Source organism: Verrucomicrobiota bacterium (genome assembly GCA_016871535.1).
GTDB lineage: Bacteria > Verrucomicrobiota > Verrucomicrobiia > Limisphaerales > SIBE01 > VHCZ01.
The window spans coordinates 1-41770 of the sequence record VHCZ01000024.1 but is presented as its reverse complement, the minus strand read 5'-3'; the positions used below and the strand labels follow the sequence as shown (position 1 = coordinate 41770).

General features: G+C 58.0%; 33 protein-coding genes, 2 tRNA genes, 3 rRNA genes and 2 pseudogenes. 15 read left to right on the top strand and 25 right to left on the bottom strand.

Annotated elements, in window-relative coordinates; translation table 11 throughout:
• The first annotated feature begins 551 nt into the window (after positions 1 to 551).
• From FJ398_05585 to FJ398_05565, 5 genes are all read left to right on the top strand, one after another.
• Positions 552 to 887: a helix-turn-helix transcriptional regulator gene (locus tag FJ398_05585; GenBank protein ID MBM3837420.1), complete on the top strand. Its 336-nt coding sequence runs from the start codon at positions 552 to 554 to the stop codon at positions 885 to 887.
• Positions 880 to 1722, top strand: coding sequence for a hypothetical protein (locus FJ398_05580; protein MBM3837419.1), 843 nt, complete (start codon positions 880 to 882; stop codon positions 1720 to 1722). Before FJ398_05585 ends, FJ398_05580 begins: the two co-directional genes overlap by 8 nt.
• A gap of 160 nt (positions 1723 to 1882) precedes the next feature.
• Positions 1883 to 2698: an ATPase gene (locus FJ398_05575; protein MBM3837418.1), complete on the top strand. Its 816-nt coding sequence runs from the start codon at positions 1883 to 1885 to the stop codon at positions 2696 to 2698.
• 119 nt (positions 2699 to 2817) lie between these two features.
• Positions 2818 to 3489 (top strand): hypothetical protein, encoded by a 672-nt coding sequence (locus tag FJ398_05570; protein ID MBM3837417.1) that lies wholly within the window; start codon positions 2818 to 2820, stop codon positions 3487 to 3489.
• Between the two features lie 6 nt (positions 3490 to 3495).
• Positions 3496 to 4200 carry a hypothetical protein gene (locus FJ398_05565; protein MBM3837416.1) on the top strand — a complete coding sequence of 235 codons (705 nt, stop codon included), beginning with the start codon at positions 3496 to 3498 and terminating at the stop codon, positions 4198 to 4200.
• Between the two features lie 71 nt (positions 4201 to 4271).
• On the opposite strand, the gene FJ398_05560 is transcribed toward FJ398_05565, so the two are convergent.
• The 6 genes from FJ398_05560 to FJ398_05535 all read right to left on the bottom strand — a co-directional run bounded on the left by FJ398_05560 (position 4272) and on the right by FJ398_05535 (position 10195).
• Entirely contained in the window at positions 4272 to 4691 is a 420-nt protein-coding gene (locus FJ398_05560) for a PIN domain-containing protein (GenBank protein ID MBM3837415.1), read from the bottom strand.
• Complete coding sequence (locus FJ398_05555) at positions 4681 to 4920, bottom strand: hypothetical protein (protein ID MBM3837414.1); 240 nt, start codon at positions 4918 to 4920, stop codon at positions 4681 to 4683. The genes FJ398_05560 and FJ398_05555 overlap by 11 nt, the downstream gene beginning before the upstream one ends.
• A gap of 83 nt (positions 4921 to 5003) precedes the next feature.
• On the bottom strand, positions 5004 to 7181 hold the full coding sequence (locus FJ398_05550) for a threonine--tRNA ligase (GenBank protein MBM3837413.1): 2178 nt from the start codon (positions 7179 to 7181) through the stop codon (positions 5004 to 5006).
• 5 nt (positions 7182 to 7186) lie between these two features.
• Positions 7187 to 7471 (bottom strand): GxxExxY protein, encoded by a 285-nt coding sequence (locus FJ398_05545; GenBank protein MBM3837412.1) that lies wholly within the window; start codon positions 7469 to 7471, stop codon positions 7187 to 7189.
• Positions 7472 to 7847: 376 nt separating this feature from the next.
• Positions 7848 to 8441 carry a hypothetical protein gene (locus tag FJ398_05540; protein MBM3837411.1) on the bottom strand — a complete coding sequence of 198 codons (594 nt, stop codon included), beginning with the start codon at positions 8439 to 8441 and terminating at the stop codon, positions 7848 to 7850.
• A gap of 14 nt (positions 8442 to 8455) precedes the next feature.
• A complete protein-coding gene (locus FJ398_05535) occupies positions 8456 to 10195 on the bottom strand; it encodes a DUF2271 domain-containing protein (protein MBM3837410.1) in 1740 nt (579 codons plus the stop codon).
• Between the two features lie 645 nt (positions 10196 to 10840).
• On the opposite strand from FJ398_05535, the gene FJ398_05530 reads away from it, so the two are divergent.
• Positions 10841 to 12040, top strand: coding sequence for a DUF5009 domain-containing protein (locus FJ398_05530; GenBank protein ID MBM3837409.1), 1200 nt, complete (start codon positions 10841 to 10843; stop codon positions 12038 to 12040).
• Between the two features lie 270 nt (positions 12041 to 12310).
• Here FJ398_05530 and FJ398_05525 read toward each other — a convergent pair whose 3' ends face one another.
• Positions 12311 to 13036 carry an SDR family oxidoreductase gene (locus tag FJ398_05525; GenBank protein MBM3837408.1) on the bottom strand — a complete coding sequence of 242 codons (726 nt, stop codon included), beginning with the start codon at positions 13034 to 13036 and terminating at the stop codon, positions 12311 to 12313.
• Between the two features lie 94 nt (positions 13037 to 13130).
• Here FJ398_05525 and FJ398_05520 point away from each other — a divergent pair, with 94 nt between their 5' ends.
• A complete protein-coding gene (locus FJ398_05520) occupies positions 13131 to 13382 on the top strand; it encodes a hypothetical protein (GenBank protein ID MBM3837407.1) in 252 nt (83 codons plus the stop codon).
• A gap of 145 nt (positions 13383 to 13527) precedes the next feature.
• On the opposite strand, the gene FJ398_05515 is transcribed toward FJ398_05520, so the two are convergent.
• From FJ398_05515 to FJ398_05505, 3 genes are read right to left on the bottom strand one after another with little or no spacing between them, the layout of a single operon-like run.
• Positions 13528 to 14754, bottom strand: coding sequence for an FtsX-like permease family protein (locus tag FJ398_05515; protein MBM3837406.1), 1227 nt, complete (start codon positions 14752 to 14754; stop codon positions 13528 to 13530).
• Positions 14755 to 15516 carry an ABC transporter ATP-binding protein gene (locus FJ398_05510; protein MBM3837405.1) on the bottom strand — a complete coding sequence of 254 codons (762 nt, stop codon included), beginning with the start codon at positions 15514 to 15516 and terminating at the stop codon, positions 14755 to 14757. It lies immediately after the preceding gene.
• Between the two features lie 9 nt (positions 15517 to 15525).
• Positions 15526 to 17067 (bottom strand): efflux RND transporter periplasmic adaptor subunit, encoded by a 1542-nt coding sequence (locus tag FJ398_05505; protein MBM3837404.1) that lies wholly within the window; start codon positions 17065 to 17067, stop codon positions 15526 to 15528.
• A 399-nt stretch (positions 17068 to 17466) separates the two neighbouring features.
• Between FJ398_05505 and FJ398_05500 the strand changes: the two genes are divergently transcribed.
• The 3 genes from FJ398_05500 to argS all read left to right on the top strand — a co-directional run bounded on the left by FJ398_05500 (position 17467) and on the right by argS (position 21594).
• On the top strand, positions 17467 to 19134 hold the full coding sequence (locus FJ398_05500; protein ID MBM3837403.1) for a hypothetical protein: 1668 nt from the start codon (positions 17467 to 17469) through the stop codon (positions 19132 to 19134).
• 198 nt (positions 19135 to 19332) lie between these two features.
• Entirely contained in the window at positions 19333 to 19800 is a 468-nt protein-coding gene (locus FJ398_05495; protein MBM3837402.1) for a PTS sugar transporter subunit IIA, read from the top strand.
• Between the two features lie 27 nt (positions 19801 to 19827).
• A complete protein-coding gene (gene argS, locus FJ398_05490) occupies positions 19828 to 21594 on the top strand; it encodes an arginine--tRNA ligase (GenBank protein ID MBM3837401.1) in 1767 nt (588 codons plus the stop codon).
• Between the two features lie 9 nt (positions 21595 to 21603).
• On the opposite strand, the gene FJ398_05485 is transcribed toward argS, so the two are convergent.
• The 14 genes from FJ398_05485 to FJ398_05420 all read right to left on the bottom strand — a co-directional run bounded on the left by FJ398_05485 (position 21604) and on the right by FJ398_05420 (position 33841).
• Complete coding sequence (locus tag FJ398_05485) at positions 21604 to 22845, bottom strand: formylglycine-generating enzyme family protein (GenBank protein MBM3837400.1); 1242 nt, start codon at positions 22843 to 22845, stop codon at positions 21604 to 21606.
• A gap of 78 nt (positions 22846 to 22923) precedes the next feature.
• Positions 22924 to 23574 carry an NAD-dependent epimerase/dehydratase family protein gene (locus tag FJ398_05480; GenBank protein ID MBM3837399.1) on the bottom strand — a complete coding sequence of 217 codons (651 nt, stop codon included), beginning with the start codon at positions 23572 to 23574 and terminating at the stop codon, positions 22924 to 22926.
• 36 nt (positions 23575 to 23610) lie between these two features.
• The gene (locus FJ398_05475) at positions 23611 to 23970 is read right to left on the bottom strand and encodes a 50S ribosomal protein L19 (protein ID MBM3837398.1); all 360 of its coding nucleotides are present in this window, start codon (positions 23968 to 23970) and stop codon (positions 23611 to 23613) included.
• A gap of 24 nt (positions 23971 to 23994) precedes the next feature.
• On the bottom strand, positions 23995 to 24684 hold the full coding sequence (gene trmD, locus FJ398_05470) for a tRNA (guanosine(37)-N1)-methyltransferase TrmD (protein MBM3837397.1): 690 nt from the start codon (positions 24682 to 24684) through the stop codon (positions 23995 to 23997).
• Positions 24685 to 24737: 53 nt separating this feature from the next.
• A complete protein-coding gene (locus FJ398_05465; GenBank protein MBM3837396.1) occupies positions 24738 to 24983 on the bottom strand; it encodes a KH domain-containing protein in 246 nt (81 codons plus the stop codon).
• A gap of 16 nt (positions 24984 to 24999) precedes the next feature.
• The gene (gene rpsP / locus FJ398_05460) at positions 25000 to 25254 is read right to left on the bottom strand and encodes a 30S ribosomal protein S16 (protein MBM3837395.1); all 255 of its coding nucleotides are present in this window, start codon (positions 25252 to 25254) and stop codon (positions 25000 to 25002) included.
• A gap of 260 nt (positions 25255 to 25514) precedes the next feature.
• Positions 25515 to 25630, bottom strand: a 5S ribosomal RNA gene (rrf, locus tag FJ398_05455).
• 199 nt (positions 25631 to 25829) lie between these two features.
• A 23S ribosomal RNA gene (locus FJ398_05450) occupies positions 25830 to 28721 on the bottom strand.
• A gap of 179 nt (positions 28722 to 28900) precedes the next feature.
• Positions 28901 to 28977, bottom strand: a tRNA-Ile gene (locus FJ398_05445).
• A gap of 28 nt (positions 28978 to 29005) precedes the next feature.
• A tRNA-Ala gene (locus FJ398_05440) sits at positions 29006 to 29081 on the bottom strand.
• 235 nt (positions 29082 to 29316) lie between these two features.
• A 16S ribosomal RNA gene (locus tag FJ398_05435) occupies positions 29317 to 30896 on the bottom strand.
• Together the 16S, 23S and 5S rRNA genes with 2 tRNA genes alongside form the textbook arrangement of a ribosomal RNA operon.
• 433 nt (positions 30897 to 31329) lie before the next feature.
• On the bottom strand, positions 31330 to 31539 hold the full coding sequence (gene yacG, locus FJ398_05430) for a DNA gyrase inhibitor YacG (GenBank protein ID MBM3837394.1): 210 nt from the start codon (positions 31537 to 31539) through the stop codon (positions 31330 to 31332).
• Between the two features lie 12 nt (positions 31540 to 31551).
• Positions 31552 to 32814, bottom strand: a complete 1263-nt coding sequence (larA, locus tag FJ398_05425; GenBank protein ID MBM3837393.1) for a nickel-dependent lactate racemase — start codon at positions 32812 to 32814, stop codon at positions 31552 to 31554.
• Between the two features lie 61 nt (positions 32815 to 32875).
• Entirely contained in the window at positions 32876 to 33841 is a 966-nt protein-coding gene (locus FJ398_05420) for a GNAT family N-acetyltransferase (protein MBM3837392.1), read from the bottom strand.
• A 112-nt stretch (positions 33842 to 33953) separates the two neighbouring features.
• Here FJ398_05420 and FJ398_05415 point away from each other — a divergent pair, with 112 nt between their 5' ends.
• From FJ398_05415 to FJ398_05405, 3 genes and pseudogenes are all read left to right on the top strand, one after another.
• On the top strand, positions 33954 to 34451 hold the full coding sequence (locus FJ398_05415; protein MBM3837391.1) for a tetratricopeptide repeat protein: 498 nt from the start codon (positions 33954 to 33956) through the stop codon (positions 34449 to 34451).
• Between the two features lie 269 nt (positions 34452 to 34720).
• Positions 34721 to 35278 carry an elongation factor P gene (gene efp, locus FJ398_05410; protein ID MBM3837390.1) on the top strand — a complete coding sequence of 186 codons (558 nt, stop codon included), beginning with the start codon at positions 34721 to 34723 and terminating at the stop codon, positions 35276 to 35278.
• 65 nt (positions 35279 to 35343) lie between these two features.
• Positions 35344 to 35590: pseudogene (locus FJ398_05405) on the top strand (hypothetical protein).
• Between the two features lie 71 nt (positions 35591 to 35661).
• On the opposite strand, the gene FJ398_05400 reads toward FJ398_05405, so the two are convergent.
• Positions 35662 to 36723, bottom strand: a complete 1062-nt coding sequence (locus FJ398_05400; GenBank protein MBM3837389.1) for a carbohydrate kinase family protein — start codon at positions 36721 to 36723, stop codon at positions 35662 to 35664.
• A 378-nt stretch (positions 36724 to 37101) separates the two neighbouring features.
• On the opposite strand from FJ398_05400, the pseudogene FJ398_05395 reads away from it, so the two are divergent.
• Positions 37102 to 38433: pseudogene (locus tag FJ398_05395) on the top strand (hypothetical protein).
• 1597 nt (positions 38434 to 40030) lie between these two features.
• The gene (locus FJ398_05390; GenBank protein ID MBM3837388.1) at positions 40031 to 41644 is read left to right on the top strand and encodes an amidase; all 1614 of its coding nucleotides are present in this window, start codon (positions 40031 to 40033) and stop codon (positions 41642 to 41644) included.
• Positions 41645 to 41770: the final 126 nt, after the last annotated feature.

Sequence of the window (41770 nt, the reverse complement as noted above, 5' to 3'; positions counted from 1 at the left end):
GGGGCGATTTCGCTTTCTGGCTTCGTTTCTCCTCAGTCGCAGAGCCCTGGCTATGCTCCTTCGTCGTGCCTCGCCAGAAAGCGAAATCGCCTCCAGCAAAACCGGAATTTATTTTTGCACAGACCCTGAGAGCGTGTCCGAAAATTGCGCGGGGTCCTGCGGCGAGGGATTTTGGCTGTGGCCAAGGCGGCGAGGTCCGAGCATCCCCAACGCGGGCTGTAAGGACCGAGCCAACGCAGGCCACGGACAAAAGACCCGCCGCCCGGAGGGTTTTCGCGCCAAAGGCCGCCTGGCTTCGTTGCTCCTCAGTCGAAGATCCAGGGAGGATATTCTCCTTCGTTGCGCCTCGCCATCCGGCCTTTGGCGCGAAAACAGGACCCCGCGGAATTTTCGGACACGCTCTAAGATGGGGCGAAGCTCCTGCCAAGCCAATGCCATCGAAGAAAAGCTCCACAGGAGCGTCGCCCCACCGTCGGCGAATCGACATCGCAGCCGCGCAGCCGCGCGGTTCTCCTTGACATACATTGCAGTGCAATGTATGTTCTGGGGCCATGAAACTTGAAAAGGAATTGGTGGCCGCTTCCTCGGTGGCGCTGGTGCTCTCGATTCTTTCCGAAGGCGAGAGTTACGGCTATGCAATCATTCAGCGCGTCAAGGATCTGTCTGGCGGACAAATCGCGTGGACCGACGGCATGCTGTATCCCGTTTTGCACTGGCTCGAAGACCAGCGTCTGGTGAGCAGTCGCTGGACAAAATCCGAGTCCGGTCGCAAACGAAAGTATTACTCGCTGCAACCGGAGGGGCGAAAGTTGCTCCGCCAGCAGAAGAAGCAATGGACGTTGGTTTCTTCAACCTTGAATCAACTCTGGAGGCCGAACCATGCATGATCTGGAATCATGGATCACCGAATGGCGCAAGACCCTGATGGCTGCGCGCCACGTCGGGCGTGATGCGGCCGATGAATTGGAAAGTCATTTGCGGGAGCACGTGGACCTGCTTGTCCGGTCGGGAATGACCGAGGCTGAAGCGTTCCAACTTGCGGTCCGGCAACTGGGATCACCGCCGGCCATCGCATCAGAGTTTCAGAAGCTGGAGCGTGGCACGTGGTGGCCGGTCAGAGCGGTGGCCGGGGTCGGCGTTGCTGCGGCGCTCCTCCTGGCCGTCTTTCTGTCCTCACGCTTCGAGACCGGCAGATCGAGTCTCTTGCTGGCCATCCACGTTTTCACCGTGACGCTGGGATACTTGAGCGTGTTCCTCCTCGGGACACTTGGGGTTTGTTTCGTCGGCCAACGTTGCGTTGCCGACTTCACTCCGATTCGCCTGCAATCGCTCTCTCGGGTCAGTTTCACTTTTGGCTGTGTGGCCACATCCCTGACGGCGATCGGCGTAGTGCTCGGGACGGTTTGGGCTCGTCTCGAATGGGGCCGTTACTGGGCTTGGGACGCAAAGGAAACCGGAGGGCTGTGCGTCGTGATCTGGCTGATTTGTTTCCTGACGCTCCACCGGGTCCGCTGGGTCACGGCTGGGAGCATCCTCCTCCTGAGTGTCCTGGGTAACATCGTCGTCAGCCTGGCGTGGTTCGGAGGAAATTTATTGAGTGAGGTCCACTCCTACCGAGCGCCGAACTACGCGGGGCTCCTGCTGGCCGTTATCGCCTCCAATCTCGTTGTCTTTCTGGTCGGATTGGCCCCCGCAGGCTGGCTGCGGAAGGCAGGTTGCTGAACCGCTTCAGCGCGCACAGCAGCCACAAGTTTGCGCCCTCCCACGTAATCTCGAACTCTTTTCGCTGAGGTCGGGAGCCTCGAGACCGAAGCCGCTCGTCTCTCCGCGCCAGGAAAACCTTTTGCTTCTCTCCGCCCTCCGTTTTGGCTATAGAAAACTTGTGTATCTGGACTACTACGGTCTGACGGAGCCGCCGTTTGATCTGACGCCCAACCCAAGGTTTCTGTTTTACAGCGCCAAACATCGCGAGGCGTTCAATCACTTGCTCTACGGCATCCGGGAGCGCAAAGGTTTCGTGCAACTTACGGGCGAAGTCGGTTCCGGCAAGACGACCATTTGCCGGGCCATGCTCGAACAGCTCGGCGACCGGTTTGCGACCGCGCTCATTCTCAATCCGGTCCTAAATGCGGACCAACTCATCAAAGCGATCGCGATGGAATTCGGCCTGGCCGTGCACGGCATGGACCGCCTGGAAACCGTGGCCGTCCTGAACGACTTCCTCTTGAAGCTGGCCGCGGACCAGCGCGACGCCGTGCTCATCATCGACGAAGCCCAGGATTTGACCAACGACCTGCTCGAAGTAGTCCGGCTGCTCTCGAATCTGGAAACCGACGACCGCAAGCTTCTCCAGATTGTGCTGATGGGCCAGCCCGAATTACGCGACCGGTTGAATGCGTTCGAATTGCGGCAACTGCGGCAGCGGATCACGGTGCGGTATCACTTGCGCCCTTTGAAGCGCGGCGAGGTTGGACGTTACGTGCAGCATCGCCTGGAAGTGTCCGGCGCCAAAGGCTCGCCTTACTTCACGATGACGGCGCTCTGGCGGATTTACCGCTACAGCCAGAGCATTCCTCGCCTCGTGAACGCCGTGTGTGACAAATGCCTCCTGGCCGGTTACGTTCAGCAGCGGGAATGCATCGACTATCGGATGGCCGGCGTGGCCATTCGGGAATTGGAAGGAAAGATCAACGTATGAGCCTGATCAATGATGCTCTCAAACGCGCCCGGCAAGGCCCCGCGAAGCCACCGCCGGAATCTCCCGCGGACCCCCCGCTCCAACCCGTCGAGAATCCTGAACCCTAACGGAAAAACTCGGTGATCTTCGTTGGCGGAGCCGCCGTCCTGCTGCTGGCGGGTTGCTGGTACCTCTGGCAGTGGCTTAACGCGCCCGCGCCCCTCCAGGTCGCAGCCGTTAAACCACCGGCCACAAACCAGGCGCCCGCCGCAGGCAAATCTCCCATCGCGTCGAACCTGACCAAACCGTTCCAAGCCGTGGCCAAACTGGACGCAGCGCTTCAAGAGGCGCGCCAAACCGAATCCGCCTCTCCCAAACCTGTCCAAACTGAGACTCCGCTCCCCGCCACGACTTCCCCGCCCGAACCAAAGACGACGGTCGCCTCGCCGGCCCCGCCGCCGAGTTCCGCGCCTTCCACGACGCCCGCGCCCACCGTGGCAAGCGTTCCGCCCGTCAAAGTTGCGGAGACAACTCCGAACACGATCGTGCCCACTGCGCCGGCGAAGGACGAAAGCCCGTCACCGCAGGCCCCCGCCACCGAAGTGCCAGCGCAACAGGCTTCGCGGAATGTCACCTTCCCGCCGCTCAAGCTGGGTGGAATTTATTTCCGCATGTCCAAACCGTCCGTGCTGATCAACAACCGGACGCTGTTCATGGGTGACACCGTGGACGGCGCCCGCGTGGTCGGAATCGAGCGCCACAGCGTCACGGTGGAATTCAAAGGCGCCACGAACGAGATCTTCCTGAGATGACCGTTTTTGAAAGACAAAGTCGAACCTCTCATTTGCCGATGGCCAAGCGTCCTGTTCCTTTTGGACCTGAACTCTTCCCATGAACCGTTCCTCCGGACCGTGGCCTTTAGGCCGCTTCAACGCTCGAATCCGGAGAGTGCGCGGAAGCAGCCTGAAGGCTGCGGTCCGCACGGTTTTCGGTTCACGAGCCGTGTGCACGGCTTTTTGGCCGTGGCAACTTCCCATGAACCCGGTAGGGCGAGTCCGTCCCGGCGAGCCGCTCGACGTGCGTGGAACACGTCCGACTCGGCTCGCTGGGGACAGGCTCGCCCTACCGTCCGAGACCGTGTTGCCATAGCCCAGGTAATGATGGCGCCAGAGCAGGAACCGGAACAGCGCCCCCTCTGCCGGACTCTGCACCGGCAGCAGTTGCAAAGGCTGGAACTGGGCCAGGAAACCCTGCACCGGACTCTGCTCGCATTCGACGGCTTGAACCTGCCGATTGCGCAGGCCGTTCACGGACGCGGTCCGCCGCGGCGGCAAGCGGATCAACCCCCGCTCCTCCAGCTTCAAAAGCAGACTGCGGCAGGCCATGTCCTTCAGACGCCCGGCCCCGTTGCGCCAATGCCAGCGCTCACACAGTTGGCGGGAGAGCCGCGTTCGGTTCCACGACGGATCGGTTTCCAACGACGGGGCGGGGTTCGCCTTCAGCGAGGACTTGGAAGCGCATGAGTGTTGGAATGGGTTCTCGTGCTTCTTTGGCCGGGCGTGCTCACGCTATTTTCTTCACGCCCGCCTTTCCCTCATTCCCCTAGCAACGGGTTGAATCCGGCGATGCGAAAGTGATGATCTGTTGCCAGCGCATCGATCAGACGAAGTTCCTTCATCACGACGAGACTCACACAATCCGTAAATGAAAACTCCTGATCCAGATGTTTGAGCATGAACTTGCGGGCGGCTGCAAAGCGGTTGGGGGTAGTCCATTCAACGGTCAAAGCCTGCGACTCTTCCGTCATGCGGAAGAATTCCACCAATAGTTTGGAAAGGCCACGAGCGCGAAGCAATGTGGCCGTTTCGTCAATAATGTGGTCTGTGGTAATTGCCCGACGCTTCTGTCTAGCGGCTTCCTCCATGATGGCAACGGAGTGCGAGTGGACATCGCTTTTGGGCGAAACCAGCGCATAAAACCCACCCGAATCAATGAACAGCGGTTCAGCCGCCATAGACGAAGCGGTCGATCTCCCGGTCGGTCAGCGGTTTCGCTTTGGCGTCGGCGTGGCGATGGAATCGGTAGAGCGGATCGGTTGCACTGATGCCGTGGGACAGCCGTACTGGAAGGATTTGAGCGAGCTTGCGGCCGTGATTCGTCAGTCCCACTGACTTGCCGTTTTCCAACGCGCGCACCAGAGTGCGGGTCTTCGAGCGCAGTTCGGATATCGAAATCGTTTTCATGGTTGCTTCTTAGCTGCTCACAGTTTCGTTTGGAAGCGCGGTTTTCGCTCAGAACATCGATTGAAAAATTTTCCGCCACATGTTTATCCCTTCCTGTCTTTGATTTCCTGAAAAATGTTTGCCAGGACTTCCGCCTTCGGCTTCGCGCCGACGTTGCCTTTGCCATGGAGACGGACGCTGACGGCGTTGGCGGCCATGTCGCGGGCGCCGATGACGAGCATCGTGTGGACTTTGGCTTGCTCGGCGCGCTGGATTTTGCCGTTGATCTTGTCGGTGCCGTAATCGCCCTCGGCGCGGACCATGTTGGCGCGCAGTTCCAGGACGATGGACTTGGCGTAATTCACCAGGGGTTCGTCATCGCCGATGGTCAGGACGCGAACTTGTTCCGGCGCGAGCCAGAGCGGGAAGTTGCCGGCGTAATGCTCGATCAGGAAGCCGATGAAACGCTCGTGCGTGCCGAGCGGGGCGCGGTGAATGCAAAGCGGAGTTTTGTCGGTGTTGTCGCGGTCGCGATAGACCAGGCCAAAGCGCTTGGGCACGGCGAAATCGACCTGGTTGGTGGCGATGCTGAATTCGCGGCCAATGGCGCTCCAGACTTGCACGTCGATCTTCGGTCCGTAAAACGCGGCTTCGTTCGGCACCTCGACGTAATTGATGCCGCTGCTCTTCAGGACCTCGCGGACCATGTTCTCGGTTTGAATCCACAGCTCCGGTTCGTTGACGTATTTTTCGCCGAGCCGTTTCGGATCGTGGGTGCTGAAGCGCATGACGTATTTCTCGAGACCGAAGATTTTGAAATACTTCAGGTAAAGCTCGTTCACCGCGTTGAACTCTTCGGCGAACTTCTCCGGCTGGCAGTAGATGTGCGCGTCGTTCATGTTGAGCGAGCGGACCCGCATGAGGCCGAAAAGCTCGCCCGACTGCTCGTAGCGGTAGTTCATGCCGTACTCGGCCAGGCGCAACGGCAAGTCACGATAACTGCGCGGCTCCGCCGCAAAAATGCGGTGGTGATGCGGGCAGTTCATGGCTTTGAGGTAGTAGCGAGTCTTGAGAGATTTCTGTTCTTCGATGTTCTCTCTTAACTCCAAGATCGCTGATCTAATTTCAGAGGATTTGAAGTCCTGATTCTCGTCTGGAACGACTGAGGTCTTATCGAATTCCTGAAGCGCACTTTCGATTGCTGAATCACTTAACTCTCCCGGAATCTTCATCGCAATCAGCTTCTGAAGTGCATCTACAGAAAGACCGGCGGGAACGTCGCCAGTATCCTGAGCTTCACTCAATCGGGCTTGGGCGAACGCTTGTGACTGCTTTGACAGAAACTCCCGGATTCTCTCGCGAAGTTCTCTCTCTTGAGCTTTGAGTCTTCTGGTTTCGAATTCATCCTTTTCGAGTTCCATCGGCGGAAACATCGAGTCTTTGTAGAGAATCGGCAGATGCCCGCTGGTCAGGTACATCTTCTCCTTCGCAATGTGCGGCGTCTTGACGCGGACGTAGCCGGCGGCGAACTCGGTTTCCTTGGCCAGCTTCTCCAGTTCCTCGACAATCGCCGCGCCCTTGGGCAGCCAGAGCGGCAGACCGGGGCCGACGAATTCGGTGTCGATCGTGAACAGGCCCATCTCCTGGCCGATCTTGCGGTGGTCGCGTTTCTTGGCTTCCTCGACCATCGTGAAGTAGGCCTCCATTTCCGTCTTGTTCTTGAACGCCGTGCCGTAAATGCGCTGGAGCTGCGGATTCTTCTCATCGCCTTTGTAGTAAGCGCTGGCCACGTGCGTGAGCCGGAAGGCGCCGATGTTGCCGGTGCGCATCACGTGCGGCCCGGCGCACAGATCGAGGAAATCGCCGTTCTTGAAGTAAGTGATCGGCTCGCCTTCGGGAATGTCCGCGAGATTGCCGAGCTTGAATTGACTCGGATTGCCCGGACGCTCGCTCAATCCGCCGAGCCGCCCGCTCTCCGCGTCCTTCACCGCTTGCTCGCGCGTGACGACGATCTTCTCGAAGACGTGGTTGGCTTTGATCTCTTTCTTCATCTCGGCCTCGATCTTCTCGAAATCTTCGGGCGAGATGCGATGGCTCAGGTCCACGTCGTAGTAAAAACCATTTTCGACGGGCGGGCCGGCGGCGAATTGGGCGTCGGGCCACAACCGCAAGATGGCGGTGGCCATGACGTGGGCGCAGGAATGGCGGATGCGTTCCAGATCGGTCATCCGGGCGCGTTCGTCGAGAGATTTGCGTTCGTTCGGTTGCTTGGCTGATTCCATAACATCTATTTTAACCACGGATCGACACGGATGGACACGGATGGGAGGCGGATGAAAAGCCCGACTTTGTGGCCTTTGTAAAGGACCTCAAACTGACGCTGTTGGGCGAATCCGATCTTGCGAAGGGCGAATTCCACGACCAATGCATTTTCATAGCATTTCTCGTGGAGGCCGTGCCCCAACTCGTTGAGCACCTCAAACGAGCAAGCGAGGATTTGGTGCGTCTCTTCCCGGAGCAGCAATTTGTCCCCCGCGGGTCTGATTAGATCGGGTCCCTTATCCGTGTTCATCCGTGTCCATCCGTGGTTGATTGAGCTACACCAAACAAAAACGCCTCGAACTGGAAAGTGCGAGGCGTTGGCGTCCACGTTGTTCGTGAACGCCTAGAAAGTCGTCGTTGTTGCGGGCTGAGCCACTGACATCGGCAGGCAAGCTAAGGGACCCCGGAGGATTTGGCAAACGCAAATCGCGGTTCGCGGCAGGCAGGCAGAGCTGTTGACTAAGGGTCTCCGGTGGATCTGTCGTCAGATGAACAAATCGTCGTTCGTAAACCCCAATTCCTTCATGACGGTTTGAAGCGGCTTCGTGATGTCGTCCGGCCGGGGCTTTTGTCCGTCCGCCGCCACGAAGTCCCAGTAGATTCTTTCGTAATTGCCGGGCTACCGTCTACGGCACCAGAAACCAGTAAACGAGGCCGCAGGCGGCTCCGCACACGGCGAGCGCGGCCAGCCCCAGCGGACGCCAGCGCGGCACCAGACACCAGAGCAACACTCCGGTGAGCGCGCCGACAAGTTGCAGCACCGCGATGGCGTCGAGGATGAATCGCCACGCGGAACCGGCCTCGACTCCGCGGTGCAGTTCGGCCAGGCGGGCGGCCGCGTTGCGGCTTTCCAGCAGGACTTCCGCGCGGCCTTTCTGCCGGTCAATGACCGCCTGCACACGCCGCGCCGGACTTTTGAAAACTACCGTGATCCGGTCCTCGTCGGCTTCAAATGAATCCACCGCGCCGGTGGCGCCGAAATCCTTGCGGAGTTTCTCGACGACCGCGAATTGGTCCGGCGTCTTGAGCATCTCCAAAGGAACGGCGCCTTCGACCTTGGTGACCCGCGGCGTGGACAACCCGCACCAATCCGGATGATTCAGCAGGAGTCCCGTCAGAGAGAAAAAGAGAATGCCGAGAAGTCCCAGCATGGAGAGGTAAATGTGAAGCGTGCGGGACCACTTCTTGAGGAGCCTCCGCCGATGTTCACCCGAGTTCATTCCTGGAGGGGATTCTATTCGGACGGGGAAGGGCCGTACGTGAGTTGGGCTTCTTCAAACTCTGACGTGGCTTTGACGACGCTTTGGGATGGCTCCGAGCCGCACGAAATCTTTGCGCTCTCTTTGGCGTAAGTGCCGCGCTCGCGATTTGCCTCTACAAAGATCGTGTAGGTGCCGGGAGGAACCGGGTCGCCGGAATCGTCGCGCCCGTCCCAGGTCACGCGATGGCGGCCAGGCGGACGCGTCGCGCGCGCGATCGTCGCCGCCCAATCGAGCCGATCCTTCTCGCCGTACGACCAATCGTAAAGGTCGGGAAAGTAGCGCGCCTGGTTGCCCCAAAGCACGATGGTGCGGACGCGCGCGCCCTTTTCATTCACCGCCCAAACCGCGACGTAAGGACGGCGATACCCGCCGCCTCCGCCAGCCGGGCCTTTCAGCGTGAGCGTCAGCGTCAATCGAAAATCCTTTGGCCACAAACTCGGTTTGGCTTCGTTCGCTTTCTTCGCGCCGCCGGGGGCGGGGATTTCGAGCGCCGCGAACTGCGCGCTGCGGAACTGTTCGCCGCTGGCGGCAATGATGAGGCATTCCGCGCCAGGTGTTGCTCGGATCAGCGCCAGGCCTTCTTCCGGCTTGAGCACGCACAATGTGGTCGCCAGCGCGCTGGCGGTGGCGTTGTCCGCGGCGACAACAGTTGCGCATGCAATGCCTTCCGCAGGCCTGCCGGTGCGCGGATCGAGAATGTGCGAATAGCGGCGGCCCGCAATCGTGTAGCCGCGCTCGTAACCCCCGCTGGTCGAAATCGCGCGGTCCGCCAGCCACACCTGCGTGACCGGCGCGGCGTTGTCCGCGGGGTCTCGCGGATGCGCCACGCCCACGAGCCAGGGACGCGACGGCGCTTCCAGGCCGCTCGCGAAGATGTCGCCGCCGAGGTTAAGCAACAGTCCGGCGATCGATGGCGCGGCGGCGCGCGCAGCGGCGACAGCTTTGCCGAGGATGTATCCTTTCCCGAGCGAATCCAGATTGAGCGGTTGCGGCGAGAGGCGCTGGACGGTCCGTTCGCAAGCGTTGAGAGTCCAGGCAGGCGTTGACACGTTCCGCACGATTCGCGCAAGGGAAGCCGAGGCCGGAGGCACACCGGCCTGTTCCGCGGCGCGCCAGGCGCGGATGAGTTCTCCCAGTTGGCCTTGATACGCGCCGCGAGAACGCGCGGTCCAGGTTTCGTAAGCGCTCAACACTTCGAACAATTCAGGCGAACAGCGCATCGGCTTGGGGTTGACAGGGAGCCGGCTGATTTCGCTGGCCGGATCGTAGGTGCTGAGAATTCTTCGGAGACGCTCGATTGCAGCGAGGACAGATTGCTCGACTTTGCACGCCACTTCCGCTGCGTCGGTTCGAACGATCAGATCGAAAGAGGTGCCGAGGATTCCTTCGTGGTGGAAATGGAACGGACCGCCGGCAGGGCGAGTCCGTCCCGGCGAGCCGCTCGACGTGACTGGAACACGTCCGACTCGGCTCGCTGGGGACAGGCTCGCCCTACCGTCAGGTTCAGGGGGAGGAGCGTCCGCAACAATGGTGCCTGCGAAAACGATAAGGCTGAACAAGAGTCCGCGCCGACCGAGCGAACAACGGGGCATGGCGGCTAAGGTGGCGACTCGGGAAATGGTTGTCAACGCGCGGAGAACTTTGAAGGCGCGCCCGCGGCCTGGTAAATGGAAGCAACCTTCTTTGGGCACGTAGGAGAGCATATCCGCCATGCCGCTGACCGGGACGGCGACTTTGACGCGCTCGTCCGCTGCCGCGATCCAGAAGGTCGTCGCGCCGCCGCCGCTGATTCCTGTGACCGCAATGCGTTCGGGATCGACGTCGCCCCGCGTCAGGAGATAATCGATGCCGCGAACGCCGTTCCAACATTCGACACCGGCCGGCGTGTAACCGCGCGAATGCCACCACCAGCGGTTTTCCCGGTAGGTCCCGTGATGAATTGCGGCGATCTCGCCGAGTTGCAGCGTATTCCTGCTTGTGCTGCGAACGAAGCTTGTTCCAATCCTCGGTTGATCTGAGGTCCTGCGCGATCGCGGCGTGAATCTGTTCCGTTTCCCTTCGCAGGAATTCTTGAATCATGGTATCGCCCGGCTGGTCGCGGTCCGGCTGCCCGTAGGGTTGCGCGCGATTCGTCCAGTTCGTGAGGGCAGCCGCCACGAAGGCAGCCTGCAAAGCTGAGCGCAGCAACTTCAGATTTGAGATTTGAGATTCTGCACGGGGAAGTGCGGTTTCATGGATCGTCTGAGCAGACCTGCCCTCGCATGCCGAGAATGGCTTGAAGCGATGCCGAAAAAGTTCTATGAGCAAGGCCAACCAGTGCCCAATCCTTGAACCCGGATAACCTTCCACTTCATTCCATGGACACTCCCACTTCAAAACCTGCTTCGACGCGGCTGACTTCACTCGATGTCTATCGCGGTTTCGTCATGTTTCTCATGGCGGCCGAGGTGCTGCGCCTGAGCCGGGTCGCTCGCGCGCTTCCGGAAAGTTCGTTCTGGAAATTTCTGGCCTACCACCAGACGCACGTGGAATGGGCCGGATGTTCGCTGCACGATTTGATACAGCCTTCGTTCAGTTTCATCGTGGGCGTCGCGCTGCCTTACTCGATTGCCAGCCGGCTGGCCAAGGGGCAAAGCCCGTTGGCAATGACGGCCCACGCGATTTGGCGGTCGGTTCTTTTGGTTTTTCTGGGCGTGTTCCTGCGGTCCACGGGCCGCTCCCAAACCAACTTCACGTTTGAGGACACACTTAGCCAGATCGGGCTCGGTTACACGTTCCTTTTCTTGCTGGGCTTTCGCGCAATGCGGGCGCAGTGGATCGCCCTTGGAACGATTCTCGTGGGATACTGGGCTGCGTTTGCGCTGTACCCTTTGCCGGGGCCGGAATTCGATTACGCAAAAGTCGGCGTGGCCGCAGGCTGGCCGCATCTGGCCAGCCCGGACAGCTTCGTGGCGCATTGGAACAAGAACAGCAATCTGGCCTGGGCGTTCGACCAGTGGTTCCTGAATTTGTGGCCGCGCGAGAAACCTTTTCTCTTCAATGGCGGCGGATACTCGACGCTGAGTTTCATTCCAACCCTCGGCACGATGATACTCGGATTGATTGCCGGCGGATGGCTGCGCAGCGAGCGTCCAGCGATCGCCAAGGTGAAACTGCTGGCGCTGGCGGGCGTCCTCTGCCTGGTGGCTGGAACGCTGCTGCATTGGCTCGGCGTCTGCCCGAACGTGAAGCGAATCTGGACGCCGACCTGGACGATCTTCAGCGGGGGGTGGTGTTTTCTGTTATTGGCAGGGTTCTACGGCGTGATCGACGTGTGGCGGTGCAAGCGCTGGGCGTTCCCGCTCGTGGTCATCGGCTTGAACTCCATCGCCATCTATTGCATGGATCACCTGATCAACGGGTTTATCACCAGCTCACTCCGAACGCACCTGGGACCGAACGCTTTCAAAATCCTGGGCGACGCCTGCGAACCGCTGGTGACGGGCGGCGCGGTGCTGCTGGTTCTGTGGTTGATCCTGTTTTGGATGTATCGCCGCAAGATCTTTCTGCGCATTTGAGAGTGCCCATGAATCTCGGTGGTCGAGCAATGCGCTGACAACAGGCTCCCTTTCCTGATCTTGTTTCCTCTCGTGGCGGAGAATTCTCCGAAGGATTTCCCGCTTCGGCCGCGAATCCGTGTTCATCCGTTTCCATCCGCAGGGGCAGGTGGCGTGGTTCTCCGTGGATACCTTGTCCCGAGAAGCTCGGCGGCAAAACGGGCTTGGGCAACCTGGCCTTGGCGTGTCCGCGACGCAACGCCTACGAGTGGGCCTTTCAAACCGGCATCGCTATGTGCAGGAATAACCGCCGTCCACGGGCAGGATCGCTCCGGTGATGAAAGCGGCCTGGGGAGAACATAGAAAAACGGCGGCGCCGGCGATGTCGTCGGGTTTTCCCCAGCGCTTCATCGGAGTCCGTTCCAGGATGGCGCGGTTGCGCGCCGGGTCGTCGCGCAACGGTTGCGTCATGGCGGTCTCGATCCAGCCAGGAGCGATGGCGTTGACGCGGATGCCGTCCTCAGCCCAGGCGATGGCCAGGGATTTGGTCAACTGCACGAGGCCGCCTTTGCTCGCGCTGTACGCGGGCACGAAGCCGCTGCCAAAGAAGCTCAGCATCGACGCGATGTTCAACACGCAACCCCGGCTCCGTGCCAGCAACGGCCGGCATGCCGCGCACAGGCGCATGGCGCCGGTGAGATTGACGTCGATCACTTTCTCGAAATCGGCCGGATCGTGCTCGCGATTCTGGCGCAGGATCGTCCCGGCGCAGTTCACCAGGATGTCAAGTTGGTGGAATCCAGCGATCACTTCTTGAATCGAATTATCGTCGGTCACGTCGAGCATTCGGGCCTCGACCTTCGAACTGAGGTGAGGGAATCTCTTGATCTGTTCGAGGGTATGGCCAGTCGCCGTGACGTTGCATTCTTGTCCGGCGAAGGCCAGCGCGATGGCACTGCCAATCCCGCCGGTTCCTCCGGTAATTAACGCTCTCTTTCCTTCGAAGCGCTCTGGCATACGACTGGAGGATAAAGCGGGACGAGAAAAATGGAATGGAAGTTTTGGAAACTTCAGCGGTCCGCGAGCTTCCCATGAACCGTCTCCTCCGACCGTGGCCTTTCGGCCACTTCAGCGCTGGACTCCGGCGAGTGCGCGGAAGCAGCCTGAAGGCTGCGGTCCGCATGGTTTTCGGTTCAAGGGCCGTCTGCACGGCTTTTTGGCCGTGGGAACTTCCCATGAACCCGGTAGGGCTGCGTTGCTGCGCAGCCGGTCTTCGGTCGATGCGGCACCACCGCCCTACCGGCGATGGGTTCAAGGGTCGTGCGCACGGCTCGGAGGCCGGGAAGCTTCCGTTGGGCATTGAGGGAGGCAAGGCGAACCTGTCCCCGGCGAGCCGACGTGTTCCAAGCCTGTCGCACGGCTCGCGGGACGGGCTCGCTCTACTTTGTTCACTGCTTGAGAGAATTCCTCACCGCGAAGAGAGCCGGAGGATTGGATCCTCCGTCGGCTCACTCGTACCGGAGCGATTCGATGGGGTCGAGTTGGGAGGCTTTCCGTGCAGGATAAAAGCCGAAGAAAATGCCGATGACCGCGCTGAAAAGGAAGGCGACGACGATGGACGTCGGGGAGACCAGTGTCGTCACTCCAAGCGAGCTCAAGAGTCTGGGGAGCACCTTGGAACTCAACAATCCCACGCAGATTCCCAGACATCCCCCCAGCAGACTCAGCACGACCGCTTCGGTCAGGAATTGCAGAAGGATGTCTCGGCCGCGCGCGCCCACAGCCATGCGAATGCCAATCTCGCGCGTGCGTTCCGTGACGCTGACGAGCATGATGTTCATGATGCCAATTCCGCCGACAATCAGGGAAACCGCGGCCACGGAGCCGAGGAGCCACGTCATGACTTTCGAGGTGGCGGTAGCCATTTCCGAAATCTCCTGCTGCGTTCTGACCAGAAAATCGTCCTCGCGATCCGGGCCGATGCGATGCCGCTGGCGAAGCAGGCTGATGATATCGTTCTGCACACTGGGGAGGAGTTTTGCGCTGGAGGCCTGCGCGTTGAAGGATCGAAAGGTCGTCTGCCCGGTCAGCCTTGTCATCGCGCTGGTGTAAGGCACCAGCACGATATCGTCCTGATCGCTGCCCTGGCCGCTCATGCCTTTCTGCGCGAGCAAACCGAGCACGGTGAACGGAGCATTCTTGATGCGGATGATCTGCCCGACTGGATCCTCGTCGCCGAAGAGCAACTCCGCCGTCGTCTTGCCGAGCAGCGCCACTTTGTTCCCGTTGCGCACGTCGGCCTCCGTGAAGTTTGCGCCGCTGGTCAGTTTCCACGAACGAATGTCCAGGTAATCGACTCCGACGCCCCGGACCTGGCTGCTGGAGTTCTGGTTGCCCACAGCGATTTGCGCGGAAGCCCAAACTTCCGGGCTGATGCCGCTGACATCGGGAATCTCTTTTCGAATGGCCTCGAAGTCTTCGCGAGTCAGGGTCCCGGCCGTGCCAAAGCCCATTCTGAACCCGCCGCGGGAGACGTTGCCTGAGAGAATGAGGATCACGTTTTGCCCCATGCTCGCGATCTGCGCTTCGACCTGCGCCTTCGCCCCGCTGCCAATGCTGACGACGGCGATGACGGCGCCGACGCCGATGATAATACCCAGCATGGTCAGAAGGGTGCGCAGCGTGTTTCGCCGGAGTGCGCGGAGAGCGATCTTGAAGGTGGCGAAGATAATCATCTACGAGACGAGTTGGATTTCCTTTTGCTCGCGTTCCAATTTTTGCAGTTCCTGGCTGGCGAACAACCGGTCTGTCACCGGAGTGTCCTTCACGACGCGGCCATCGCGCATGATCACGCTGCGCTTGGTGTAGCGGGCGATGTCGAGTTCATGCGTGACCATGACGATGGTCATTCCTTGTTCGTTCAGGGTTTGAAAGACGCCCATGATCTCAATGCTCGTCCGGCTGTCCAGATTGCCGGTGGGTTCATCCGCCAGAAGGAGCTTGGGTTGATTGACGAGGGCTCGCGCGATAGCAACCCGCTGCTGCTGGCCGCCTGAAAGTTGATTCGGATGGTGCCCCGCGCGATCACTGAGGCTGACCAACTCGAGCGCTCGCAGGGCGCGGTCGCGCTGTTCTCGTCCGCGCACGCCCGGCCGGGCGTAGAGCATCGGCAATTCAACATTCTCCAGCGCAGACGTCCGGGAGAGGAGATTGAATCCCTGAAAGACAAACCCGATTTTCGAATTGCGCAAGTCGGCCAGTTCATCGCGGCCAAGCTCGCCGACATCGACTCCATCCAGCAAGTAACGCCCGCCCGTGGGCCGGTCAAGACATCCGATGGAGTTCATCATGGTGGATTTGCCCGAACCGCTTGCTCCCATGATCGCGACGAATTCGCCCTGCTGGATTTCCAAAGACACACCGCGCACGGCATGGACCTCGACCTCGCCCGTGTAGTACGTCTTGCGGAAGTTCTCCAGTTTTACGATGGCAGGCATCGGGGAAAACTAAAAGCGCCGCGGGCCCCCGCCAAATGGGCCTCCGAAGGCCCCCCCTCCAGGCGGACGCATCGCCATGGCGGAGGGTTCAGGCGTAACGAGACCGGTCACAACCACCTCGCCTTCTTTCAAGCCTTCGAGGATTTCCGTGTTCGTTCCGTCGGTTATGCCTGTTTTGACCGAAACGGCGCGCAAGACTTGCTCCTCGCCGCCGCCAATTCCCGCTTCTTTCTCCAGCACATAAACGGTTTGAGTGCGCGGTCCTTCCTGCGCGGTGCGCGAGGCGCTCCCAAACGCGGGAAGCCCCGGGCCACCTCCGCCAAGGCCGCCACCTCCAAAACCTCCGCCCCCTCCGCCCTGGGCAAAACGCGCGCGCATCTGATCCATGATTTGGCGATATTGGTCGCGCTGTTCCGGGGTCAGAGAGGCTTCATACTTCTCCCGTTCCTCTTGGGTCGGGCGGCGGCGTTCGCCGTCCATCCACGGGGGTGTCGGCAGGCCAGCGAATGGGCCGCTGGTGGCTACTGGAGCCTGGATTTGATTGGAAGACCCGCTGCTGCTGACGGCATTGGTCGAAGTTTTCGCAATAGCGCCTTCAGGTGGACGGAAACGAAACGCCGCGTTCGGTACGCGAAGCGTGTCCTTTTTCTGTGAAGTAATGATGGACGCCGTGGCCGTCATACCGGGGCGAAGCTTGAGATCAGGATTATCCACCTCGACGATGGCGGTGTAAGTGACGACGTTTTGATTTGTGATAGGCGCAAACCGGACTTGTTTCACCTGCCCCTTGAACTGACGTGTGTACGCTTCGACAGTGAAATTGACCGGCTGGCCTTCTTGAACCCCTCCGACGTCCGCCTCCGAAACGGCCGCCTCGATTTGCATTTTTGCCAGGTCATTCGCGATGAGGAATAGCGTCGGCGTATTGAAGCTCGCGGCCACCGTCTGGCCTTCTTCGATGTTGCGCGAGATCACGATGCCGTCAATGGGCGCAAAAATCCGCGTCCGCTCCAGATCCACTTTGGCGCGCTCGACATTGGCCTGGCGCATTTTGACAATTGCCTGGGCCTGGTGCAAATCGACTTCCGCGCGGTTGTAATCCGCCTCAGAAATGAGTTTGTTGGCGAAGAGTTCTTTGGCACGTTTGAAGTTAAGGTCCGCGAGTTCTTGCGCCGCCGTGGCGTTTGCGAGTTCGGCTTCGGCCTGGGAAAGATTCCGCTCGTACGTCGCGGGGTCGATCTTGGCGATCAACTCGCCTTTCTTGACCTTGGAATTGAAGTCTGCGCTGATTTCCGTGATGGTTCCTGAAATCTGGCTGCCCACCTGCACGTTCTTCACAGGCGTCAGTTGACCGTTGGCAGTGACGGTCTGAGTGATGTCGCCCCGAGAGATTTTCGCAGCCCGGTATTCGGCAGGTTTGCTGTTTTCCCTGTTGAAATACCAATATGCCCCGGCTCCCCCTGCGCCAAGAACAACCAAAAGGCCTACCCACTTTGACCAGGAGGATTTGCGCCGCTTGACACCAAGCGAGGACGGAAGTGCATCGGTCATATGAGGTGGACAATCACTGAGTGCAAGAGCATCGGAATCTTGGTCATACGGTCTGCTGTAGAATATCGCTAATGACGGGCAGCAGGCAAGGCCGGTTACATGCCCCAGGCAACCAATTCTCAGCGGCGGCTAACCCAAGCCCCGGATCTTGGAACATCTTTAGCGCAAAGTTCGGGCCAATTTCCCCCGAAGGAATCCACTGGAAACCGGAAAGCTCGGACACACCATCGCCAGTCGGTCTCCAACCCCTTGCACCGAAGTTCAATCCATGCCTCGACTACGCGACAGGGCTTCAAGAAATCGAGTCCGAAATCCCTAAAAAATGTTTGACTTAGGCATTGAGACCCGATAGTAATCGGCCGTATTGAACGGGGAACAAAGTACTTAGTAACTGAACTTATGAAACGAAAACAGATAAGGATGGCTGCTGTGTTGGCGGCTCTTTTAGGTTTCGGAATTTTACCTGCAAATGCTTTGACGGAATCCCAGACCAGGGCCATCCGGGATGCCGTGGTGGGTGTTCCCGCACTGGAGCAAGCCCCAAACGCTGCTAAAATTGTTCAAAAAGCCAGCGAGACCGACCGCGAAGAAGTCGCCGTCACCGTGACTCGGATCATCCTGTCCAAGAGCCCAGCTCTCGCTTCTACCTTGCTGGAAGCAATCGCTGAAGTCGCCCCGGAAACAAGTGCCGCTGTTGCCGCGCTGGCGGCGGAATTGTGCCCGGCGCAAGCTCAAGAGATTGCGTTGATCGCAGCCAGTTATTCCCCCGATCACGCGACGCGAATCGCGACCAGCGTTGCCAAAGCGGCGCCAAAAGACGCCATACGAATCACTCGTCGGATCGTTGGGGCCGTTCCTGAGCTTTCCGACAAGATTACGGAGGCTGTAATTGCTGCCGTCCCGGCCGCGAAAACCGAGATCGAAAGCGACGCGACTCTGGCCATGATCAGTTCCATCGCCAAGAACACTGGCTCAAGTGCTAGCGTTCCGGTCCGCAAGCGTGTCGGTGGACGTCCAACGCTGAGACCACCGCCAAGTCCGCCAAAGTCAACGCCGCCGCCTGCTCCCGCGCCAAGAAGCCAAGTTTTCAACGACGCAGTCAAGAGCATTGAGAACACAGCGACGACGGCAAAGCTAGACACGGGAAGTCAAGCATCTCTGATCACAGAAACCGTGAAAGCCATCAACGCCGTGGCCAAACCCGCATCGAATCTAACAAAGCAGGAACAGGAGAACTTGATAACACAGACAACGACCATAGTCGCGCAGGTTGTCGCAACCGCGACTCAGGCTGCAGCACAAGCTACCGCTCAAGCAAACGCGGCACAAACAAGCGCAAATCAAGCCTCAGCCGCTGCCGCTCAAGCGACTGATGGAGGCGCTGCTCGTGCAGCAGCAGCTCAAGCCGCCGCAGCCGCCGCTCAAGCCGCGAGAGCCGCCGCTCAGGCTGCGACTGAAGCAGCGGTCAAGCTTGCGGCAGCGGTCGCTGCAAACGTTGCCGCGACTGCTAGGGACACCTCGTTGAGCGTTGCCGAGAAACAATCGACAGTAGCGACAGTAACGCAGGTTGCCACGTCGGCAGCAGCAGCAGTAGCCAAAGCCGCTACTGATACAGCAACTGCTCAAGTCGCTGCAGCATCGGCTCAAGCCACCGCCGCATCCGCTCCGGCAGCGCAACTCCAGGCCGCTCAGACTGCCGCAGCACAAGCCACCACTACTGCAGCTGCCACGGTCGGCATCACTCAGAACGCTACTACGGCGGGCGTCCGTCTGGCAGAGGCCACTGTGAGTACGGTGGCGACAATCGCCAAGGATACCAATTTGAGCGCGGCCGAACGGCAGTCGCTGGTGTTGTTTGCTCAGACTCAAGTAACGAACGTCTCGAAGGACACTGCAGCCGTGACAAAGGCCCAAGCGTTAACATCGGCAATCCAATCCTTGGTTCAAGAAGTGAAAGCTGTTTCCGAGATCGCCAAGACGACGGATGACCCGAATGCGATCAAAGCGAAGATTGACGAATCCGCCAAAAAGATCGGTGATACAGTGAAAGCTTACGCCAGCCCGTAGTCTTGTCGTTCATTTTCCCGAGGAAGCCTCGACGGAAACTCCGTCGGGGCTTTTTTGTGACTACGCTCAGAGCGAGACTGGAAAGCAAACAATTCTGGTGCGTGCTGCATCGACACGACACAGGGCCTATGCACCAGCAATTCGCTCTTGAAATGGTGGATCGGTTCAGGCGAAATATTTTGAGTTCCGATTATTTCTATGAACCTCGGTGACATTCTGCAGCGAGACCAAATCGTGACTGACTTGCGGGCCTCCAACCGTTGGGAAGCCATCGATGAACTGATCGATAATCTGGTCGTAACCGGGAAGATTAAACCCGAACATCGCCAATCAGTCGCGGCTGTGGTCAAGAAGCGCGAAAGCTCAATGAGTACCGGGATCGGGTTTGGAATCGGCATTCCCCACGCTTCGACCGATTTGATCTATGAAGTTGTCGGCGCGCTGGGACGTTCCCGGAAAGGCGTTAATTTTGATGCATTGGACAACCAACCGGTGAATTTGGTCATGCTATTTCTGGTTCCGCAAGGCCAGTTTCAGAAGCACCTTCACACGCTGGCCAGCATCGCCAAACTGCTTCACCGGCGCGAATTTCGCCAGGCCCTTGAGTTGGCCCAGGATGCCGAAGCGATGTACGAGATCATCCGCGAAACTTCGACGGGGAAGTAGCGCGATCCTGCATCCGGCTGCGAATCTCTGCCATCGTTATCCCTTCAGAATAGTCCTTCCGTGCTACCCTACCGCGTTCTTGATGAGGTCTTGCAGCAAGCTGTGCAAGACTGCCTCCCCGATGCCAACGTCGCAAACGTGCTGGTCAAGCCCTGCGCGGATGCAAAGTATGGCGACTATCAAACTGCGTCCCTGATGCCGCTGGCCAAGGAACGGCGCTTGAGTCCGCGCCAACTCGCGGAGGATGTCATGGAAAGGCTGCAGCTCCCGAATTGGGTCCGCGATGTGGAAATCGCAGGCGCCGGCTTTCTAAACTTTCGTATCGCGCCGGCAATCTTGGGGGAATGCCTCAACGACGCCGCACGCAGCGAGCACCCCTTTTTTGAGCCGGTTGAACAACCTTTGACAATCGTGATCGATTTCAGTTCCCCCAATGTGGCCAAGCCCATGCACGTGGGACATATCCGCTCAACAATCCTGGGAGATTGTTTGGCGCGCACCTGCCGACTTCTTGGCCATCATGTAATCACGGACAACCATATCGGAGACTGGGGCACTCAGTTCGGCAAACTATTGCTAGGATGGAAGCAATCCCGGGATGTCGCGGCGCTTCAACGCGACGCCCTCGCCCAGATGGAACGGATCTACCAGGAAACAAATGCAGCCTGCGAAAACGATGCCGCAATGCTGGAGAAAGCTCGCCAGGAACTGGTGAAACTTCAGACCGGGGACTCAGAGAATCTCGCCCTTTGGCGCGAGATGATTTCCTTGTCGCAGACTCAATTCACCGCCATCTACCGCCGGTTGGGAGTTCAATTCGACCACACACTCGGAGAAAGTTCTTACAATCCCCGGCTCAAAGCTGTAGTTCAGGACTTGCAGCATCAAGGGATTGCCCGTGAAAGCGAAGGCGCCATCGCGGTTTTCTTCGACGAGATTCCGGAGTTAAAGGCGCATCCTGCCTTGATCCAGAAAAGCGACGGAGCTGCGAATTACATGACGACGGATCTCGCGACGCTTCAGTATCGAGCCGAGACCTGGAATCCGAGCGAGATCGTCTATGTGACCGACGGGCGCCAGCAACTGCATTTTAAGCAACTCTTCGCGGTTTTTCGTCGCTGGCGCCCCGATCTACCGATCAAACTCGCCCACGTTTGGTTTGGCGCGATTCTCGGGGAGGATGGCAAACCTTTCAAGACGCGCACCGGTGACACGATCAAGCTGACCGACTTGTTGGACGAAGCGGAGGAACGCGCGTTTCGAGTCGTATCCGAAAAGAATCCCAGATCCGATGAACAACAGCGTCGTGAGATTGCCAGGATCGTTGGAATTGGAGCGATCAAGTACGCGGATCTTCTGCCGAACCGCCAAAGCGATTATACTTTCAATTGGGATAAGATGCTTGCACTTAACGGGAACACTGCCCCGTATCTCCTTTATGCCTACGCTCGCATTCGAAGCATCTTCCGGAGGCATGGGACAGAGACCGATATCGAAGCACCCGGGCAGTTAACCGCTGCTGGTCTGTCGGCGGAGGAAGAAATTGCGCTAGTAAAGCACTTGCTGAACTTTGGTTTGGTCCTCGGGGCGGTGGCTGATGAGTACCGGCCGAATTATCTCTGTAATTACCTCTATGATCTCGCAGGACATTTTACCCGCTTTTACGAAAACTGTCCCGTGCTGAAAGCCGAAGCTCGCCAACGCCAAACCCGGCTGCTGATCTGCGACTTAGCCGGCGAGGTCTTGAAGCAAGGTCTAAACCTCCTGGGCATCGAGACCACTGAACAAATGTGAGCTCATGGGTCAGTACAGCACAGGGCCGAGGACAACGCGGAAGCCTAGATAATTACTGCGACGCGTGGGCAGGACATTGTTCCGGTAAGCCGAACGGCATGAGGAAGCCTTCCAATCCCAACCTCCTCCCCGAAAGACACGACTGACCCCTGACGAAGGCCCGGACGGCCTTTCGATCGATCCTCCCGGATATGCGCTATCATAGTAATCGTGGCACCATTCCCAGACGTTGCCGTAGATGTCGTGCAGCCCAAACAGATTTGGCCGCTTCTGTCCGACCGGGTGCGTGGTTTTGAGGCTGTTCGCATCGTACCACGCATACTCCCCAAGCTCTGTGTAATCCAGATCATCTCCGAAGCTGTACCGGGTGGTTGTGCCGGCGCGACAGGCATATTCGAACTCGGCCTCGGTCGGAAGACGATAGGCGTAGCCGAACGGCAACCGGCCTGCCGAGAACTCTGTCTGAGTCAGTCGCGCACAGTAGGCGACGGCGTCTTCCCAACTCACCCGCTCCACCGGCCGAGATGGGTCGCCGTTGAACCCACTCGGATTCGTGCCCGTGATTCGTTCATACTCACCCTGCGTCACCTCATACTTGCCCATCCAGAATCCAGAAGGAAAAACGACTTGCGTCAATGGATCTTCGTCCAGATCGCGGTCCTTCTCATCGGGCGGGCTCCCCATTACGAAGCGGCCTTGGGGGATCCAAACCATGTTGGGCAAGGGGAGGATATCGACGGCTTCGACGCGGAAAAACGCGGCCGGTACAGGGAAATCAATCTCGGTGGATTCGCGGCTTCCAGTGCCATCGATCAGGTCGCTGAAATCCCAGCGCTCCAAATCGATAGAGAGCGCAGCTTGATATCTCCGTCCAGCAACTGTGGGAAAACTGAGGTGAATCTCGCCATTCGTTCCTCGCTCCATCCGCGAGTGCACCGGGGCAAATGTTGGCCTGGATTCGACTCTAAAAAACGCGGTTCGATTCGCGCCGCCGGGATATTCAATCGTGATTGGCTGAGAGCCTCCCTGGACTATGCTGCCAAAGAAATGCCAATTCTTGAGGTCGTGAGTGACATAAACCTGGTAACGCTCGTTTAGTTTGCGGGAGAATGTGACTCTTACTTTCGTCCCTTCGGCTATCTCGATTTTGAGCGTGGGGCTTGGTAATTGTGCGGACAACTCTGCCGCTTCTGGAACGAGGCCGAGGGAAACCCCAAGAATCAAGGCGAACAAGAATCCAGCGAGTCTCATATAGAGCGAAATTATGAGCAAACAATGTTCCAGTGAAGAGATTTATTCCAGGTCACGGAAAGCGTGACGCCGCACGTTCTATCGGCGCACGAATCTCTCCAGATGTTCGAATAGTGCCGAGGAAGTTTCAAAATGAAAAAGTTCATGCTCTTTGGATAGGTGGCCAAAACCCGCGCCATAGGCGGGACCGTTGATCACACAGGCGTCCGTTTGATTCTCGCCGACCTGCGTTCGCGCGCGGTCAACAGCGGCTGCGCGCGTGCCGTCCACTTCGTATTTCCAGCCGACCAGCCATGCCTTGGGAAACCAACTGCGAAGCCGGTTGATGAGTTTTGGAACGGGAACCAATTCGGCCAGCAGCGGCGCCTCGCGCGTAGAGAATTTGCCACGGCTGATTTCGCGCAATTCCCCGCCTGGCGAACGCGTCCAGACTCTGCCAAAACCGAAGTCGCTGACCGCTGCCGCATGGAAGACCGCGTCAATTCGCACAGAGGCTAATGATTCCAGGTGTCGTTCCAGTTCGGAGGCGGTTCCGAATTCGATAATGCGCGCGACCTTGACAGCGCTCCGGAATATTGAACTGCTTCCCCGGAGTAAAACTACTTCGTGGCCCTGACTTGCCAGGTAATCGGCCAGTTGGGTGCCCAAAGTCCCGGTGGAGAGGTTAGTGAGCCTACGCACCGAGTCCAACGGCTCGAAGGTCGGCCCAGCGGTGACAGCGCAGTTCATGGCTACCGATTCGTCGCCGCGCTGCGCAGCGATCCCTCAAGCGTGGATTTCTTTTTCTTTCACCGCAACTGCGCCTTTGCCAACCCGCTTACGCAGATACGTCAGCTTCGCTCGCCGGACCGAGCCCTTGCGCTCAATCTCGATCTTTTCCACCCGTGGAGAATGCATCGGGAAGACGCGCTCAACTCCTTCGCCGTAACTGATGCGACGCACCGTGAAGGTCGAATTCAAACCACGGCCACGACGACCAATTACGACGCCGGCAAACACCTGGATGCGCTCCTTGTCGCCCTCGATCACTTTTGTATGGACGCGGACAGAGTCGCCGACTCCAAAATCCGCCGATTCCTTGCGGAATTGTTCTGATTCAATCTTGTCAAATATAGCTTGGCTCATAATTCGTTTTGCGTATTTTGCAGCTTACCGGGCGTTGCTTCGATGCGGTTCCAGCAAATCAGGTCGCCTTTGTCGAGTCCGGACTTCGGCTTGCTCCAGTCGCCATTTCTCAATTTCAGCATGATTCCCAGAGAGCAAGACCTCCGGAACTTGCATGCCGCGAAAATTTGCCGGCCTCGTGTATTGCGGATACTCCAAAAGCCCTTGCGCGAACGATTCGTCGTGCGCGCTTTCATCATCACCCAGAACGCCGGGCAAGAGCCTTGTCACGGCGTCGATAATCACCATCGCCGGCAGCGCACCATTGGTCAGGATGTAATCCCCGATGGATAACTCGTCATCCGCAAGGTGCTCTCGGACTCGCTCGTCGAATCCCTCATAGCTCCCGCAGATCAGCAGGAGATGCGCGCATCCGGCGAGGTCCTTGACCACGCCTTGCTCAAGCCTGCGGCCGGTCGGGGCGAGAAGAATCACGCGAGTCCTCTCACCAGTGAGGTTGGCCACGGCTTCAAAGATCGGTTCCGGTTTCAGCAGCATCCCAGGACCGCCTCCAAAAGGCTTGTCATCGACCGTGCGATGGCGATCACGAGTGTAGTCGCGCAGATTGTGCACTTGCAGATGGAGCAGACCACGATTCCGAGCGCGCTTAACGATGCTTTCCTCCATGGGACCGGAAAACATTCCCGGAAACAAAGTCAACACGTCAATCTTCATAATTGATCGCACGTGAGTGCGCTTTCTCGCGGATAAAAGCGCGACGCCCGAAATCAGTCTTCAGGTCTTTCCTCTACGATCTCCACGGTGCATCGCAGTCCCTGCCGAGCTCCTCCGACCTGGACGAGCGATCGGATCGCGCGGATTGTTCCACCTTGGCGGCCAATGATCTTTCCGACGTCTGTTGGGTGAAGGCGGAGTTCATAGACCGTCAATCCGTGGCGGTCCACAGGTGTAATCCTCACTGCGTCCTGACGGTCCACCAACCCTTTCACCACATATTCGAGAAAGGCTTGCATAGAGCGCAGGCATCAATCAACAGGCTGGAGCAGCCTTCCTGGCCTTCTTCAAAAAGCTGGCGACCGTATCGGTAGGTTGAGCTCCCTTGCTCACCCAGTAATCGGCGCGTTCGAGATCGAGAACGAAATTGTCCTGCCGCTTTAGCGGTTGATAGCTCCCGATTTCCTCGATGAATTTCCCGTCGCGCGGACTTCGGCTGTCAGCGATCACAATGCGGTACGCCGGCGTGTTTTTTGTTCCAATGCGCTTCAAACGAATCCGTACTGGCATAAAAGAATCAATGCATAATTGAAGTTTTCCCGTGGCGATGAACTAGACGAACAAACCGCACGGGCCTTCCCCAAAGGGAAGGCGGAGACTAGTCTCGGCAATGCGGGTTGGCAAGCCTCATTTCTCCTCGTTTACAGGTTTTCTACGGTTTTGCCGCGCCTCAACGAACTGGGTGTCCGGCTAGAACAGTTGCAGCGCCAAATCCGACATCACAGATCAGCCCTGGAAAAGAATGAAATGAGACATTGGCTTCAGAAGAAATCTGGCGGCAACCTACTCTCGCACAAGCTTTACATGTACTACCATCGGCAATGCTGAGTTTGACGGCCGTGTTCGGAATGGGAACGGGTCGGACCACAGCTTCATGGCCACCAAAAAAAGTGACTATTCATGGTTGAACCGCGAATACGAAGCCCAAAACGACTCATATCAATTCAACCATCAAAGAGCAAATTCTCTGAAAACTACACACAAGGCACTTGGCGAATAATATCGCGAGTTGGAAAATCGCTCACCCACTCACTCCGCCTAGATTCGACTCTTAGGCCGAACCAACTGCGGCACTGATTGGGAAAAGCGATCAAGCCTCACGACCGATTAGTACTGGTCGGCTAAAAGCCTTACGGCTCGTACACGTCCAGCCTATCAACCCGGTAGTCTTCCGGGGGTCTTCAGGAACCTCACGGTCCGGGAAACCATATCTTGGGATGAGCTTGGCACTTAGATGCTTTCAGCGCTTATCTCTTCCGCACATGGCTACGCAGCGATGCCCCTGACGGAACAACTGCCACACCAGAAGTGCGTCATTCTCGGTCCTCTCGTACTAAAGAATGAACCCCTCAAGTTTCCTGCGCCCACAGTGGATAAGGACCGAACTGTCTCACGACGTTCTGAACCCAGCTCGCGTACCGCTTTAACCGGCGAACAGCCGGACCCTTGGGACCTTCTCCAGCCCCAGGATGCGATGAGCCGACATCGAGGTGCCAAACCGAGTCGTCGATATGAACTCTTGGACTCGATCAGCCTGTTATCCCTAGCGTACCTTTTGTCCGTTGAGCGATGGCAATTCCACATTCTACCACCGGATCATTTGGGCCTGCTTTCGCACCTGCTCGACTTGTTGGTCTCGCAGTTAACCTGGCTTCTAGCCATACCCTCGTCGCACGGTTGCCAACCGTGCTGAGCCAAGCTTCGCGCTCCTCCGTTACTCTTTGGGAGGAAACCGCCCCAGTCAAACTGACCCGCAAGCACTGTCCCCCGCCTGGCTAACAGGTCGGGGTTAGAATCCTAATTAACAAAGAGTGGTGTTTCACATTTCGACTCCACGAGAACCGAAGCCCTCGCTTCGAAGTCTCCCACCTACGCTACGCATCATTAACCAGAACACAATACCAGCTTACAGTAAAGGTGCATAGGGTCTTTCCGTCCTACTGCGGGCAGGCGGCATCTTCACCGCCGTTACAATTTCGCCGAGATCCTCTCCGAGACAGTCGTTCAGTCGTTACACGATTCGTGCAGGTCGGAACTTACCCGACAAGGAATTTCGCTACCTTAGGACCGTTATAGTTACGGCCGACATTCACGGGGACTTTGGCAACGAGCTTCGCCTTACGGCTAACAAGTCACCTTGATCTTTCCGCATTGGTCACGTGTCACACCCTATACGTCGTCTTCACGACTTAGCAGAGTGCTGTGTTTTTGTTAAACAGTCGCTAAACGCAATTTACTGAGACCTTACACCGCCACATCGCTGCAGCGGCTTCAGGCACCCCTTATCCCGAAGTTACGGGGCTAATGTGCCGAGTTCCTTAGAGAGGTTTCTCTCGCGCGCCTTAGTCTATTCGACTCACCCACCTGTGTCGGTTTACGGTACGGGCGACCAGGGGAACGATAAGAAGCTTTTCTAGGCAGATCGTCCAGTGACTCGCTTCGCCCGAAGGCTAAGCTCCCAATTCAATCAGATAATCACTTTTCTCTCTGCGTGACTCCTTACCTTAACCCTAGCCGGTGCAGGAATATTAATCTGCTGTGCATCGATTACGCCTTACGGCCTCATCTTAGCTCCCGACTAACCCTGGGAGGACGAACCTGCCCCAGGAAACCTTAGGTTTACGGCGACCAGAATTCTCATCTGGTTTATCGCTACTCATGTCTGCATTCTCACTCATGAGCACTCGACCGTCCTTTACAGTCCGGCTTCAATGTGTTCATGACGCTCTCCTACCACTCCTGGACGGCGAACCGCACAGGAATCCGCAGCTTCGGTATGTGATTTAATCGCCAATCATTTTCGGCGCGACATCGCTCGATGAGTCAGCTATTACGCACTGTTTAAATGATGGCTGCCTCTAAGCCAACATCCTCACTGTCTAAGCAACGTCACATCCTTTCCACTTAATCACATTTAGGCACCTTAGCTGGCGATCTGGGCTGTTGCCCTCTCGACGACGAAGCTTATCCCCCGCCGTCTGAATGCTGGGTTACTGGGATCCGAGGTATTCGGAGTTTGGTTGGTTTTGGTAACCTGGTGGGGTCCCTAAGCCATCCAGTGCTCTACCTCCTCGGAGTACTGACCCAACGCTAGCCCTCAAGCTATTTCGGAGAGAACCAGCTATCACGGGGTTTGATTAGTCTTTCGCTCCTACTCTCAAGTCATCTCAGGATTTTTCAACATCCACGAGTTCGGTCCTTCACCTGGTGTTACCCAGGCTTCAACCTGCTCAAGAGTAGATCACCTCCGCTTCGGGTCTATTGCCTGCAACTGAACGCACGTTTCGTACTCGGTTTCCCTTCGCCTCCGTCCCAAAAGGACTTAGGCTTGCCACAGACAATAACTCGCAGACTCATTATGCAAAAGGCAGGCCGTCACTCCGAATTTCTTCGGAGCTCCGACACATTGTAGGCAAATGGTTTCAGGTACTCTTTCACTCCCCTAGCAGGGGTTCTTTTCACCTTTCCCTCGCGGTACTTGTTCACTATCGGTTGCCAAGGAGTATTTAGCCTTATCCGGTGGTCCGGACGGATTCGCACAGAGTTTCACGTGCACCGTGCTACTTGGGAAACCTCTAGAGAGCTTTGAGCTTTCGCGCACCCGGCTGTCACGGTCTACGGCCGAACTTTCCAGATCGTTACACTAACTCTCCACTTCTCACATCAAGGTCCCGCTACCCCGGGAAGACAAGTCTTCCCGGTTTAGGCTGTTCCGAGTTCGCTCGCCACTACTGACGGAATCGCTTCGTTTTCTTTTCCTGGGGTTACTGAGATGTTTCACTTCACCCCGTATCGCTTCACCGGACTATGAATTCATCCAGTGATAATCCCGAGTTATCAGGATTAGGTTGTCCTATTCGGAAATCCGCGGATCAACGCCTGCTTGCGGCTTCCCGCGGCTTATCGCAACTTGCTACGTCCTTCATCGCCTCTTGGCACCAAGGCATTCACCGTTTGCCCTTAGTAGCTTGATCACAAAGTTTATCTATTGATATGAAACTCAATAGAAACTCAGCGAAATGTAATCGCCCTAATTCTATCCCTATGTGTAGTTTTCAAAGAACATCATTAGCGGGTCATTCCGCCAATGGAAAGCTTATCAGATTAGTCCAGCCATGCACGTCCCGTGCACTCAGATTCTCGGGACCGTTTTGGTTGGTGGGCCTGACTGGACTTGAACCAGTGACCCTGCGCTTATCAAGCGCATGCTCTAACCAACTGAGCTACAGGCCCAATCCTAGAGAATTCGAGGTTTCAATCCTGGTGGAGCTGAGGAGATTCGAACTCCTGACCTATAGCTTGCAAAGCTACCGCTCTACCAACTGAGCTACAGCCCCACGCACGGAGGATCAGAAGCAAATTCATCGCGGGCTTATTCACTTCGCACTACGAACTTCCTAAGACCTCACACAATCGAGTTCGAACCTTCTGGACGTGAAAAGAACAGTAAACCCATTGAAAACTGAACTGTGCGATAAGGGAGCCACCTTCCGAATTCGGAATCTTCTATATAGCTCCAAATCCATCCGGTTCGACCTCACGCGAGCCGACCTTATGTCGGTCGCGTCTATTCTCCTTAGAAAGGAGGTGATCCAGCCGCAGGTTCCCCTACGGCTACCTTGTTACGACTTCATCCCAATCACCACCCATACCTTCGGCACCTGCCTCCTTTCGGTTAGCACGGCGACTTCGGGTACAAGCGGCTTTCATGATGTGACGGGCGGTGTGTACAAGGCCTGGGAACGTATTCACGGCGCCGTAGCTGATGCGCCATTACTAGCGATTCCAGCTTCATGTCGGCGAGTTGCAGCCGACAATCTGAACTGAGCTCGGTTTTTCGAGATTTGCTCCACCTTACGGTATTGCGTCCCTTTGTGCCGAGCATTGTAGTACGTGTGCAGCCCTGGCCGTAAGGGCCATCCTGACTTGACGTCATCCCCACCTTCCTCCTCGTTTAAGCGAGGCAGTCTGTCCAGAGTGCTCCAGTCTCTCGACCGGGTGGCAACAGGACACAAGGGTTGCGCTCGTTGCGGGACTTAACCCAACATCTCACGACACGAGCTGACGACAGCCATGCAGCACCTGTGTAGGTTCCTCTTGCGAGGTCGTCAGACTTTCATCCTTCTACCACCTACATGTCAAGGCCAGGTAAGGTTCTTCGCGTTGCATCGAATTAAGCCACATACTCCACCGCTTGTGCAGGCCCCCGTCAATTTCTTTGAGTTTTAATCTTGCGACCGTACTTCCCAGGCGGCACATTTAACGCGTTAGCTTCGCCACGAACGGGGTCGAATCCGCTCACAGCAAATGTGCACCGTTTACGGCTAGGACTACCAGGGTATCTAATCCTGTTTGCTCCCCTAGCTTTCGTGCCTCAGCGTCAGGAGTTGTCCAGGGACTCGCCTTCGCCACTGGTGTTCCTCTCGATATCTACGCATTTCACTGCTACACCGAGAATTCCAGTCCCCCCTCCAACCCTCAAGCCAGATAGTATCCAATGCAGTTTCGGAGTTGAGCTCCGAGATTTCACATCAGACTTACCCGACCGCCTACGCACCCTTTACGCCCAGTGAATCCGAACAACGCTTGGGACCTCTGTATTACCGCGGCTGCTGGCACAGAGTTAGCCGTCCCTTCCTCTTCCGGTACTATCAACTTGTCTGGTATTAGCAAACAAGCATTGTTCCCAGATGACAGGGGTTTACGGGCCGAAGCCATTCATCCCCCACGCGGCGTCGCTCCATCAGGCTTGCGCCCATTGTGAAAAATTCTCGACTGCTGCCACCCGTAGGTGTCTGGACCGTGTCTCAGTTCCAGTGTGGCTGGTCGTCCTCTCAGACCAGCTACCCGTCTTAGCCTTGGTGAGCCGTTACCTCACCAACTAGCTGATAGGCCGCGGGCTTATCATGAAGCGTCAGGCCTTTCGGTCCCCAACTTTAGTCCGGTGAAGATGCCTCCACCGAACCACATCCGGTATTAGCTTGCCTTTCAGCAAGTTATCCCGAACTTCACGGCAAATTACCCACGTGTTACGCACCCTTGCGCCACTCCGACTCCAGAATATTGCTACCCTGAAATCAGCGTTCGACTTGCATGTCTTATCCACGCCGCCAGCGTTCGTTCTGAGCCAGAATCAAACTCTCCGTTAAAAACGCTAGTTTGTTCTCTCGGGGTGAAAACACCCCAATGACTAAATTAAACTCAAATCCCGGTTGGCTTTTAACCAACGGTCTTCGAGGGCTCTCACTTATCGCACAATTCAGTTTTCAATGAGCACGAGGTGCTTCCACCTCTAAATCTTTCCCCGCTAGGGGACAAAAAAACCCGAGATCTGCTCACTGATAACAGCAGTATCTCAGACATCGAATCTCGTCTGTTTAAGAGCGGCGGATACCTTATTTGTTTTCTTCTTTCTGTCAACAGGTTTTTCGCGACTTTTCAAACCGCACCGCTAACAAACAGGAGCGAGACACTTAATCATTTTGAAATCACATGCAAGAGATTTGTGAAGAATATTTAGAATATTTTTCCGCGAGTTCCAACCGTTGTGGTCACGAAAGATGTGACCTTTCGGGGACGCTAGAATCAAGATTCAGGACTATCCAGATGTTCGCCTGACGTCAGCTCCTCGTAACCCTGAAAATGTTCCGGGCGCAACGGTTCGGAAAGTCGATGCTCTTCGCCGAGCCACTTGCCCAGGTCGACCAACTTGCAGCGCTCGGAACAAAAGGGGCCGTGCGCACCGGAAAGCCAGTGGCCTTGCTTCTGGCATGTCGGGCATTTTACTTTTGGCATGCTCTTCAGAGTTCACGACAGATATGGGATGGTGAGCGGTCCTTGCGGCAACACCGCCACGCGTGCGTCAGGCTCGCGATTTGCGAGATCTTTGCGAACAGCCTCCGCGATGTCATGACACGGCGTCAGATGCGCTGCGCGAATGACTTCGTCCGCGAGAGAACTGTGAACCAAGACCGTGGCTCTGCGCTGGATGATCGCTTGAATTTGCGCTTGCCACTGTTCCGGACGCACAAATCCAGGGGCCGCGAGCTTCGTCAGGATTTCCTCCGGCCCCGACACCTCGCGAAGAAGTAAATCGAGCGGGCTTCCCGACGGCACGCCTTCACGGCATTCACAGGCCAGAATGATCGTGCCGCCGTCCTGGATGATGCGCGCCGCGGCGCTCATCCCCTTCACGCCCTGATACAAATTCAGATCGAGTGGATAACCGCTGTTGGTTGTCACCACGATCTCGAAAGGCGACTTCACCTTCTGCATGGCCGATCGGCGCACAAACTCAATCCCGACCTTGTGGGCCTCAATCAAGTCACCTGCGAAGACACCGGTAATCTCACGTTGCCCGTTCAGACTCACATTGAGCAGAAAACTCGGCCCGACGCGCAGCGCAATCTCTCGCATCTCTTCCCAAATTGGGTTCCCGACCGTGACGCCGAACGCGGCTCTGGCGTCGCTGATGTTCCTCGCACCGTGATTGCTCATCACGGTCTGTAGTCCGGCCAAACCGGGCATGATCCCTTTCGGTCCACCGCTGAATCCGGCAAAAAAATGCGGTTCGATAAAACCGGTCACGACCCGGACATCCGCGTCCGCAAAATGGCGGTTAATCCACGCGGGCGTGCCATCCCGGGTGGTGCCAAACTGGACCAACGCCGCCGGATTCTCCGGTTCGTGGTTGATCACGCTGTAACCGCGGGCAATTTTCGGCGTAAGCAATTTCTCCAATTCATCCTGAGTATTGGGTCGATGCGTTCCCAGCGAGTTCAGAAGCGTAATCCGCTCACGCGGTACGTGAGCCAGATTTTCCAACAACCAGGGAATAATCCGATCGTTCGGCGTAGCGCGAGTGATGTCCGTAAACGCAATGCAAACGCGGTCACCGGGCTTGATCCACTCTCGCAAGGAGCGGGCAGCGATAGGGTAAGCAAGCGACTGGAGCACTGCGGCTTTTTCATCCGACAGGCCTGGCGTGTGGGACGGCTCAATAACCGTGGTTTGGCGATCTGGCAACTCGACGCTCAAGTGTCCTTGGCCGTAGGCAAGTTTCACTTTCATAAGAAGCAGTCCGAATATGGCGCTCAGTTCCGGCGAGGTCAAAAGAGAATCATAGAGCACCTCAGCCGATGGATGGATCAGCAATCGCGAAGCACTGCGCCGGGTTCCCAGGCTGTTTGTTTGTGCCAAGGAACATTCGGACCAAATGCCGCTGAGGAGCGAAACCAAGTTCTTGCGCCAGGGACGCCGCCATCCCGTTGACATCCGGCACATCCCAGTAAACCGGCCGTCCCTTCTCTTGATTGAGAAGACTCTTTACCAGGGCAACTCCAATCGCCGTGTCCGCAACGATCGGACCGAGATACGAAGCCTTGGACCCTGCGCGGAGCAAACCGTAGCCACGGACTTTTCCATTCTGCGAGATCGCGGCTAGCGCCCGTGAACTGCCCACCACCAAACGCTCCAACATAGCGGCACGCGAGACGCCGAAGGCGCGCGAGTCGATCTCGTCAAGTTGAGTTACCGACGAAGCATTGAGTGATTTAAGAGTTACGGATTCGTGAGGAATGACGAGTGGTTCCGGAGAGCCACGTCCCGCGCCCCGCGTTAACGCCACGTCGGCATCGTTCGATTGAGTTTGCAGATGCTCGCGGCCAGGCACATGTGGGGCGGCTGACTCGACAAAGCATTTGCATTCCCAACGCGTCAACGTCCATTCAACTTCAAAGCCGAGTTTGTCGTAAAGCGTTTGACCCAACGGCGTGGCATCGAGCTTGATGCACGGCGTCCCCTTCAGATGATTCAAGCAATGTTCGAGCAAGGCGCGCCCGACACCACGCCCTCGATAGTCGGGATGGACCAGGAGCATTCCGATCCACGCGAGTTCAGTTCCATAGCGAGTGGTTGTGGCCGTGCCCACAGGGGATCCGTTCCATTCCGCGATGAAACATCCTTGGGGCGCGTAGTCCCGAAGGCGCTGCCAATCGTTCAGCGTCTGATTCCAGCCAACGATGCCACGCAGTAAGTCAGCGAAACCCAAGTCGGCCTCAGTCATCAGACGCGGACAGAGAGAAGGGTAAATGGCCATTGCAGAAAAGTGGATTTCGTCGTCTCAGGCTACAAGAATACAATTGCCTTTCGTCGGGTTCTGCACAATGGATTTCCGCCACAGCCAGAAAACAATTCGATTGAAATCTCAGATGACGAAATTGGAGCCACCGGATGTTCATCATCTCTTGGCCGCGATTGGCTGGGTGGAACTGGGCAATCCGGCTGAGGCACGGCACGAACTGAACAGAATATCCGAAGCGCATCGCAGCCATCCGGATGTGCTCGAAGGTGAATGGCGCATTCACGCCGCGGCGAAGTCCTGGACAGCCGCGCTGCAAGTGGCCCGCCGCCAGATTCAGGCCGCCAAAAGCCATCCATCGGGTTGGATCAACCAATCCTACGCGCTGCACGAGTTGAAACAGACTCGGGAAGCATTCGACCAACTCCTTCCACTCGCCAGACGCTTTCCCAAAATCAGTGTCATCCACTACAACCTCGCGTGTTATGCATGTCAACTGGGCCGCCTGGACGCCGCCAAGAAGAGTCTGGCACGCGCCATCAAGCATCGTGGCAAGGACGAAATCAAAAATCTGGCGCTCGCCGACGCGGACCTGAAACCGATGTGGCGATACATCCGGTGCCTTTGACCTTCCGCCGGCGCCTCACGGCATTCCCGCGCCTCAAAAAACTCCAAGAGAAGGCTTGCATTGACGGTCTGCTGCGGTATTTTCCCGCTTCCGCTCGGTTCGGCTACGAATGAATCGACGGCTAGTGAATCGGATTCTCGTGAAAGATCTCGCAGGAATGTTCCCCGTTTCTGAGCCGATAATCGCACGAGTCATGACCGGCGAAGAGCGCCGTCCGATGCGGATACGCGCTCGCTGAGTTCCACAGTTCAGATAACTTTAGTCAGTTTATGGCAACAGCAAACGACCTCCGAAAAGGAATGGCCATCAGTTACAATGGTGACGTCGCCGTTGTGCTCGATAGTCAGCATCGAACCCCCGGCAACCTTCGCGCCTTCGTTCAGGCCAGCATCCGAAGCATTCGCACCGGCAAGTCGTCCGACGTTCGCTTCAGCTCAACCGAGCGCATTGAGGTCGTGCCGATGACCACCCGAAAGATGGAATTCAGCTACAAGGATGGCGAAGACTTTGTGTTTTCCGATCCGGAAACGTATGAAACGGTGACGCTCTCGCCCGAGATTGTCGGGGACGCGAGCCATTATCTTGTGGAGAATTCGCCCGTGACCGTCACGTTCGTCAATGACAAGGCTGTCCAGGTTGAATTGCCTGCCAGCGTGGTCTTAACCGTCTCGGACGCGCCGGGAGGCATTCGCGGCGATTCGGCGAACAATGTCCAGAAAACCGTGACCCTGGAGACCGGCATCACGATTCAGGCTCCTCTGTTCATCAAGACCGGTGAAAAGGTGAAAGTCGATACGCGCACGGGGAAATACATGGAACGTGCGTAGGGCATCGAAGCCCAGTTCCCGCATCACATCTGTTAGAGCCTGTCTGAAAATTCCGTGGGAGTCCTGTTTTCGCAGAAAAGGCCGGATGGCGAGGCACGACGAGGGAGGATACCCGCAGCGGTCTCTGACCGAGGAGCAACGAAGCCAGACGGCTTTTTCTGCGAAAACCCTCCGGGCGGCGGGTCTTTTGTCCGTGGCCTGCGTTGGCTCACCCGTCACAGCCCGCTGCGGGGATGCTCCGGGCTCGCCGCCTTGGCCACAGCCAAAATCCCTCGCCGCAGGACCCCACGCAATTTTCAGACAGGCTCTTAGAGCTTCAGGGAGCGCAAGGCGGCACACCGTTCGCACGTCGCGAATAGACGCCTCACGGCCGCACACCGAATTCACTCCTTCGTTTCCAGCGGCGGACGGGGCCTGAACTTCTTGGCCAATGCCAAAGCGGAGTTGAGCGACTTGACACCGTTGGTGCAAGTGGGATCCGAGAGCGACGCCGTGGCCACGCAAACCCCTGTCATCAAGCATCGCCCCAAGTCCCAACCTTCGTGCAGGCCCAAGAGAACTCCTGCGCAGAATGCATCGCCAGCCCCGGCTGTGCCCGCGATGAATTTGGGAGGCAAAACCAGGGAGGATTGCCAGAAGTCTTCCCCTTTGCGCGTCCGGGCAAACGCGCCTTCCGGAAAATGGATGACCACCAATTCGCGGACGCCGTGTTGAAGCAACGCGCCCGCCGTGTGCCGAAGCGCCACCGTGTCGAGCTTGCCGTCACCTTGGCGGATCGTGAACCCGGCGGTCTTCCCCGCCTCGATTTCATTCAAGATGCAAAAATCAACATGTTTGAGCGAGGGCGTCACGATTCTGGAGAATCGATCGCTGTTTTCGCTGACTACGTCCACGCTCGTCTTGATTCCCGCTTCTCGAGCATTGGCCAGCAATCGCGCCGCCTTTGTTCCGAATGTTTTGTCCGGCCGGTCCAGAGCATCGAGCAACAGCAAATATCCGAGGTGAAAGATTCGGGCTTTGCATTTCAGGAAATCCAGATCCTCCCCCGTCCAAAGCGCATTGGCGCCGCGATTGTGAAAAAACGTGCGGCGGCCATGGCCGATCTCTGTCATCACGTCCGTGTAAGAAGTCGGCGCGCTCGGCGTCCGTCGCAGAAATCGCGTGTCGATTTCATGCTTCTGACAATCCCTCAGAATGAGTTCTCCCAGGTTGTCATCCCCGACGAGTCCAGCGCCAAAAAGGGGAAAGCCTGCGCCCAACCGAGCCAGATCGATCAACACATTGTACGGCGCGCCACCGGTCCCTTGGGCCTGGCTCTGAATGTTGGCGAGTTGTTCTGGCTGCGGATAAACGTCAATCAATTTGACCTGGTCGATGATCCAGTTTCCACCCGCGAGCAGGCCGTGACGGGAGGAGGCGGTTTTGGTTTTCGTCGAGGCTCCCATGATCTGTTCCAAATTCGTCCCTAAGGAAATACCGACTCAGAATAGGGAAATGATCCCGCGCTGCTCAAGCACTAATCGGATTCTTACGAGTTGCTTGGAGTCAGCGAACCGGCCCCGGTGCCAGCATGAGGGAGCACAAAAAAAATTTGCCGCTAAATTTGACTAAATAGACAACTACTACTTTCGTTCCATAGACACGGCTCTCATCCCAAGCTAAACATTCACGCGTCCAACTCGGAGACGAGCAAGATTTCCCGCACCGCGGCCGCATTGAGTCATTCGACAAGAAGCCGGCCCCGGCGCCGGAGTCGCCGGTGCTTCCGGAGCAAAGCGCTGCTCCGGCGCGCGCTTGAAACCAATGCCAAGAAAGTTGAATCCATGAAACGATTGCAGATTCTCAGGTGGACGACGGAGCACTGGATGACCTTAGTCCAAGAACTCGTGCCACGACATGGAAGCCATGCCAGCTCCAGAACGCGCTGCGCTTCCCATGGACCCGACGGTAGGGCGAGCCTGTCCCCAGCGAGCCGAGTCGGACGTGTTCAACACACGTCGAGCGGCTCGCCGGGACGGACTCGCCCTACCGGGTTCATGGGCCGAGTGCATGGTTCCGAGACCAAGGGAACTTCCCATGAACCGTCGGTTCGTAGCCGCCGAGGAAACGAGGCGAGCGCTTTGGTTAACCGGGAAATCCGCCTCCTCACGTCGGCGGCTACGGTTCATGGTCCCAATGCGCGCCTTTTGGGCGTGGGAGCTTCCGATGAATCGGGTAGGGCTGCGTTGCCGCGCAGCCGGTCTTCCGTCGAAGCGGCGGCGCGGCAACACCGCCCTACCGGCGATGGGTTCAAGGGCCGTGCGCATGGCTTGCAGACCAAGCGCCCGGCGGCCCGTGGGCCAGTTGCACGGAAATTCGCCGCAGCGCTCCTCTTGTTGGGAGTGTTTTTCACAGGCCTTGACTCCTCCGCCGGCGTATTCACTGTCGGCCCGGATTATACGCAGCCGACGAATGCCGTTCCTTCGGCGTACAAAGCCGCTGGACTTGGCGAATGGAAACAAGGCCAGTCGCTCGATCATGTTCCGAAGGGCGCATGGTGGGAAATTTTCAATGACGAACTACTCAATGAGCTCGAACGCCGCGCCGCCGCATCCAATCAAGAACTCAAGGCTGCGATTGCCCGTCTGGATCAGGCCCGCGCCACCGCCCGCGTGGCCCGGAGCGAATTGCTGCCCGGCCTGAACATCGATCCGACCGCCCGCCGCGAGCGGTTCTCGCCCAACCAGGTGCCAAGCTTCGGCGACATCTCCGCCAACACCTTCCGCGCGCCGCTCGATTTGAGTTACGAAATCGACTTGTGGGGCCGCGTGCGCCGCGGCTTCGAAAGCGCGCGCGCCGACGCCCAGGCTTCACTCGCCGCATTTCACAATGTCCTGCTCACGCTGCAGGCTGACCTGGCTCAAAACTATTTCGCGCTGCGCGCGCTCGACGCTGAGATCGCGGCGGTTACGAGCACGGTGGAGCTGCGCCGCGAACAAGTCCGACTTGTCCGGAGCCGCTTTGAAGGCGGCATTGGAAACGAATTCGAAGTCGCTCGCGCGGAAACCGAGTTGGCCACCGCAGAAGCCGAAACTGCGTCGCTCGCCAAACGCCGCGCTGAGTTGGAAAACGCCCTCGCCATCCTGGTCGGAGAGAATCCGTCGGGCTTCCGTTTGACTTCGATTTCGCACAACTCGTCAGCCGGACGTCACGTTCCCCCTCACCCCGGCCCTCTCCCTCAGGGCCCTCAGGGAGAGGGGGAATCGCAGGACGCGTCGGCATTGGCCACGGACGCTGGCACTGTCCAGCGCGGTGGTGCTGTTCCCCTCTCCTTGGAGAGAGGGCAGGGTGAGGGGAAAAGCGACGTCGATTTGTCAGGAGAATCAGAAACCGAAACGCGGTCCTGGAATCCACGCACACCCGACATTCCCGCCGGCCTGCCTTCCGACTTGCTCGAGCGCCGCCCGGATTGCCGAAGCCGAGCGTCAACTCGCCGCCGCGAACGCTCGCCTCGGCGTGGCCAAAGCTGCCTTCTTTCCCGTGCTGCGCCTCACCGGCTCCGGCGGCTACGTGAGCGGGGACATCGATAACCTGTTTAATTGGGACAGCCGCGTCTGGTCCATCGGGCCGAGCCTTTCGCTGCCCATCTTTGCTGGAGGCCGCAACCGCGCGAAGTACAAACGCTCCCAAGCCGCGTACGAAGAAACGGTCGCCCGCTATCGTCAGCGCATGCTCGTGGCGTTTGGCGACGTCGAAAACAGTCTGGCGGGCATCGCTCACCTTGCGACCCAGGCCGCTGCGCAGGACCGCGCCGTGGCCAACGCGCGCCGGGCTGCGGAACTGGCGGGCGAACGTTACCGGGCCGGGATCGTGAGCTACCTCGAGGTCGTGGATGCCAATCGCGCCACGCTGCAAACCGAGCGGGCCAGCGCTCAACTCACGGGCCAGCGGCTGATCGCGGCGGTGCAATTGATCAAAGCCCTCGGCGGCGGCTGGGAAAGCGCCAGACTGCAAGTCTTATCGTCTCGCGCGCCATCGCCTCAACCGAAACCATGATGATCTGTTTTTGCGTTCAACCCCCAAGCCCATGAAACGATTCAGGAGATTGCATCCTCCAGCCCAGGGTTGCGAGGAACGAGCTACCCTGAGTAGAACGCACGAGGCGGAACCAACCCCAACGGGGTTGCGTCTCTCACGTAGGCCGAAGGCGCAACCCCGTTTGGGGTTGGACCTGTGTTTCCCCCCATCCCCAGGGGTAGCTCGTTCCTCGCAACCCTGGGCTTTGGGGCAGAACCCCGTTGGGATTCCAGACGGGAGAACGGCTTCTAGGGAGCAGAGAGGCTGCCGCACGCCAAGGCGCTGGCGCGTGAGTCGTTGCTCCTTCGGTTCGCGGTCCGCCCTGAATTCGTGGGGTATGATCCCCAACCAATCAAACGCCTATTGACGCCGACGACGGAGTTGCGAGTATTCGGCGCAACACCGCAACCCAGGCAAGGTTTAGCCGCAGAGAACGCAAAGACCACAAAGAATACAATGATCCTGCAGACCGCCGCCAAGGTGCCGAGCGCACGGATAGCCCTTCTCATTTTACCGGAAGCGCCGACATCCTTGTCGGCCAATTCCTGTTATCTTTCAGCAACCCGACACGCCGGCGGGGACGCCGGCGCTCCCAGAGTCGCAGAATGAGAATCGCTGGCGCACGGAAGGTCTCAGTCTCACTTCATTCGCTTTGCGATCTCCTGCGGTTGATGCTTTGCCGTTACGTGTGAAGCCATGAACCGACGAACTTTCCTCCAACTCACCGCCCTCGCCGCCGCCCCATCGATCCTCGGCCCCACGCTCGCCCATTCGGAAGGACGGCCCACCGATTCGGCGAAGCCTCGATTCCGCATCAAGTCCTTCGAGTGGGAAGAAGCCACGACTGCCGACCTGCAACGCGCGATGCAGTCGGGCAAAGAATCTTCCGTTTCTCTGGTCAAAAGTTTTCTTCGGCGCATCGAGGAGATCGATCAACACGGGCCTTCGGTGAACTCGGTGATCGAACTCAATCCCGACGCCCTCGCCATTGCCCGCGCGTTGGACAAGGAACGCAAAGCGAAAGGCGCGCGCGGGCCGCTCCACGGCCTTCCCGTCCTGATCAAAGACAACATCGATACGCACGACCGGATGATGACCACGGCGGGTTCCTTGGCGCTCCTGGGTTCCATCGCGCCGCAGGATTCCTTCGTGGCTCAGAAGCTGCGCGAGGCCGGCACCGTCATTCTGGGAAAGACCAACCTCAGCGAATGGGCTAACTTCCGGGGGAATCGTTCGACGAGCGGCTGGAGCGGACGCGGAGGGCAGACGAAAAATCCCTACGCGCTGGATCGCAATCCATCCGGCTCCAGTTCCGGTTCGGCAGTCGCGGTCTCCGCGAATCTTTGCGCGGCAGCGATTGGCACCGAGACGGACGGTTCCATTGTTTCACCTTCGACCGTGTGCGGAATCGTCGGACTGAAACCGACGGTCGGACTCATCAGCCGTTCCGGCATTATCCCCATCTCGCACACCCAGGACACGGCGGGGCCGATGACTCGGACCGTGCGCGACGCCGCGATTGTCCTGAGCGCGCTGACGGGCGTTGATCCGCGCGATGCCGCGACCGAATCGAGCCAAGGCAAAGCGGCGCGGGATTACACGCAATTCCTCGATCCAAACGGACTGCGCGGCGCGCGGCTTGGCGTGGCGCGGCGCTACTTCCAATCCAGTATTTCGGAAAAAGTTCTCAACGCGGCGTTGGAAGAATTGAAGCGGCTCGGCGCGGTGCTCGTGGACTTCACCGATGAATTGAGCCGGTACGGCGCTGCGGAACGGGAAGTGATGCTCTATGAATTCAAGGCCGGTTTGAACGCCTACTTCGCGTCGCTTGGGCCCAAAGCGCCGGTGCGCACCCTCCAGGACGTGATTGAATTCAACGAACGGAACAAAGACAAGGAGCTGCTTCACTTCGGCCAGGAAACGATGATCCGCGCGCAAGAAAAAGGGCCGTTGACGGAGAAAGCTTACTTTGACGCCCTCGAACAATGCCGCCGCCTCTCTCGCAGGGAAGGGATTGATGCCGTGATGGACAAGCATCATCTGGACGCCATCATCTCGCCTTCGGGTGGGCCGGCCGGGAAGACCGACCATCTGTATGGCGACCGGGGAGTGGGCGGCAGTTCCGGGCCGGCGGCGGTGGCGGGCTATCCGAACATCACGGTTCCAGCCGGACAAGTGATGGGGTTGCCGGTTGGCCTTTCCTTTTTTGGGCGGGCCTACAGCGAACCGGTGTTGCTCAAGCTGGCTTTTGCCTTCGAGCAAGCAACCCAAGCGCGCAGACCGCCGAAGTTTGCTCCGGCCATTGGCTAAGTGGTCCGTTTCGTAAATACGCTCACGTTCGTTGCGCCCAATTTGGCCTGGGGCAAGGCGCGACGAGCGAGCATCCCCCGCCAGTGGGGCTGTGACCGAGGAGCAACGCAGCCCCAGGCAAAATTC

Bases quoted from the DNA above. Each gene is read 5' to 3' on its own strand.
- FJ398_05585 (MBM3837420.1), top strand. From the start codon at position 552: ATGAAACTTGAAAAGGAATTGGTGGCCGCTTCCTCGGTGGCGCTGGTG.
- FJ398_05580 (MBM3837419.1), top strand. From the start codon at position 880: ATGCATGATCTGGAATCATGGATCACCGAATGGCGCAAGACCCTGATG.
- FJ398_05560 (MBM3837415.1), bottom strand. From the start codon at position 4,691: ATGGCGGCTGAACCGCTGTTCATTGATTCGGGTGGGTTTTATGCGCTG.
- FJ398_05555 (MBM3837414.1), bottom strand. From the start codon at position 4,920: ATGAAAACGATTTCGATATCCGAACTGCGCTCGAAGACCCGCACTCTG.
- FJ398_05550 (MBM3837413.1), bottom strand. From the start codon at position 7,181: ATGGAATCAGCCAAGCAACCGAACGAACGCAAATCTCTCGACGAACGC.
- FJ398_05545 (MBM3837412.1), bottom strand. From the start codon at position 7,471: ATGAACACGGATAAGGGACCCGATCTAATCAGACCCGCGGGGGACAAA.
- FJ398_05540 (MBM3837411.1), bottom strand. From the start codon at position 8,441: ATGAACTCGGGTGAACATCGGCGGAGGCTCCTCAAGAAGTGGTCCCGC.
- FJ398_05535 (MBM3837410.1), bottom strand. From the start codon at position 10,195: ATGGCGGATATGCTCTCCTACGTGCCCAAAGAAGGTTGCTTCCATTTA.
- FJ398_05530 (MBM3837409.1), top strand. From the start codon at position 10,841: ATGGACACTCCCACTTCAAAACCTGCTTCGACGCGGCTGACTTCACTC.
- FJ398_05525 (MBM3837408.1), bottom strand. From the start codon at position 13,036: ATGCCAGAGCGCTTCGAAGGAAAGAGAGCGTTAATTACCGGAGGAACC.
- FJ398_05515 (MBM3837406.1), bottom strand. From the start codon at position 14,754: ATGATTATCTTCGCCACCTTCAAGATCGCTCTCCGCGCACTCCGGCGA.
- FJ398_05510 (MBM3837405.1), bottom strand. From the start codon at position 15,516: ATGCCTGCCATCGTAAAACTGGAGAACTTCCGCAAGACGTACTACACG.
- FJ398_05505 (MBM3837404.1), bottom strand. From the start codon at position 17,067: ATGACCGATGCACTTCCGTCCTCGCTTGGTGTCAAGCGGCGCAAATCC.
- FJ398_05500 (MBM3837403.1), top strand. From the start codon at position 17,467: ATGAAACGAAAACAGATAAGGATGGCTGCTGTGTTGGCGGCTCTTTTA.
- FJ398_05495 (MBM3837402.1), top strand. From the start codon at position 19,333: ATGAACCTCGGTGACATTCTGCAGCGAGACCAAATCGTGACTGACTTG.
- FJ398_05485 (MBM3837400.1), bottom strand. From the start codon at position 22,845: ATGAGACTCGCTGGATTCTTGTTCGCCTTGATTCTTGGGGTTTCCCTC.
- FJ398_05480 (MBM3837399.1), bottom strand. From the start codon at position 23,574: ATGAACTGCGCTGTCACCGCTGGGCCGACCTTCGAGCCGTTGGACTCG.
- FJ398_05475 (MBM3837398.1), bottom strand. From the start codon at position 23,970: ATGAGCCAAGCTATATTTGACAAGATTGAATCAGAACAATTCCGCAAG.
- trmD (MBM3837397.1), bottom strand. From the start codon at position 24,684: ATGAAGATTGACGTGTTGACTTTGTTTCCGGGAATGTTTTCCGGTCCC.
- FJ398_05465 (MBM3837396.1), bottom strand. From the start codon at position 24,983: ATGCAAGCCTTTCTCGAATATGTGGTGAAAGGGTTGGTGGACCGTCAG.
- rpsP (MBM3837395.1), bottom strand. From the start codon at position 25,254: ATGCCAGTACGGATTCGTTTGAAGCGCATTGGAACAAAAAACACGCCG.
- yacG (MBM3837394.1), bottom strand. From the start codon at position 31,539: ATGCCAAAAGTAAAATGCCCGACATGCCAGAAGCAAGGCCACTGGCTT.
- larA (MBM3837393.1), bottom strand. From the start codon at position 32,814: ATGAAAGTGAAACTTGCCTACGGCCAAGGACACTTGAGCGTCGAGTTG.
- FJ398_05420 (MBM3837392.1), bottom strand. From the start codon at position 33,841: ATGGCCATTTACCCTTCTCTCTGTCCGCGTCTGATGACTGAGGCCGAC.
- FJ398_05415 (MBM3837391.1), top strand. From the start codon at position 33,954: ATGACGAAATTGGAGCCACCGGATGTTCATCATCTCTTGGCCGCGATT.
- efp (MBM3837390.1), top strand. From the start codon at position 34,721: ATGGCAACAGCAAACGACCTCCGAAAAGGAATGGCCATCAGTTACAAT.
- FJ398_05400 (MBM3837389.1), bottom strand. From the start codon at position 36,723: ATGGGAGCCTCGACGAAAACCAAAACCGCCTCCTCCCGTCACGGCCTG.
- FJ398_05390 (MBM3837388.1), top strand. From the start codon at position 40,031: ATGAACCGACGAACTTTCCTCCAACTCACCGCCCTCGCCGCCGCCCCA.